The sequence below is a fragment of the Sphingopyxis sp. FD7 genome (assembly GCF_003609835.1).
In the GTDB taxonomy this organism is placed as follows: Bacteria; Pseudomonadota; Alphaproteobacteria; order Sphingomonadales; family Sphingomonadaceae; genus Sphingopyxis.
Map to the genome: position 1 here is coordinate 1,078,721 of NZ_AP017898.1, position 55,406 is coordinate 1,134,126.

Below are 55,406 nucleotides of genomic sequence, written 5' to 3' on the forward strand. Positions count from 1 at the left end.
GGGGCTAGAGACCGACCCGCAGGCTCGCACGGAACGCCCAGCCGACATGGCTTTGCTGTTCTTCCGCTGACAGTTCGCCGGCGACCTGAAAGGCCGAATTGCCGGCGATGCCGCGAAGGCGGCCGACCCAGCCGCTCGTGCGATCATCGGGAATCAGGGTGAAGGGCGTGCCATCCTTGAACGAGGCAGTCGTCGCGCCCAGCGTGCCGCTGACGATCTGACGGCGCCCGCCTTCGAGCTCGAAGCGTGTCCAGCCGTCATATTCGTCGGCGCCGCCGAACTCGAGGCCGAGCGTCACCGTGCCCGTCACCGCCAGCTCGTCGCTGTCGCGATCGAGCACGGTGAGGTCGAGCGCGTCGCCGCCACCCGTTTCCTGATAGCCGTCTTCCTGAAGCTTGTAATAATCGACGGCGACCATCGGACGCAGCGTCAGCCCGCCGACGCGCGTATCATAGGCGACCGAGCCCGACGCCGACCACAAGGTTGCGTCCCACTTGCCCTTCATCGTTTCCTCAATATCCTCGGCGCCTGCTTCGGCGCGGAAGATACGCGTGCCCTTGAGCTTCACCGGGGCGCCCGACACGCGGGCGTGCGCCATGAAGCCGTCGGAGCGCAGGCGCCAGTGCAGCGCGCCTTCAAACTGGCTCGTGCTCACCTCATTGGCGTTGCTGCCATTGCTGTCCTTGCCACTGAGAAAGGCGATCGAGCCGCCGAAATTGCCGACATCGCTCTCGATTTCGGCGCCGAGCGAAATGCCCCAGCCGCTGACGTCATAGCTGGCGGTGTTGCCGATGCCCTTCGACGTGCCCCACACCGCCTGATTGACCCAATAGCCCCATTTGCCCTCGTCCTGATACGGTGCATTGGGGTCGAGAAGGTGGCGGGCGAGCGCGCGCGAACCCGAGGTGACGGTTTCAAAGACGCCGCCTTCATGTTCGGGCAGCATCTGCTGAAGCTGGGCGCGGAACTGATCGCCGTCCGTAATGCCGAGGAAGACGTCTTCGATCTTCTGTTCGGCGACGACCGCGTCGAGCACAGCGTCGAAAGCACGCCCTTCCGAGCGGTTGAGGCCAAGCTCGTTCACGCTCTTGCGCTCGACATCGACGATCAGCTGGGTGGCCGTTGATGTGAGCGTGCCCTTGTAAAGGAAGGGAAGGAGTGTCTGCGACGCGGTCAGATTATTGGCGCCGGTGATGGACCCGGCGGTGAGCACGATATGCTCGCCCTCGGCTTCCTCGATGCTCGACAATTGAAGCGCGAGCTTCGATTCGGCGCCGAAGCTGGCGTTTCCGGTCACTTGCAGTGCGGTGCCCGTGCTGCCTGTGTCGAGCATGACGCCGAGCACGCCCTTGTCGGTCACGGCGAGCGATGCGATCGTCGCGGCGCCGCGCACATCGAACGCGCCGCCGCTGACCGACACGGCCAGTCCCGACGAATTGGCAAGCGTGCCGGAAAATACCGAGGTGCCGCCGATCGTCAGCGTATCGGCGCCGCCGCCGAAGTCCGCCAGCCCGTTGAACTTCGCCGTCCCAGCCAGCGCCATCGTGTCGGCGCCTGCGCCGAAACGCGCGTCGCCGGCATAGGTAGCGTCGCCCGACAGCGCGAAACGGTTGTTGCCGGAGCCGAAAAAGCTGTCGCCCTTCACCGACCCGTCGGCGATGTCGAAAACATCGTTTCCGCTGCCAAAGCGCACGTCGCCAACGATGCTGGGGGCGGTTTTGTCGGCTGCAACCGCGGTCTGCCTGACCGTCGCGCCCGCGCCGTTCGCCGACAGGTCGATCGCGATATTGCGGTCGGAGGTGGCGGCCGCGCCGCTCGCGCTGATCGCGCCGCTGTTCTCGACCATATCGACATTGCCCGACAGGTCGACGATGGCGCGCGCGGTGCCATTGTCGCCGCCGGTCTTGGCCGCGATTGTGCCGCTGTTGCGGATCAGCGCGACATCGGCGCCCGCTCCGACGATCACCGCGGTCGCTACGGCGCCCGACGCATTGCCGCCGGTGGTCGCCTCGATCTTGCCTGCATTGCGCAGTTCGGGGGTCGAAGCGCCGCCGCCGAAGCGGATTGCCGTCGCCGCGGCGTCCTTCGATTGCGCCGCGACGCTGCCGGTCGCGCCGATGCCGACGCCGCCGGCGATGGTCACCGCGCCGCCAAGCCCGCCGATCTGGATCGCGTTGCCGTCCTTGCCCGCGTAGAGCCCGTTGCCGAGCACCGAACCGTCGATGATGATGCCCAGCCCGGTGCCCGTTCCCGCAACGGGGCCAATCGCGACATCCCGGTCGGCAGAGCCGATCCGAACGGCTGCTGCCGATCCAAAGGCGCGGACCGCTGCCGATCCTTCCTTGTCGTCGTCGATGCCGTCCTTGTCCTCATCCTTGTCGGTCGGGCTCGAATCCTTGGGCGGAACCGCGAGAATGATGCCGCCCGTCACATCGCCTTCGACCGCCAGCGCGGAGCCGCCGGTCAGCAGGTCGTCGGCATCAAGCTTCGAGGGATCGGCGGGCGGCGTGGTGAAGCGATAGCCGGTCGCCGTAAGATTGCCCTGCACGACGAGCGCGCCGCTAATGTCGCCGCTGAGCCGCGCGGCGATCGCATCGACGCCGGTGGCGGCGATCGTGCCGGCGAGACGAACGTTGCCGGTGACGTTCTGAAGCCCGACGCCCAGCGCGCGGTCGCCCAGCACGCTGATCGTACCGTCATTGGTGAAGCCGCCCGTCAGCGGGCCGCCGAGCCTTATGCCCGCCGAATCCTTGCCCTCGATCGCGATCGCGCCCGAATTGACGATGTTGCCGGTAAAGGCGCCCGCGGTCGCGATGCCGACGCGATTGCTGCCAATCGCGAACGGCCCGTCGAGGTCGCCGTCATTGTCGATGTCGGTCGCGGCATAGGTTTCACCGATCGTGATCTTGCCCGACGCGCTGTTGGTGATGCCGCCGGTCATGCCCGCATTCGCCAGGATGCCGGTCGCGCCATCGATATTGCTGAACTCGATCGTGCCTTCGTTGACGACCTTGTGATTGCTGTCGATCGTGACGGCAGGGCCGGCGACCGTGGGCTTGATCGACCCGGCCGAGGTGACCTTGATGTCGTCGGGCGCCCCCGACTTGATCGTCGACGTCCGCACCGGCGCCGTCGTCGCGGTGCTGATCGTCGTTTCGGCGGAGGCGGCGGTCGAGATAAGGGTGGCCAGACAGGTGGAGGCCAGCAAGGTCTTGCGCATCGGGTTCCTCTTGAAATCGGGCCGGGAGGCATCCCGGCGACAATCACAAGACGGAGCGCGATGGCGTGAACCTTGGAAAAAATATGCGGGCGGGAGGGGACGCCCGCTGCCGCGCATAGCTATGCCCTGTTGCATCGCTTCGGGCCATCGCACATGCCATCGCGGTACAGGTCAGGCAGGCCGACGGGGAGAGCCATGAGCAAGCAGATCGTCACGGTCGACATCGGCGGCACGCACGCCCGCTTTGCGATTGCCGAGGTCGAGGGCGGTCGCGTCCGTTCGCTCGGCGAGGCGACAACGCTGCATACCAGGGATCATGCGAGCTTTCAGACGGCGTGGCAGGATTTCGAGCGCCAGCAGGGCGGCACGCTGCCGCGCGCGGTCGCGATCGCTATTGCCGGGCCGACGCGCGGCGACATCATTCGCTTCACCAACAATCCGTGGATTATCCGCCCCGCGCTGATCGGGGAGAAGCTGAACGTCGACGCCCATGTCCTCGTCAATGATTTCGAGGCGGTGGGCCATGCGGTCGCGCAGGCGGACGAGAGCTATTTCGAGCGGCTGACCGGTCCCGACGAACCTTTACCGGCCACGGGCACGATCAGTGTCATCGGCCCCGGCACCGGCCTGGGTGTTGCGCATATCTGGCGCGACGAAAAGGGTTATCGCGTACAGGCGACCGAAGGCGGGCACATCGATTTTGCACCGCTCGACAGCATCGAGGATGCGATCCTGGCCCGACTGCGCAAGCGGCACCGGCGCGTGTCGGTCGAACGCATCGTGTCGGGGCCAGGGATCGTCGACATCTATGAAACGCTGGCGATGCTCGAAGGACGCGCGGTGACGCCGCTCGACGACAAGGCGATCTGGACGGCCGCGCTCAGCGGCGACGACAGCCTTGCCGCGGCGGCGGTCGATCGCTTCTGCCTCTCGCTCGGCAGCGTCGCGGGCGACCTTGCACTGGCGCAGGGGGCGAGCGGGGTGGTCATCGCAGGCGGCCTGGGGCTGCGCATCCGCGACAGCCTGGTGCGCTCCGGCTTTCCCGAACGCTTCATCGAAAAGGGGCGGTTCGAGGGGTTCATGGCGGCGCTGCCCGTGAAGCTCATCACGCACCCGCAGCCGGGGCTGTTCGGTGCCGCCGCGGCGTTTGCCCGGCAGTTTGCGGGATAGGTTTGAGGGCGGCTAACGACCGGAAGCGGACATAACCCAAAAAGAAGGCCCCTCCCCTGAAGGGGAGGGGCCTAAACGGCCGCTATGACAGCTCCCCACCCCAAAGCGGCCACACAGAAAACGCTGTCCGACATGGCCCGGCTGTGCCAGCCTTCATCCCGGCTCTTTCAAATGTGGACAAAGCGCTCGCCGCCCGGCGTGGAAGCACGGGCGTCAATCGCGCGCGACCTGCGCGCCGGGCGCGACCAATCGGCGGTCGCACAAGGCTGACCTTTCCTGAACTTTGGACCGATCGCGCCGGGGTTGTGCCGTCCGCTCCCCACCCCAGATCGGCCACAACACACACCGCATATTTCGCTGGCATAGCGCTACAAAAATCGGCAGCTTGCGCGCATGTCCGCGCGCCCCGTTCTTGGCATCATCGCCTGCAACCGCACCATCGGCGTCGAAACCGCGCAGGCAGTGATGAACCGCTATGCGACCGCGGCGATGCGTCATGCCGATTGCGCCGCGCTCATCATCCCGTCGCTCCCCGATCTGATGCGCGCCGACGAAGTGGTCGGGCGGCTCGACGGCGTGCTGCTGACGGGGACGCCATCGAATGTCGAACCGGCGCGCTACGGCGATGCCGCGGCAGGTGAAGGGCCCTTCGATCCCGATCGCGACCGGATGATGATCGGGCTCGTCGAGTCGGTCATCGCGGCGCAGCGACCCCTGTTCGGAATCTGCCGCGGCTTTCAGGAGATCAACGTCGCGTTGGGCGGGACGCTACGCCGCGATACGTCGGCAAGCGCCGAGCTGCTGCATCATCATGCGCCGGACGGTGTGCCGTTCCACGCGATGTTCGACCATCGGCACAAAGTCGATCTGGTCCCGGGCGGTCTGCTCGCCTCGGCCTATCGGGCGCCGTCGCTGGAGGTCAATTCGGTTCATTTCCAAGGGATCGGCGATCTCGCGGACGGTCTGGCGGTCGAGGCGCGCGCGCCCGACGGGCTGGTCGAGGCCTATAGCGCCCGCCCGAATGGCGCGCCGCTGCTCGCGGTGCAGTGGCACCCCGAATGGCGGACCGACGGCGATGCGCAGAGTCAGACCTATTTTCACCTGCTCGGCCGCGCGTTAAGAGGCGAATTATGAACCGCCGCGTCACCCGTTACGATCGCTATCTCGCGCGCATCAGCTTTTCGCCCTGAATTCAAAGCCCGGTCTCGCTCTGCTCGTGTCGAGCCCTTCGACACGCTCAGGATTCGCGACATCCATCGTCGCAGCGCAAGGCCGAGGGACATCTCGGCTACGCTCGATGCCAACGGACAATGGAAATCAGGAGTTTCACATGCCCCGCAATCACGACATCGCCGAACTCAAGCGTCTCGACGTCGCGCACCATCTTCCCGCCCAGGCCGACTGGGCCGAGATCGAGGCTTTGGGTGGCAGCCGCATCATCACCCATGCCGAGGGTTGCACGATCACCGACGGCGACGGCCACCGTATCCTCGACGGCATGGCCGGCCTGTGGTGCGTCAATGTCGGCTATGGCCGCGAGGAGCTGGTCGAGGCGGCGGCGGCGCAGATGCGCGAGCTGCCCTTCTACAACACCTTTTTCAAGACCGCGACGCCGCCGACGGTGACGCTCGCGGCGAAGATCGCCAGCCTGACCCAGAACCGCCTGCCGCATGTCTTTTTCAACGCCTCGGGCAGCGAGGCGAACGACACGGTGTTCCGCATGGTGCGCCATTACTGGAAGCTGAAAGGCGAGCCCAAGCGCACCGTCTTTATCAGCCGCTGGAACGCCTATCATGGCTCGACCGTCGCGGGCGTGTCCCTTGGCGGGATGAAGGCGATGCACGCACAGGGCGACCTGCCGATTCCGGGCGTCGAGCATGTTCGGCAGCCTTATTTCTTCGGCGAAGGCCAGGGGATGAGCGAGGAGGAGTTTTGCGACGCCTGTGTCCAGGCGATCGAGGACAAGATCCTGGAGGTCGGCCCCGAAAATTGCGCGGCGTTCATCGGCGAACCAGTGCAGGGCGCGGGCGGCGTCATCATCCCGCCCAAGGGCTATTGGCCGAAGGTCGAAGCGGTAGTGCGCAAATATGGCCTGTTGCTCGTCGCCGACGAGGTGATCTGCGGTTTCGGTCGCACAGGCAAGATGTGGGGCCACGAAACGATGGGCTTCACCCCCGACCTGATGCCCATGGCGAAGGGGCTGTCGTCGGGCTACCTGCCGATTTCGGCCACTGCGGTCGCGCGCCATGTCGTCGAGACACTCAAGACCGGTGGCGATTTCGTCCACGGCTTCACCTATTCGGGGCATCCCGTCGCCGCCGCGGTCGCGCTCAAGAATATCGAGATCATCGAACGCGAAGCGCTGGTCGAGCGCACCGGAAGCGTCACCGGCCCGCACCTTGCGAAAGCGCTGGCGACACTGGACGATCATCCGCTCGTCGGCGAGACGCGCTCGATCGGCCTGCTCGGCGCGGTCGAGATTGTTGCCGACAAGGAAACGCGCGCACGTTTCGGCGGCGCCGAGGGGACAGCGGGACCGATGGCGCGCGATGCCTGCATCGCGAACGGGCTGATGGTGCGCGGTATCCGCGACAGCCTCGTCATGTGTCCGCCGCTTATCATCACCACGCAGCAGATCGACGAGATGGTTGCGATTATTCGCAAATCGCTCGATGAAGTGGCGCCCAAGTTGCGGGCGTTGAGCTGAAAACTTACGCCTTCCCGCCAATCCGTTCGTGTCGAGCGAAGTCGAGACGCCCATCGGGATGGAGCAAGGTTGAGGGGCATCTCGACTTCGCTCGATGCAAGCGGGTAGATGGGTCGATCTGAAGTTATCATCACCCCGTAGAAGAAAGACCAACCGCAATGCCATCCGGCCTTTTTGCCCTGCTCGACGACGTCGCCACGATCGCCAAGGTTGCCGCCGCGAGCATCGACGACATCGGCGCCGCGGCGTCGAAGGCGGGGGTCAAGGCCGCGGGGGTGGTGGTCGACGATGCCGCGGTGACGCCGCGTTATGTCACCGGCTTTCGGCCCAACCGCGAACTGCCGATCATCTGGCGCATCGCCAAGGGGTCGATGTTCAACAAGCTGGTGCTGATCCTGCCCGCGCTGTTGCTGCTGTCGGCGGTGGCGCAATGGGCGATCACGCCGCTGCTCATGGTCGGCGGCGCCTATCTGTGTTTCGAGGGCGCCGAAAAGCTGTGGCACAGCTTGGCGGCGAAGAAGCACAGCCTGGCCGAAGACGCCGCCGAAGTGGTCGATCCGAACCATGAGGAGGCTATGGTCAAGGGCGCGATCCGCACCGATTTCATCCTGTCGGCCGAAATCATGGTGATCGCGCTCAACGAGGTGCTGGGCGAGGCGATGCCGATGCGCGCCGCGACGCTGGTTGTCGTGGCCATCGCGATTACCATCGCGGTTTACGGCGTCGTCGGGCTGATCGTGAAGATGGACGACATCGGGCTGCATATGGCGAAGGAAGGGCGCCACGCCCGGCGTGTGATCGGGCGTGGGCTGGTCGCCTTCATGCCCAGGCTGCTGGCCGCGCTGGCGACGATCGGCACCGCGGCGATGCTGTGGGTCGGCGGGCAGATTTTCCTCCACGGCCTCGACGAATATCATATCGGCAATCTGGGGCATGGCCTGCACGATTTCGCGCACTCGGTCGCGGGCGGATTGCCGGGCGCCGGGGTGTGGGAATGGCTGATCAACGCGGGCGGCGCGGGCGTGTTCGGGTTGATTCTCGGCGGCGTGATCGTGGCGGCGCTGCATCTGGTGCCGCGTAAAGAGAAGGCGGCTCACTAAAGCCACAAAGGCCCCGCATGGGCGCACCGAAACTGTGTCCTTTGTGGCTTTAAGGAGACAAAAGATACAGACGTGCGCGTCGAAAATGTCTCCTTTATCGCTTTAAGCAAACGAGCCGTGGGGACCGGATAAGACGAAGAGAAAGAGCCTGGCCGAAGGCTCTCACACCGGAACAAAGTAGGAAAGCACTTTGTTCTGCCGTCAGCCCAGCAACACCACCGGGCTGTCGGCACGCCAGTGCATCGACACCTTGTCGTCCCAGGTGAAATCCTCCTGGTCGTGGCGCGACAGATTCGGGCGTGACACTCGGATGCGCGCGCCTGCCTCGAGCTCGATTTCGAACAGCGTGATGTCGCCGAGATAGCTCATGCCCTTGATCGTCCCGCGCGCGAAATTATGCCCGTCGGGGGCATCCTCGGCCGCTGCGCGCACCGCCTTGCCCGCGCCGGGGACGTGGAGGTAGATTTTTTCGGGCCGCAGCGCGACCCAGACGTCGGCGCCGTGCGGGCCGGTGACACCGTGGTTGAGATAGACCTTGCCGAGACCGGGGCAATCGATCGCAGCCTTGTCGGGTTCGTCGAGGGTCAGCTTGCCTTCGAAGATGTTCACCGACCCGACAAAATCGGCGACGAAGCGGTTGGCGGGATATTCGTAAAGGTCCGACGGCGTTGCCAGCTGCGACACGTCGCCTTTGTGGATGACCGCGATCCGGCATGCCATCGACAGCGCCTCGTCCTGATCGTGCGTCACGGTGACGAAGGTGATGCCGACCTTTTCCTGCAATTCGCTGAGCTCGAACTGCATCTGCGCGCGCAGCTTCGCATCGAGCGCCGACAGGGGTTCGTCGAGCAGCAGCACCTTGGGCCGCATGACCAGGCTGCGCGCGAGCGCAACGCGCTGGCGCTGCCCGCCCGACATCTGGTCGGGCATCCGGCCCTCGAACCCGCCGAGCTTGACCAGTTCGAGCGCCTCCGCGACGCGGTCCCTGACCTCGCCGCCCTTCACGCCCGCGATCCTGAGGCCATAGGCGACATTGTCGGCGACGCTCATGTGCGGAAACACGGCATAGCTTTGGAACACCATGTTCACAGGCCGCTTGTTCGGCGGGATGCCCGCCATGTCCTGCCCGTCGATCAAGATCCGCCCCTCGCTCGGCAGCTCGAACCCCGCGATCATGCGGAGCAGCGTCGTCTTGCCGCAGCCCGACGGGCCGAGCAGCACGAAGAACTCGCCCGCATTGATGTCGAGGCTGACATTGTCGACCGCGGTCACCTTGCCAAAGCGTTTGGAGACATTCTGGATCTGGATGATCGGTTTGGCGGGTTCGGTCATGGTCAGTGGGTTTCCGCAATGGCTTTCACGCCCTGCGCTTTCAGCGCAACGAAGGTCAGGACGACGGTGAGGAGGATGAGCAGGGTCGATGCCGCATTGACCTCGGGCGTCACCGAGAAACGGACCATCGAATAGACCTTTACCGGGAAGGTGATCGTGTCGGGGCCGCTGGTGAAATAGGTGATGACGAAATCGTCGAGGCTGAGGGTAAAGGACAGGAGCGCGCCCGCCACGAGCGCGGGTTTCATGTGCGGGATCAGCACGTCGCGAAAGACCTGCCATTCGCTTGCGCCCAGATCCTTCGCCGCTTCCTCCTGCTCGCGGTTGAAGCTCGCGAGGCGCGATCGCACGACCATCGTGACAAAGGGGAAGCAGAAGGTGATGTGCGCGATGGTGATCGCGCCGAGGTTGAACGGCCAGGCGAGGTCGTTCGGCCAGCCTACGCCCGCGAAAAACATCAGGAAAGCGACGCCCAGGCAGATTTCGGGAACGATGATCGGCAGCGAAATCGTCCCGTCGACCACGCCCTTGAGCGGAAAGCGAAAGCGCCAGAGCAGCACCGCCGCGGTGGCGCCAAGGACAAGGCTGACGATCGTTGCCAGCGCGGCGATGGTCAGCGAGTTGACGAGCGCCTCGACCAGCTGATTATTCTCCAGCGCTTTCTCATAATATTTCGTCGTGAAGCCGCGCCACACGACGTTGCGCTTGCTGTCGTTGAAGCTGAAGATCATCAGCACGACGAGCGGCGCGTAGAGAAAGACCATCACCGCGCCGACCCACAGCCGCATCCACAGCGTCCGGCTATATTCGAGCGGCGCGCGCGCCGTGCGGGCAAAGAGCGCCATCAACGCGCCTCCGGCACTTTGCGGCGCAGCGATTGCAGCGCGATGAGGATGAACATCGCATAGATGAGCAGGAAGGATAGCGCCGCGCCGAAGGGCCAGTCATTCGCTTTCTTGAACTGGCGTTCGATCACATTGGCGATCATCTGGCTGTCGGTGCCGCCCATCAGATCGGGGGTAAGATAGGCGCCGAGCGCGGGGATGAGCGTGATCATCACGCCCGCAATGATGCCGGGTGCCGCGAGCGGCACGACGATCCGCATGATCGTGCGGAAATGCCCGGCGCCGAGATCGAGGCTCGCTTCGATCAGGCTGCGGTCGAGCCGGTCGAGCGCGGCATAGAGCGGCAGCACCATGAAGGGCAGGTGGACATAGACCAGCCCGAAGACGACCGCGAAATTGTTGAAGAGCAGCTCGACCGGCTCCCACGTCGCGAGCGGCTGGAGCCCGACGAGCGTGCGCATCCAGCTTGCGCCTTCCCACAGCACGCCAAGCCCCTTGTTGGCGAAACCCTGCGTCCCGAGCAGCATCATCAGCGCATAGGTGCGGATAAGCAGGTTGGTCCAGAAGGGCAGCATGATGCCGAGCAGCAGCCACGGTCGCCATTTCTCGCTGGCAAAGGTGATCGCCATCGCCACCGGAAAGCCGACGATCAGGCAGATGAGCGTGACGAGCGCCGCGACCGCGAAACTCTTGCCGAAAATGCTGAGGTAGAGCCACTCGGTCGCGCGCTTGTAGTTATCGAGCGTTCCCGAAATCGCGATCTCGGTCAGCCCCCGGTTCTCGCCAAAGCTGTAGAGCCAGACGATCGCCATGGGGATGAGGAAGAAGAGCAGAACCCACAGGAGCGTCGGCAGCGATACCGCCGCGAAAACGCCCCTGTTGGTTTTCCACTCCTGTTCGGCCACCCCCGGCGCCCTTTGGTCGCGTCAGGCCGCCCGCACGCGCGTGAAGGCCTCTTCAAACAGCGGCTGAAGCTCGGCGTTGAAGCGTGCATATTCGCATTTGGCGAGCACGTCGGCGGGCGGGAAGATCACCGGGTTGTTCTTGTAGCTTTCGGGCATCAGCGCCTTTGCCGCGCTGTTGGGCGTCGGATAGAGGATCGTTTCGGTGATGTGCTTGTCGACATTGGCGTCGAGGATATAGTTGATGAAGGCATGGGCATTCTTCGGATGCGGCGCGCCCTTGGGGATGCACAGATTGTCTGAATTGAGCTGGCTGCCCTCCTTCGGAATGACGAAGTCAATGTCGTCATCCTCGACCATCGCCTGCGCGATGTCGCCATTATATTCGAGCACGACGTCGACGTCGCCCTTGAGCAGCAGATCCTGCCCGTCATCCTCGTGGAACTTCTTTACATTGGGCTTTTGCCTGATCATCATCCGCTCGATCGTCGCGACGTCGGCGGGGGTGAGGTCGTTGACCGATTTGCCCAGATATTTGCCGAACAGGCGGAACATGTCGCCCGCCTCTGACAGCCAGGCGATGCGGCCGGCATATTCGGGGCTGTCGAACAGCACTTTCCAGCTGTCGGGCGTCGCCGACACTTTCGACTTGCGATAACCGATGCCGAGCGCGAGCCAGGTGTAGGGCATCGAGTATTTGCGCTGCAGGTCATATTCGACGTTGATATAGGCGGCGTCGATATTCTTCTTGTTCGGGATCAGGCTGTGATCGAGCGGCATCAGCATGTCGGCCTTGCTCATCCGCTCGACAAAGTCGTTCGACGGCACGATCACGTCATAGCCCGGATTGCCGGCCTTGAACTTGGCGAACAGCACATCGTTGCTGTCGAACAGGTCCATCGTCACCGCGACGCCCGTCGCTTCCTCGAAATCGGCGAGCGTCGTTTCGCCGATATAGGTGTCCCAGTTATAGAAGTTGAGCTTGGCCTCCTCGCCGTTCGCGAGCGTCTTGCCGCCTTCCTTGCTGCACGCGGCGAGCCCGCCGAAACTGATCCCGACGGCGGCAACGCCGAGCGCCTGGAGGAGCGAGCGGCGCCCGCGGGTATGCTTGATCAGTTCGTTGAAATCCATGGTCAGCCTCCCTGTGTGAAACGCCAAGCTGACTCATTAAACGCGGCTTGGAAAGAGGCTTTTTTGCGCCGCACCAAGATTCATTGAAACTTTCATGCGTTGCGCAGATACCAGTCATAATCGAGGTTCGGCACGATGCTGAAATAATTATCCTGTTCGACGCGTTTGACGATGCTGAACATGTCGACGAACCGCTCGCCCAGATAGTCGCGCATCAGTTTCGAGGCGTGGAAGCGGTCGACCGCGGCGAACCAGTTGGAGGGCGGCCAAAGATTCTTTAAATCATCGTCGCCGGAACTGTCGCGGTCATAGCCGTTGCCGACGACCGCGGCGCCGGGGTCGGCTTTGGTCGCCATGCCATGGTGCATCCCGGCGAGCACCGCCGCGACCGCGAGATAGGGGTTGGCGTCGGCGCCGCAGGCGCGATGCTCGACATGGCGGCTCGGCGGCGGGCCGGCAGGAATGCGGAACGACACGGTGCGGTTGTTGACGCCCCAGGTCGGCGCGACGGGGGCGTAGCTGTTCGCCTTGAACCGGCGATAGCTGTTGGCGTGGGGGGCAAAGAGCGCGAAGGCGTCGCCGACACTGCCGATCATGCCGCCGATCGCGTGGCGCAGCGCATCGGTGCCCTCGGGGTCTTCACTGGCGAAGATATTATTGCCGTCGGCGTCGTTGACCGAGACATGGATGTGCATCCCGCTGCCCGCCTGATCGGCGAAGGGCTTGGCCATGAAGGTCGCTTCGAGGCCGTGTTGCTGGGCAATCGCCTTGACCAGCCGTTTGTACATGATGGCGTCGTCGGCTGCGCGCAGCGCGTCGGGCTTGTGGCGCAAGGTCAGCTCGAACTGGCCGGGCGCAAATTCGCTGATCGCGCTTTCGAGCGGCAGACCCTGGACATCGGTCGCGGCGTAAAGCGCATCGAAAAAAGGCCGGAAATCATCGAGTTCGCGCAGGCCGTAAACCTCGACATTACGCGGCGCGCTGCGGCTGTAACCGGGGCGTGCGGGGCGGATGCCGCCGTCGCGCGCGCGGCGCGGATCGACGAGGTAGAACTCCAGCTCGACCGCGAGCACCGGGGTCAGCCCATCGGCGGCAAAGCGGTCGATGACGCGGCCGAGCACATGGCGCGGGTCGAGGTCGTGCGGCGTGCCGTCGAGTTCGTAGAAATCGACGAGGAATTGCGCGGCCCGGTCGCCGCCCCACGGCGTGCGGACGAGCGTGCCGGGGATCGGTTTCATCGAGCGGTCGGCGTCGCCATCTTCCCAGACGAGGCCCGTTTCGACCGTATCCTGCCCGGTAATGTCGACGACGGTGATCGAACCCGGAAACATGCGGCCGCTTTCATAGACCGCCATCACTTCATGCTGGCGGAGCCGCTTGCCGCGGGGAACGCCGCCCATGTCGGTATAGATCATCTCGATCGCATCGACCTCGGGGTTCGCCTTGAAAAAGGCTTCGGCCTCCGACCGGTCCGCAATCACCCCCGATGATTTCGACATCGCCCGCTTACTCCTTCAACGCGCTCACGCAGTCGGCGAACGCGCCGACCAGCCGGTCGATCTGATCGTCGCCCGTCACCGGGCTCACCAACATCATATTGTGAAAGGGCGCCAGCAAAATCCCGCGATTGGCGAGGAAGAGGTGGATTGCGGCTTCCAGCTCGGGCTGCATCGCCGCCTTTGCCTCGCTGCCGTTGCGCGGCGGGGTGGGGCAGGTGAGAAACTCGACGCGCGCGCCGACCTGGGTAACGTGCCAGTCGAGCGCGGCGCTGGCGATTTCCTGCTCCAGCCCGGCGACAAGCCGCGCGGCGCCGCGCAGCATATGGTCATAGGCGGCGGGGGTGATGACCTCCGCCAGCATCGTGTCCATCGCGGTGATCGCGAGCGCGTTGGCCGAGAGCGTCGTGCCGATGCCGCTGTGCCCCGGCGGGCGGGCGGCATTCAGTGCCGCCATGCGTTCGGCGACCTCGGCCGAAAAACCATGGACCGCGCAGGGCACACCGCCGCCGATCGACTTGCCGACCACCATCATGTCGGGCTTTGGCCCATGGGCGGCGCCATGGCCGCCATAGCCCGACGAGATTGTGTGCGTCTCGTCGAACACCAACAGCGTGCCGGTTGCGTCGCAAAGCCCGCGCAGCGCCGCGAGGAAGCCCGGAGCATCGCGCACCATGCCGATATTGGTCATCACCGGCTCGGCGAGGACGCAGGCGATGTCGCCGGCCGCGAGCGCGGCGGCAAGCGCATCCTCGTCGTTGAACTCGATCACGCTTGTCGTGGCGGTCAGGTCGTGGACCTGTCCGATCAGGCTCGCGCGCATCGTCGGCGCGCCGCCTTTGAGGTCGACGAAGGCGTCGTCGACCGCGCCATGATAGGCGCCGTTGAAGGTGAGGATCTTCGGCCGGCCCGTGATACCGCGGCACCAGCGGATGACGGCGCGATTGGCCTCGCTCGCGGTGGTCGTCACCTGCCATAGCGGCAATCCGAAGGTCGCTGCGAGCCGCTCCGACAGCGCCGCGCCGCGCTCGGTCGGCAGCATATAGCTCAGCCCCTCGCTCGCTTGCCGCGTCAACGCGGCGGCGAGCGGCGGCGGCGAATGGCCGAACAGGCTGGCGGTGTCGCCGAGGCAGAAATCGTCATAGGTCTGGCCGTCGATGCTGGTCAGCGTTGCGTCCCGCGCCGACGCGGCGACGATCGGCACCGGGCTGGGCCAGTCGCGCATCCAGTGGAACGGCACCGACTGGAACCAGCCGGCCGCCGCCGCATGATGCGCGAAAGCGCGGGGATTGACAGCGCGGAAACGCTCGGCCTCGCGCGCGGCGACGCGCGCAATGGCGCTCTCGGCGATCATCCTATACGGTCTTTCAGCGCATAATAGATGAGCCCCAGCGTCGCGAGCGGGCGGCGCAGCCATTTGCCACCGGGGAAGGGCTGCGCAGGCAGCTCTGCAAGCACGTCGAAGCGTTCGGCGGTGCCCGCCATCGCCTCGGCGATCAGCTCGCCCGCCAGCGTCGTCACCAGCGCGCCGTGGCCCGAAAATCCGTGCGCGAAAAACATGCTCCCGCGCCGTCCGATATGCGGCAACCGGTTCATCGTCACCGCCACCGCGCCGCCCCAGCCATAGTCGATCTTCGCATCGGCGATTTGCGGGAACACCTCTGCCATGAACGGGCGCACGAACGCGGCGATGTCGCGCGGCGGCGTCTGCGAATAACGCTCGCCGCCGCCGAAGATAAGGCGCTTGTCGGCCGACAGGCGGAAATAGTTGAGGACGAAGCGGCTGTCGGCGACCGCCGCATCGCTGGGGAGCAGCGCGTCGGCGTTCGCGAGCGGCGCGGTCGCGATATTATAGTTCATGATCGGCACTGTGTAGCGGCCGAGGTCGGGTTCGACGTCGCCGATCCAGCTGTCGGTGGCGTTGATGACGTAGCGGGCATCGATCTTGGACTTGCCGACGGACAGCTTGCTGTCATTGCCCTCGTGATTCCAGCTTGCGCGCTGGCCTTCGAGAATCCGGACACCGGCTTTATCGGCCGCTTTCGCCAGACCGATGGCATAGTTCAGCGGGTGGAAATGCCCGGCGTGGGCGTCATACACGCCCCCATGATAGAGCGGGCTGGCGATGTGCGATCCCATCGCCGCCTTGGCGATGATGTCGGTTTCATAGTCGAAGCGCGTTGCCAGATAATCAGCCTCGCGCCGCATCGCATCGAAGTCCTTCGGCGTCCATGCCGCCTCCAGATGCCCGGTCTTCAGATCGCAGTCGATACCGTGCTTTGCAATCCGCGCCTGCACGCGATTGTTGCGCCAGCAAAGGTCGAACAGCGCGTCGGCGCGCTCGCGGCCGAACTGGGCTTCAATTTCGGAAGCGGTCCAGCGCAGGCCAGGAATAAGCTGCCCTCCGTTGCGCCCGGACGCGCCGAAACCGATACGCTCGCGTTCGATCAGGATCGTGGAAAAACCCCGCTCGGCGCAGGCAAGGGCGGCGCTCAGCCCGGTGAAGCCGCCGCCGATGACGGCGACATCGCATTCGAGATCGCCCTCAATGTCGGCGTGCGGCTGCCATTCGTGGGCGGTCGCGGCGTAATAGCTGTGGTTCAGCGGGTCGCTCATTCCGACACCAACCCCTCGCCCCCTTCGCGTCGAGCGAAGTCGAGACGCCGTGCAGGCGTGAGGGGCGTCGCGGCTTCGCTCGACGCGAACGGAAAGAGTGCGCAAAATGTCATGGCGGTTCAGACCCGCATCAGCAGATGTTCGCGCTCCCAGCTCGACACGACCGACTGGTAATTGAACAGCTCATAATCCTTCACCGCGTAGAAAATCTCGAAGAAATCGTCGCCGAGCAGGTTACGCACTTTCTTGCATGAGGCAAAACGGTCGAGCGCGGCTTCCAGCGTGCGCGGCAGCGTGCGCGCACGGTTATAGGCGCTGCCGGTGATCGGCTTGGGTGGCACCATGCGGTCGACCATGCCGATATAGCCGCATACGAGCGAGGCGGCGATCGCGAGATAGGGGTTGCTGTCCGCCCCCGGCAGGCGGTTTTCGACGCGCCGGTTGTGCTTGTCCGACACGGGGATGCGAAAGCCGCACGATCGGTTGTCGGCGCCCCATTGGACGTTGATCGGCGCCGCGCTGTCCGGGCGCATCCGGCGAAAGCTGTTCACATTGGGCGCCCACATCGGCGAGATTTGCGGCATGAAACGGATGAGCCCCGCGACGAAGGAACGAAAGGCGGCGCTGTCGCGGCCATTGGCGGTCGCAAACAGGTTGCGCCCCGTATCCGCGTCGACGACCGACTGATGGATGTGCATCGCGCTGCCCGGCTGACCCGCCATCGGATTGGCCATGAACGTCGCGTAGACGTCATGCTGCCTCGCGACGTTGCGCACGACGCGCTTGAACAGGAACACCTCGTCGGCAAGGCGCAGCGGATCGCCATGATTGAAATTCACTTCCAGCTGCGCCGCACCCATTTCGTGGATCATCGTATCGATGTTGAGGCCCATCAGCTCGCAATCGTCATAGATATGGTCGATGATGTCCTCATATTCGTTCATCGCCTCCAGCCCATAGGGCTGGCTCGCCGTCTCGGCGCGGCCCGATTGGCCGGTGGGCGGGGTGAGCGGGAAATCGGGGTCGGTATTCTGCGACACGAGGTAGAACTCGACCTCGGGCGCGATGATCGGTTTCCAGCCCTTTTCTTCATAAAGGCCCAGCACTTTTTTGAGGATCGTGCGCGGTGCGATGTCGACCTCGGTGCCATCGCCGTTAAAGGCGTCGGCGATCACGAAAGCGGTCGGCGACGTAAAGCCTGGCGCGACACAGATGGTATCGGGATCGGCGATGAGTATCTTGTCGGGATCCTTGTCCCATATGTCGTCGATGTCCTCGGGGTAATGGCCGTCGATCGTGCAGATGAAGACGCTGCCCGGAATGCGGAGCGTCTTGTCCTTCACCGAGGTCAGGAACTTGCGCGCGGGCAACACCTTGCCGCGCTGGACCCCGTTGATGTCAGGGACGATACATTCGACTTCGTCGATATTATGCTCGCTGATCCATTGTTCCAGATTGACTGACATGCGCCCCCGATTGGGCCGAGGAGCCGGCCCCTTTGTGGAGCGGCCAGCCTATCGTGAAGTCGGGTCAAGCGCCAGAGGGCCGGATTTGTCCATTGCCAGCGCGTCGGTGGCCCGTCAGATTGACGCAGAGCAAGACCACAGGGAGGCGCGCGGCGATGAGGGGTGACAACGACCGGCTGGCAAGTTTCTGGATGCCCTTCACTGCGAACCGTGCTTTCAAGGCGCATCCGCGCCAGCTCGTTTCCGCAAACGGCATGTATTACCGCTCGAGCGACGGGCGCGACGTGCTCGACGGCACATCGGGTCTCTGGTGCAGCAATGCGGGTCATTGCCGACCCGAGATTGCCGAGGCGATCGCCAGGACCGCGGCGACGCTGGATTTCGCGCCGACCTTTCAACTCGGTCATCCGCTGCCCTTTGAACTGGCGCAACGGCTGGGCGAATTGATGCCGCGGGGTCTCGACCGGATATTTTTTACCAACAGTGGCTCAGAATCGGTTGATACAGCGCTGAAAATCGCACTCGCCATCCAGCGCGCGAGGGGGCAGGGGACGCGCACCCGGCTGATCGGACGCGAGCGCGGCTACCATGGCACGGGCTTTGGCGGGATCAGCGTCGGGGGCCTCGTCAACAATCGCCGCGCCTTTGGTGGCGGACTGGCTGGCGTCGATCATCTCCGCCATACGCACGATCCGGAGCGCAATGCCTTCAGTCGCGGGTTCCCTCGGCATGGGGCCGAACTCGCCGACGACCTGCAGCGCCTCGTCGATCTGCACGGCGCCGAGACGATCGCCGCGGTGATCGTCGAACCGATGGCGGGCTCGACCGGCGTGCTTGTGCCGCCGGTCGGCTATCTTCGGCGTCTGCGCGAGATTTGCGACCGGCACGGGATCATCCTGATCTTTGACGAGGTCATCACCGCCTTTGGCCGCGTCGGCGGCGCAACGGCCGCCGGGACGTGGGGCGTGACCCCCGACATCATCACGATGGCCAAGGGCCTCACCAACGCCGCCGTGCCGATGGGAGCAGTCGCGGTGAAACGCGAGCTTCACGATGCGGTGATCGACAGCGCGCCGGGCGGGATCGAACTGTTCCACGGCTACACCTATTCCGGGCACCCGCTGGCGAGCGCGGCCGGTCTCGCAACGCTCGACATTTACGCGCGCGACGGTTTGTTCGATCGCGCGAATGAGCTCGGCGCCTATTGGGAGGATGCGGCGCACAGCCTGAAGGGGCGGCGTCACATCATCGACATCCGCACGATCGGCCTCGTCGCGGGGATCGAACTGACCCCGCGCCCCGGCGCACCGACCGCGCGCGCGATGGAATTGTTCCATGCCTGTTTCGACAATGGCCTGCTGGTGCGCGCGACCGGCGACATCATCGCGCTGTCGCCGCCGCTGATCGTCGAAAAGGCGCAGATCGACGCGATGTTCGGAAAGATTGCCGAGCTGCTCGACCGGATCGATTAGGGCAGGATCAATTTATGACTGAATCGTCATCCCGGCGAAGGCCGGATGACGAGATAGGAGGCGGTGCTCAAGTCGAACCCGATCACGCGCCCGGACCAATCGCCATTCAGCTCTGGTGGTCTGCAAATGGCGGCCTTGTGCGCTTCCGGTGCTCACGTGCAAAAAAGCACGCTGCGCTCCGGATCACGGAAAACCACCATTTTCGACTCGCCAGCTTCTGAATGTCGATCGGTCCTAGGCGTCGACGGCGAGGGGAAAGGTCACCGATACCCTCGTGCCCTTGCCGACTTCGCTTTCGATGTCGAGCTGGCCCTGGTGCCGCTCGCTGATATGCTTGACGATCGCGAGGCCGAGCCCGGTGCCGCCGACCGAGCGGCTACGCGCCTCGTCGACGCGGTAAAAGCGCTCGGTCAGCCGAGGGATATGGTCGGGGGCGATGCCGTCGCCCTCGTCGCTGACCGACAGGCGTACGCGCGCGCCTTCGCGCAGCAGCTCGACCGTCACCGGGGTGCCGGGGTGTCCATATTTCATCGCGTTGGAAATGATATTGTGGACAAGCTGGCCAAGCTGCGCTTCGTCGCCGCGCATCGGCAGTTTTTCGGTCCCGAGCGCCACGACAATATCCCTCGGCCGGGCGGTTTCGCTGTCCTGTAACTGCGTGATCGTGTGGCGGACGATCGCGGCAAGGTCGACCTCGGTGGTCGGGCGGCGAAAGCGGTCGGCTTCGACGCGCGAAATCGACAGCAGGTCGATCACCAGCTGCTGCATCCGCCGCGCCTCGCGCTCGATGATCGACAGGAAGCGGTGCCGCGTCGCACCGTCGTCTTCGCCGTTCATGTCCTGCAGTGTTTCCACATAGCCCAGGATCGCGGCGAGCGGCGTACGCAGCTCGTGGCTGGCATTGGCGACGAAATCGGAGCGCATCCGGTCGGCAGCGTCGATTGCCGAGCGGTCGGACAGGAAGACAATGCGCTCGCCGTTCGAGAGCGCCGCGATGCGCATCGTCCAGCGCTGGCCGGGGCGTGGATAATCGACCAGGTTGATCGTTTCCAGCGCGGCGTCGCCGTCGATCCGCGACAGCCATTCGGCGGCAACCGGGTGGCGGATCGCGGTGCGGATGTCGGCGCCGACGATATGGCGCCCCAAAAGCCGGATCGCGGCGTCGTTGGCGATGGCGACGATATTGTCGGCGACGCCAAGCAACGGATCCTTTTCCTGATCGACCCAGCGCGCGAAATCGGGGTGGCGCAGAAAGGAAAGAGGGCGCATCTCGGCAGGCGCCACTCCCGCGGAGCGCGTATCGGAATGGGCATGGGGAAGCGCGCTATATACGGTGAGGGCGGCGGCGAATCCGGCGATCGCCATCATCGCGATCGCCAGCGGATCGCCGTCGGCGAGGGCGGCAAAGATCGCCGCAATGGCAACCAGCGTCAACGCGGTGACAAGGCTGGACAAGCGATCGAACATGCGCCGCCCGCGTGGCACGAAGCGGGGGATGCGCGCAAGCCGCTTTGTCGCCGTTAGGGATTTCGGATGGCTTGTGCCAAAGCGGGAAGGGCGCGGCAGACGGCGGTGTTTTGCTTTTCCTTGCCGCGTCATTGCGTTATGCGCCAACCATGGAAAAGAGCGACGATCCGACGATCCCGGCCGACAATTGCGAAGGCCCGCCGTCGCGGCGCCGGATGCTCGCGCTTGGTGCAGCGGGCGTGTCCGCGGCGCTGACGATCCGGCCCGCCTTCGCCCAGACCGCCGTGTCGGTGATGAACTGCCAGATTCCGGTGCCGGGACCAACCGCGGCCGGTCAATATATCGACGCGGCGGGCAAGCTGGTTCCGCCGGGGACCAAAGGAGCCTTTCCCGGCGCGGCGCGGCCCTTCACGGGCGAGGAAGTGAAGCGCGCGTTCCGTGGTCGCACGTTGCCGGGCACCACCTATGACCAGTCGCAGGCCTATCTTCAGTACATCCGGCGCTTGCAGGCGGGGCAGAGCGGCTTTACCTGTTTCGCATCGATCACGACGTCGCGCTGACCTTGGCTCTCCGATGGGCGATCGCGCGTTCGGCCGATCGCCAGAAAAAGGGAGTTTTCGTGAAACTAGCTTCGCTCAAACAGGGCCGCGACGGCCGCCTGGTCGTCGTTTCGGACGATCTTGCCTGGTATGCCGACGCCGCGGCGATCGCAGCCACGATGCAGGCGGCGCTCGACAATTGGGCCGATGCCGCGCCGCGTCTGGCGGCGCTGGCCGAGGATCTGAACCATGATGCGATTCCGAAAGAGCGGTTCCACGAACGCGACGCGGCCTCGCCACTGCCGCGCGCTTATCAATGGGCCGACGGCAGCGCCTATGTGAACCATGTCGCGCTGGTGCGGCAGGCGCGCGGCGCCGAGATGCCCGAAAGCTTCTGGCACGATCCGCTGATGTATCAGGGCGGCAGCGACGCCTTTCTCGCGCCGCGCGATCCGATCCCGCTCGGCGATCCGGCGTGGGGATGCGACATGGAAGCCGAGGTCGTCGTGGTCACCGATGACGTTCCCGCCGGGATCGACCCGATCGCGGCCCGCGAGAAGATATTGCTTGTCGGCTTGACGAATGACGTCTCGCTCCGCGGTTTGATTCCCGCCGAACTGGCCAAAGGGTTCGGCTTTTTCCAGTCGAAGCCCTCAAGCGCGATGTCGCCGGTTTTTGTGACGCCCGATGCGCTCGGCGACCGCTGGAAAGGGGGCAAGCTGCACGGCACGCTGTGCGTCGACCTCAACGGCCAGCCGCTCGGGCGCGCCGATGCGGGCGTCGACATGACCTTCGATTTCGGCCAGCTCATCGCCCATGCGGCGAAGACGCGAAATCTGGGCGCAGGCACGATCATCGGGTCGGGCACCGTGTCGAACCGCGATGCCGACGGCGGACCCGGCAAGCCGGTCAGCGAAGGCGGGCTGGGATATAGCTGTCTGGCCGAAGTGCGGACGGTGGAAACGATCCGGCACGGGGAAGCCAGGACGCCCTTTATGCAGAAGGGCGATACCGTGCGCATCTGGATGGACGACGAACGCCACCACAGCATCTTTGGGGCGATCGAACAGACCGTCGCCTGACACAAAAGGGGGGAGGGCGGAATCGTTTCGGCCCTCCTCCTCCTCTTATCGAAGTCGGCTTGGCAGGCTATTTGCCGCCGAAGCTGCCGCCCGACATCGCGTCGCTCAGCGAGCAGGCCGCAGGGCCCAGAATGACGATGAACAGCACCGGCAGGATGAAGAGGATCAGCGGCACCGTCATGATCGCGGGCAGGCGTGCGGCCTTCTCTTCGGCGCGCATCATGCGCTCGTTGCGGAACTCGGCCGAAAGAACACGCAGCGCGCTGGCGAGCGGGGTGCCATATTTTTCGGTCTGGATCATCGTCGTGACGACGCCTTTCACCGATTCCAGATTGACGCGATAGGCCAGGTTTTCAAACGCTTGCCGCCGCTCGGTCAGGAAGCCGAGCTCGATCGACGTCAGGGCGAATTCCTCGCCCAGTTCGGGATAGGCGCGGCCGAGCTCTTTCGAGACGCGCGCAAAGGCCGAGTCGACGGTCAGGCCTGCTTCGGCGCAGATCACAAGGAGATCGAGCGCGTCGGGAAGCCCTTTGCGAATGGCGTCGGTGCGTTTCTGGCGCTTGTTGTCGACGAACAGGTCGGGCGCCTTGTAGCCGAGAATCAGCGCCGCCATCGTGAAGCCCGACCGCTTGAACGGGGTCAGCGTCGGCCACATGTCGACGATATAGATGAGGAAGACGGCAAGCCCCCCGAACAGGATGGGCAGCACCATTCGCCCGAAAATGACCGCGACGGCCAGATCCTTTGACCGGATGCCCGCCTGCGCCAGCTTTTGCTGGACCTCCTTGATCTGCCCTTCCTGTAAGACCTGCAAGCGACCCAGAAAGCTTCGCATCTTGTCGGCGGTCTGATTTTTGCGCACGAGGCGCGCGCGCCGCTTGGCCGTCGAGGCGGTAATGCCCGCCTTCAACTGTTCGCGGCGCTCGTTCAGCGCCTTGACGCGCTTCGTCATCGGATTGCGCACGGTCAGCGCATTGTAGATGGCGACAAGCACCGCAAAGACGCCGATCGCGGCGAGCAGGGTGCCGGCCCAGACGACGTCGATGCCAAGGATCGAGGGGCCGTTCTGGGCGCCCGTAAATGCGGCGGTGACGGGCAGGGTGCTGATCATGGTCTCCGCGCCTTCAAATCTCGAAATTGACCATCTTGGCCATGATTCCGGCGCCGATGCTCATCCAGATCAGCCCGCCGATCCCCGCGACGATCAAACGTTGTTCGACGAAGAAGCCGGCCAGATAGCTGGGATTCACCGTCCACACGACGCCGAAGACGAAGAAGGGAAGTGCGCCGACGATGTAGGCCGACGCCTTGGCTTCCGACGACATTGCACGGATTTTCAGCTTCATCTGCGCGCGTTTGCGCAGCACGTCCGACAGGTTGGCCAGCGTCTCGGCAAGGTTGCCGCCCGTCTCGCGCTGGATCTGGATGGTGATGCAGAAGAACTGGAACTCGGGCGTGCCGAGCATTTCGGCCGATTCCTGGAGCGCCGCCTCCATGGTGTTGCCGATCCGGATCCGTTCGACGACGCCCTTGAACTCCTCGCCTACCGGGCCGGGAAGTTCCTGGCTGACGACCTGGAATGTCTCGGTCACCGGCAGACCCGACCGAAGCCCGCGCACGAGCAGGTCGATCGCATCGGGAAAGCGGGCATTGAACTGCGTCACGCGCTTCCTGATCGCCATGCCGACGACCATATAGGGCAGGCCGAGGCCGATGAGCAGCCCGACCAGCGCCGCCATCGGAAACGGCGCGCGGACGATCAGCATCGCACCGGTGGCGATGACGAACAGCCCCATCGACGCGAACATATATTGGGTGAGCGTCCAGCTTTTGCCCGTCCGCCGGATGCGCTTTTCCAGCTCGTCACGGCGGGGAAGCAGGCTGGTCAGCGACGAATCTCCCCGGCGGCCCGCCGACTGGATGGTCTTGCGCATCTGCGCCGCGACGACCGCCTCGGTCGAAGCGGCATGGCGATCCTTGACCATCGCCAACCGCCGCGACTTCGCCTTGCCCGCCGACGGACCGCCAAGAAGGATCGCAAGAACCGCAAAAGCCATGACGGCCCCGACGACGATAAGGATGACTGGCAGGTTCATGACAAGCAGATGTCCGCTTCTTTCAATGGGAGGCGCGTCATCACGCCGCCTCTTTCTTGCCCTTTTTGGTGAAACCGAGCTTGCCAAGCAGCGACCCGCCCGCCTTGCTCCTGGCCGACGCAGCCGCGTCTTCGGCTTCGACATCGGCGCCGTCGAGGATCAGCCGCATCAGATTGTTCCAGACCTGCGCCGCCTTGGTGCCCTTGCAGGTTTCGGCGTAGGATTTGCCCAGCTTTGCCGCTTGCGCGACCAGCTTGGGATCGAATGGAATGACGATGTCGATCGCTCGTTCGATCGAGGATTCAAACTCCTTGCGCGACAGTTCGCCGATCGCGCTCTGGAACTTGTTGGCGACCAGCAGCACGCGTGCGCCGGGCACATTCTGCTTGAACCAGGACAGAAGGCGGATCGTATCGCGCGCGGCCGCCAGCGTGACATCGCTCACCAACAGGATCGTGCCCGCTTCCGACACGAGGTGCGGGAAGGGGATCAGAACCTGGCGCGGGATATCCACGATCGTCATCTCGAAGGCATTGCGCAATTCCTCTTCGAGCTGAAAAAAGGCCGAACCGTCCGTCATCACCGGCTGGTGGATCGGGGCTTCGGCCGACAGCAGGCTGAGCTTGTCCGACGCCCTGACCATGGCGCGCTCGATGAACAGGCCGTCGATGCGACTGGGATTGTCGATCGCGTCAATGAGCCCGCGACCGGGTTCCAGGTCGAGCGTCAGCGCGCCCGTGCCGAAATGAACGTCGAGATCGAGCAGTGCGGTCTGGCGGTCGGCCTGTTCGCTGATCGCCCAGGCGAGCGAGGTTGCGACCATCGACGCGCCGACACCGCCGCGCACCCCGACCACCGCCATCATGTGATGAGGCTTGTCGTCGTGCATCTCGGCATGTTTGGGCGCCGACAGCATCGCCTGCGCCATCGTCAGCGATTCGCGGACCTGATCGAGCGACAGCGGCTTCAGGAGATAGTCCTGAATCCCGCTCGACAGCAAATCGCGATACAGGCGGACATCGTTGACCTGACCCGCCGCGATCACCACCGTGCCCGGCTCGCAGACCTCTGCCAGCGCATTGATGTCATTGATCGGGTCGCCCGATTCCGACATGTCGACGAACAGGATGTTGGGGCTTGCCGATACCGACAGCGACTGGACGGCGTTCCGCAGGCCACCCTTGTTGCACTTTTCCATCGGCCAGCCCATGTCGCTGGCCGCGACGCGGATCAATTCCAGCGTGTCGTCGTCACAGACGAAAGCGTTGAAAGGGTCGCGTAGCGTTCCGGGTTTGAAATGAGCGTTCACTGGCCGCCTCCGCTCGTCGATGTTTTGGTCAGTTCGCCGGCTCCGGTCTGGGGCTTCGTGCGATAGGTCTGAATTGCGCGCGTGGCCGCAACCGGGTCATGGCCCGTGTCGCGCGTGCCCTTGATGAGGTCGTTGGGGTCGGCGACCATCGCGGCAAGATTGCTGTTGGTCGCGCAGCCATAGTTGGACGACGTCGCGTTGAGCGGGTTCAGCGACGATTTGGTGCCCCAGTCGGGACACCCCGGCACCGACGCTGATGCGCGCGTCACGACAACGCGGATATGTCCTTCGGGAACCGCGCCGGTAGTCACCGGAACATCCTTGCTGAGCAGAAGGCCGCGTCGCTCGACCATCGCACGGACGGTCGATTGCGCCGAGGATGCTCCATAAAGCGACGGATCTTCAATTGCGACGCGGTCGCCATAGCGGATGCCCATCGCGTCGAACCACCCTTGCAGGCGGCCCTGTTCGCTTGGCGGCAGTTCGCCGTCCGTCGCGGCGACGTCGAACTGATAGATGCTGTTGCGCACGACCGGCTGGTGCACCGATTCCAGGCTGCGGTTGCTATAGGCGCTGCCCGCGCAGCCGGCGAGGGTCGTCGCCAGGGCCAGGACCGTCCAAGTTGCGATATTTTTCATCACTTTGCTCCTGAAATCGGCGGCGTCACTTGATGCTGAAACCGGGCGAGGCGTCGCCGCCGCCGCGCGGGCGGTCGGCGTCGCCGACATTGGTGTCGAGCCGCGGCTTCGGCCGATCGCCGCCGGTCACGCCGTCGCTCGTCTGATTGAGGAGCAGGCGCTGCAGGTCGTCCGCGTCGCGGAAGGCATCGGTCGGCAGCTTGATGTCGTTCGCCGAAACGGGTTCGACCAGATAGGGCGTCACGACGATCACAAGCTCGGTCTCGCCGCGGCGGAAGCTGTCCGATTTGAACAGCGTGCCCAGCAGCGGAACATCGCCAAGACCCGGCATCTTGTCGATAGCGCCGATCGAACGGTTGTTGAGCAGGCCCGCGATCATGAAGCTTTCGCCCGAACCCAGCTCGACGGTCGTTTCGGCGCGGCGGATGGTGAGGGCCGGAACCTGAAAGCCCTGCATCTCGATCGCACCCTCGGTCGACAGCTCCGACACTTCGGGGCGGACGCGCAGGCTGATGCGGCCGTTCGAGAGGACCGTCGGCGTATAGGCCAGGCTGACGCCATATTTGCGATATTCGATCGTCGTCCCGGCGAAGTTGCCGGGGATCGGCACGGGAAATTCGCCGCCCGCGAGGAAGTCGGCGGTTTCGCCCGAAATCGCCGTCAGATTGGGCTGCGCGAGCGTCGCCACCAGGCCCGACCGCTCGCCGATGTCTAGCGACGCGATGAGGTCGAGTCCGAACAGGCGGCCCGCCCCGGCGAGGCTGCGCGTGCCAGGCGGGGTTGTGATGGTGTAGATGGTGTTGCCGTTGGCATCGGTCGTGATCGTCCCGGCCTGACGCCCGCCAAAGACGCCGCCCAGAAATCCGTTGCCGAGGGGGCCGTCGGTGTCGCGCGTCAACAGATTGCCGCTCAGTTCCTTCACCAGCGAGCGGTTCACCTCGGCAATGCGGACCTGCAGATTGACCTGCAGCGGGGTCGCCGTGCGCAGGCGCGAGAGCACCTTGGTCTGTTCGCCCACGAAGGCCTGGACGAGCCGTTCGGCTTCGGCAGCGTCGTCGGGCGACTGAACCGTGCCGGTGAGCAGCACAAAGCCGTTCATCGTGTTCGCCGCAATGCTTGCTTCGGGCATCGCCAGCGACAGCATCTGGTCGATCGTCTCGATATTGTTGCCCACTCGCGCAACGGTCGAAAAGACGACCCGGCCGTTCGCGTCGGTGGCATAGATGCTCGTTTCGCCGGGCGCCTTCGCAAAGACGTAGAGCTGACGGCTCGAACGAACCTGGACGTCGGCGACCTTGTCGTCGGCGACGAACACGTCGCTCATCGCGGCGGGCAGGCTGACGAGGCGGCCGCGGCCGACCGACAGGTCGATGCTGCTGCTTGCATTCTGCACCGCCTGCGCGGCGACGGGCTGCGAAGGCGCCGCCGCCAGCGTGGCCGCCACGAGGCCGATGGCCAGGGTGCGAGCCAGAGCCGCCGCCTTGAAATGGGCTTTGCTGTTCATCTTACTTACCCCCAACCGGAACTTCGGTCATCTTGTCGCCGCGGGTCACGCGCACGACCGGGCCGGTCGGAACGGACGCCTCGCGACCATTGTTGGACGTCGCATAATTGCCCCTGTTTTCCATTTGCTGGGGACGCGGCGACGTTACGCGGCCGCGCACCGGTATCCAGAAGCGCGACACGTCGCCGCCGGTCGTCGCCGACGAGCGGTTGGCCACCGGGCGTGCGGCCGCCTGCGCCAGCATCTTTCTTTCCGCCGCCGTGCCGCCGGAAGCCGGCACGTCGATTTCGCCCGAAGCGATCGCAGCGTCGAGCTCCCCCGCACTCTCGGCCAGCGGGCGGAGCGCGAGCGACAATTTGCCCATGCCCTGCGCGACCGCGATTTTTTCGGCGATCTCCGGCGTCGCTTCCAGCGTCACCGAACCAAAGGTGCGAACGGGCGTCTTGCCCGTTTCATCCTCGGCATCGTAGCGCTGGTCGGTGGCCAGCACGCGGATATTGCGAACGATGGTTTCGGCAGTGAAAATCTGCTCATCGGGATAGGTGCTGCCTTCCTTCACTTCGATCGTCTGCGTGAGCATCACGTCGACACGGTCGCCGGGAAAGACGAAACCGGCGACGCCCTGTTCCTGTGACACTTTGACGGTGATCGCGCGCATCCCGGGGCCAAGCGCGGCGGCGAGGAACCCGCGGTCGTCGGGATGCACGAGCGCCCCCTGCGTAAGCGGCTGTCCGGCCGTGATCGGATGGCGCACGACGGTGCCGACCAACGTGTTCACATCGGTTTTTTCTTTCACGAAATACGCATTTTCGACGAGCTCTTTCGGCCAGGGCTGGAACCGGAAGCTGTCCGGTCCGATGATCGTGCCGACGGGCAACTGCCGTGTCGCCACCAGGATCATCGGACCCGTAATCTCTGGCGCCGCGGCCGCCCGCGCGGCAGGAGCCCCCGCTCCGCGCATCATATAGTTGACCCCGAATGCCGCGCCGATGGCAATCACCAGCGCGCCGACGATCAGCATAATCTTTCGCGTATCCATGACGATTTTTCGCCTCCTGCACCGTCCGGAAACGGCGGTGCTTGCCCTCAGGACAAACCGATAGCCTGAAACTGGTTAAGATAGTGTTGGTGAAGCGCCCAAAGGCCGGCGGCAGCGATGGCGACTCCATAAGGCACCTCCACCGCTTTGCCCGAAGGACGCAATTTCATGTGGATAAGCATGATAGCCGAAAGGATTCCGCCGCCGATCGCCATGACCATCAACATGGGCAGAAACAGCGGCAGCGGCATCCACAGCATCACCGCGCCGATCATTTTGACATCGCCGCCGCCCATCGCGCCGATTGCGAAGAGTCCCGCGAAAACCAGAAAGACAAGCAGCGCCGCGCCGAACTGGATCGGCACGTCCGGCCAGAACGCCAGCCCGGACGCCACCCAGAAGGGGATCGCCAATATCGCCATCGCGGCGTTGAGTTCGTTGGAGATAGTCCGCGACCGGATGTCGCTGATCGCCGCGGCGATCATCATCAGCCCCAGAACGGCCATCAGGCCCAGCGCAATCGTGCCATTCTCCATCGCCATGCGTCTACGCCTTATGGCTTACCAAAGAGTAACCATGTTCGTCGCAGCGCGGCCGCGCTTGCATTCCGCGGGGCAGCCGATATGCGGCCAGCATGACCGCCGCCGCCCCTTCCGCTACCGACGTCCTGATCGTTGGCGCGGGGATTGCGGGCGCCAGTCTTGCCGCTGCGCTCGCGCCGTGGCGCCGGGTCATGCTTGTCGAGGCCGAGGATACACCGGGCTATCACGCGACGGGTCGATCGGCGGCTTTCTGGCACGAAAGCTATGGCGGCGCGGGAGTGCAGCCGTTGACCAGCGCGTCGTTCGAGGCGCTTGACCAGCCCCACGCCGATTTTGCCGAGCGGGGTTTTCTGACGCCGCGCAGCGCGTTGACGCTGGGGCGCGCCGCCGACGCCGCGGCGGTCGACGCCTTCGCCGCCGAGTTCAGGTTCAAGGGCGTGGCCGTCGAGCGGATTTCGGGCGACGCCGTTGCGGCACTGGTCCCTGGACTGCGGCCGCAATGGTGTGAAGCCGCCTATGAAAGCGCGTGCCGCGACATCGACGTGGCGCGGCTTCACGCCGCCTATCTGCGCGCCGCGAAGCGGGCCGGGGCGCAGCTCGTCACGCGCGCCTCGATGCGCCGTGCGCGCCGCGTGGCCGCGGGGTGGGTCATCGAAGTCGGTGGCGCGACGATCCACGCCGACCTGTTGGTCAACGCGGCGGGAGCATGGGCCGACCGGGTCGCGGCGGCTTCGGGAATCGCGCCGGTGGGCATTCAGCCATGTCGGCGGACGATGGTGCAGTTGCGGCTCGGTGTTCCTACCCCCGCCGCCCTGCCGCTGGTGATCGACATCGGCGGCGATTTCTACTTCAAGGGCGAAAGTGAGGGACGCATCTGGCTTACCCCGCACGATGAAACGCCCGTCGACCCCCACGACGTCGTGCCCGAGGATATCGACGTTGCAACCGCGATCGACCGGTTGCAGTCGGTCGTCGACTGGCCGGTTGCCGCGGTCGAGCGCAAATGGGCCGGACTACGGAGCTTCGCGCCTGACCGGCTTCCGGTGTTTGGAAGCGATCCGCACGAAGCGCGCTTCATCTGGTGTGCCGGGCAGGGCGGTTTCGGTATCCAGACCGCCCCGGCGATCGCCGGGTTGCTCGCCGCGCAGCTTGGCGCGCCGGAGCCGCGGGGCGCGATCGGACGGATCGACCCGTCGCCCTTTGCGGTGTCGCGCTTCGCGTAAGTCATCGCCCCTTGCGCGCTGAAATTGCTGGATTAGCATGGGCTTGGCCCGCCACCCCCGGCGCGGCGCGACCTGTGGAGGATGGCATGGCCCATTATTTCGAGATCAAGAAGAACAAAGCCGGCGAATTTGTCGCCTATTTCAAATATAATAGCGAAGCGATCTTCTGGACCGAAGGCTATAGCAGCAAGGCGTCGGCCAAAAATGCCATCGAGTCGATCCAGAAAAACGGTCCCGGCGCCGAGGTCCGCGAAACCGAATAGCTATCGTGCGCGGGCGTTCAGCGCGCCCGCGCCGCTTTCAGCGCCGCGTCGCTGGCGAGCTTGTCGGCGAGTTCATTGTCGCCGTGCCCGGCGTGGCCCTTGACCCACAGCCATTCGATCTTGTGGCGGGCGGCTTCCTTTATCAGCCGTTTCCACAGGTCGGCGTTCGCGACGGGTTTCTTTGCGGCGGTTTTCCATCCGTTTTTCTGCCAGCCGAAGATCCATCTGGTGATGCCGTCGCGGACATAAACGCTGTCGGTCGACAGTTTGACGTTGCACGGACGCTTGAGCGCCGCCAGCGCCTCGATCGCGGCCATCAGTTCCATGCGGTTGTTCGTCGTGTCGGCTTCGCCCCCAGACATCGTCTTGACGACGTCGCCCCAGCGCAGGACGACGCCCCAGCCGCCGGGGCCGGGATTGCCCTTGCACGCGCCGTCGGTGGCGACGATGACCGTTTGCCCTTCGCTCATGCTGCGGAGAACAGCGTGGCTGCGTCGGACGCCTGATAACGCCGCAGGCGTGCAAGAAACGGTGCGGGATCCTTGCGAGTGACGAGCGCGCCCGGTGGCGTGTGAATCCAGTCGTGCGCGCGTGTGAGCAAAAAACGCAGGGCAGCACCGCGCGCCAGCAGCGGGAGCGCCGCAAACTCTTCGTCGGTGAGAGCGATTTCGCGGGCATAGCCGCGCATCAGCGCCGTGGCGCGACCGATATCGCAGTCGCTGCCATCGGTGGAAAAGGCCCACGACGCGTGCGTGACCGCGACATCATAGGCGCGGTAATCGGTCGCCGCGAAATAGAAATCGATCAGGCCGGTGACGCGCTCGCCGAGCATCAGCACATTGTCGGGGAACAGGTCGGCGTGAACGACGTGCGCGGGCAGGTCGTGCGGCCAGTGCGCGTCGAGATGATCGAGTTCCTGATCGACGATTGCCTGCAATCCCGGAATCACTGCGTCGAGATCGCCCGCATCATGGGCGATTGCCCGCCAGTGGCGATGGCCCATGCTGTTTTCGCGCGCACCCGCAAAATCGGCGACGGCGCGGTGCATCGCGCCCAGCGCCGCGCCGGCCGCCTCGCACTGACCGGGCGTGGGATGGGTCAGGGAAATGCCGGGCAGGAACTGGATGACGCACGACGCGCGCCCCGCAACCTGCTGGACGGCCACGCCCTCGCGGTCGCGGATCATGGCGGGGACCGGGCAATCGCGCTTTGCCAGATGATCGAGCAGGTCGACGAAAAAGGGCAGGTCGCCTTCGCTGACACGCTTTTCATAAAGCGTCAGGATGAAGCGGCCGTGCGTTGTCTCGAGCAGGAAATTGCTGTTCTCGACCCCCTCGGCGATTCCCTTGCATGATACCACCGTGCCGATGTCATAGCGGGCGATCAGCGCGGCGAGGTCGTCGGGCTCGACGTGGGTATAGACGGCCATCAGGCGGCTTCGAGGCCGCGCGGCAGCTTGAACACCATATTTTCCTCAGCGGTCACGACCACATTCTCGTTGACCGGACGCACGGTGGCCACTGCGTCGATGACTTCGCGCACCAGCGTCTCCGGAGCGCTCGCCCCCGCCGTTATGCCGAGCGTTCCGATGCCGTCGAGCCATGCGGGATCGACGTCGCTGCCGCGCTGGACCAGATGCGCTGGCGTGCCGAGCCGCTCGGCCACCTCAACGAGCCGCAGGCTGTTCGAGCTGTTCGGTGCCCCGATCACGATCATTCGGTCGCAGCGCGTCGCGATGGCTTTCACCGCTTCCTGCCGGTTCGAGGTCGCATAGCAGATATCCTCGCCCCGCGGTCCGGCAATGGCGGGGAAGCGATGCTGCAGCGCCGCGACGATGTCGCGCGTGTCGTCGACCGAGAGCGTGGTCTGGGTCAGGAAAGAAAGCCGGTCGGGGTCGGCAGGCGCCAGCGCGGCGACATCGTCGACCGATTCGACCAACGTCATTGCGCCGTCGGGCAATTGCCCCAGCGTGCCGACGACCTCCGGGTGCCCGGCATGGCCGATGAAAATGATGTGACGGCCCGCCTCATGCGCGCGTTCGGCCTGGCGATGCACCTTTGAGACAAGCGGACAGGTTGCGTCGATATAGTCGAGCCCGCGCAGTTCGGCCTTCGCGGGCACCGCCTTGGGCACGCCATGAGCGCTGAAAACCACGGGAACGCCGTCGGGAACCTGGTCGAGCGATTCGACGAAGATCGCACCCTTGGCTTTCAGCGATTCGACGACATAGCGGTTGTGGACGATTTCGTGCCGGACATAGACGGGTGCGCCGAATCGTTCGAGCGCCAGCTCGACGATCCGGATCGCGCGGTCGACGCCGGCGCAAAAGCCCCGCGGTGCGGCGATCAATACCGTGAGCAGGGCGCCGTCGCCGGTCGTCGCCGACATCGTCGGAAGAGGTGCGTTCATGATGCCCGCGCTCTAGCGCAGCAAGTCCTTCGCGGTAAAGCCGCTTCGTCGGTTGCGTCGCGGTTGCGCCTCGTTCATCGCGCCGATAAGAAGCGGCGCGCATGAAACGGGATCGATCGTTCCGGCCCTGTCTGCGCGCCTGTTTGGAAAGTCTTGTCATGATGGCCATTTCGTTACCGTTCCGCAAAAGTCTGATCCTGGTGTGCGGCGCGGCAGCCATGGCGATGGTTGCGGGCTGCGCGCGCGACAACGAGATCGAGGTGGCGGGCGGTGTCGGCATCACCGCGACGCGAACCGCCTGTCCGGCGGTCGCTGTTCCGCTCCATACGGGCGACATCACGCTGTTCGATCCGGCGACAAGTCGCGACGCGCGCGCGATCGACATTGTTGCGACGATCACCAATGTGACGCCGCAATGCAACGATAGCGGCGACAAGGTCTACCAGCTTGCGACTTTCGACGTGATCGCCACGCGCCGCGACGCGGGGCCGGCACGCACGGTGACCCTGCCCTATTATGCAACGGTGCTGCAAGGCGGCACCGCGGTCGTCGCCAAGCGCCTGGGCAATGTCGCGGTGACCTTTGCCGAGGGGCAGACGCGCGGCACGGGACGCGGGCAGGCGTCGGCCTATGTCGACCGCGCGGCGGCGACCCTGCCCGCCGACATTCAGGAGCGCATCACGCGCAAGCGCAAGGCGGGTGACGAGGATGCGGCGATCGACCCGCTCAGCCTTCCCGAAGTGCGCGCGGCGGTGCAACGCGCCAGCTTTGAGCTGCTCGTGGGCTTCCAGCTGACGCAAGAGCAGCTCGAATATAATGTCCGACGATAGATGATGCGGCGGCGCCCTGCGCCGGTCGCACGCTCGCGCCCCGCTCCGCCGACCGGCGACGCGGGGCTTTTCGCGCCCGCTGAGCTGTTATAGGGCGCCCCAGTATTTTGAACGAAGCCAGGCCCCGTCCATGACCCTGTTCCGCCGCTTTTCCGACCATATTGATGCCGCGCTCGATGCGCTTGCCGCCCGCGACGCCATCCCCGCCGGACTCGACCGTTCGGCGGTCAGCGTCGAGCCGCCGCGCGACGCAGCGCATGGCGACATTGCCACCAATGCGGCGATGGTGCTCGCCAAACCGGCGGGCATGAACCCGCGCGCGCTCGCCGAACTGCTGGTGGCCGAACTCGCCGCGCTGGACGAGGTCGTCGAGGCGAGCGTGGCCGGGCCGGGTTTCATCAACCTGCGCCTCGCCGACGACAGCTGGCGCGACGAACTGGCGCTGATTCACGAGCTGCGCGCCGATTATGGCCGCTCGCAGATGGGGCGGGGACGGCGCGTCAATGTCGAATATGTCTCGGCGAATCCCACGGGGCCGATGCATGTCGGCCATTGCCGCGGGGCGGTGGTCGGCGATGCGCTCGCGGCGCTGCTCGAATATGCGGGGCACGAGGTGATCCGCGAATATTATGTCAACGACGCGGGGGCGCAGGTGGATGTCCTGGCGCGTTCAGTCCATATGCGCTACCGCGAGGCGCTGGGCGAAGATATTGGCGCCATTCCCGAGGGCCTTTATCCGGGCGACTATCTGATTCCCGTTGGCCAGAAGCTGGCCGCCGAGCATGGCGACCGTTTCGTTGCGGCGCCCGAAAGCGCGTGGCTCGGCCTGTTCCGCGCCGAGGCGGTCGGTGCGATGATGGACATGATCCGCGCCGATCTTGCGAAGCTCGGCATCCATCACGATCTCTTCTCGTCCGAAGCCGAGCTTCAGGCGGCCGGGAAGCCCGCGGCGGCCGAAAAATGGCTGCGCGAACAGGGGCTGGTCTACGACGGCATTCTGGAAGCGCCGAAGGGCGAAACGCCCGAAGACTGGGAGCCGGTCGAGCTGCCGCTGTTCCGCTCGACGCAGTTTGGCGACGATCAGGATCGCCCGATCCGGAAATCGGACGGCAGCTGGACCTATTTCGGCGCCGACCTCGCCTATCATTTCCAGAAAAGCGAAACGGCCGACGAACTCATCGACATATGGGGCGCCGATCATGCCGGGACGGTCAAGCGGATCAAGGCCGCGGTCGCGGCGTTGACCGGCGGCAAGACGCGTTTCGACGTCAAGCTGGTGCAGATGGTTCGCCTGCTCAAAAATGGCGAGCCGTTCAAGATGTCGAAACGCGCCGGCAATTTCGTCACGCTGGCCGATGTCGTCGACGAGGTCGGCAAGGATGCGGTGCGTTTCACCATGTTGACGCGCAAGGCCGACGCGCAGATGGATTTCGACTTTGCCAAGGTCGTCGAGGCGTCGCGCGACAATCCCGTCTGGTATCTGCAATATGCCAATGCGCGGATTGCGCGGTTGCGCAAGAAGGCGACGGATGCGGGGATCCTGCTTCCCGCCCCGGCGGCCGGGCGGCTGGGTGCAAATGAATTGGCGCTCGTCAAACTGCTGGCGCAATTCCCGCGGATCGTCGAGGCGGCGGCCTATGCGCGCGAACCGCACCGGATCGCCTTCTATCTGGCCGATGTCGCAGCGGCCTTTCACGCCTGGTACAATCTGGGCAACGACGATCCCGCGGCGCGCATCGTGCTCGATAATGACCCCGAATTGACCGCGACGCGCCTTTATTTGGCCGATGGAATCGGGCAGATCATCCGCAACGGGCTGCAACTCATGGGGGTTGAGGCGCTCGAGGAGATGAACTGATGGCCGGTAACGATGATGCGCAACGCCGCGACGACGGGCTGGGGCTCGACGATGAGGGCCGACTGCCCTGGCTCGAGGCCGCCGATGGCTTCGACGAGGATGGCGAGGTGTCGCCCGCGCGCCTGCTGATCATGGTGCTCGGCGGCCTGTTGCTGATCGGCGCGGTGCTCGGCGGGCTGTGGTGGATCCAGAATGGCGGCGCGCGCGGCAAGGGCGAGCTGATCGTCGCCGAAAAGGGCGACTATAAGATCGCTCCCAAGAGCGACGGCGCGAAGACGTTCGAAGGCGAGGGCGACGCCAGCTTCTCCGCCAGCGAAGGGGCGGCGCCGGCGGGCAAGGTCGATCCGTCGCGAATGCCCGAAGAGCCGGCCGTGACGATGGCGGAGCGCGATGCCGCCGCGAAGCAGGCGAAGGTGCCGGCTGCAGCGGCGAAGGCGGCGCCCAAGGCGCCTGCAAAGACGACGGCAGCGCCCGAACCGGCGTCGCCGAGCGGCGCCATGATCCAGCTGGGAGCGTTCAGCAGCGAAGGCGCCGCGACGAAGGCCTGGACGAACCTGTCGAAGCGTTTTGCCTATCTCGCCGAACTCGATCGGGTGATTTCGCCCGTCAAGGTCGGATCGGGCACTATCTATCGTTTGCGCGTTCCCGCAGGAACGACCGCCAACGCCTCGAATCTATGCGGAAAACTGCGCGTCGCTGGTGAAAATTGCGTCATCGTCCGCTGAATCGCCCCGCTTGGCCGCAGACTCCGTTGGTGCAATCGCGCGGCTGTGGCATGATCGCCGCTGTGGCCGTCGTGGGCGGGGCGGCGGCCGATGGAGGTTGACGCACGATGATTCCGGCGATTTTCGGCCTGTCCGGGCTGACCCTGACCGACGATGAGCGCGCTTTCTTTCGCGATTGCGCGCCCTCGGGCTATATATTGTTCGGGCGGAATATCGAGAACCGCGACCAGCTCCGTCGTCTGACAGACGAACTGCGCAGCCTCGACGGGCGGAGCAACCTGCCGATCCTGATCGACCAGGAAGGCGGCCGCGTTGCGCGCATGAAGGAACCGGAATGGCCCGCCTTTCCGAGCGGCGCCGCCTTTGACGCGCTTTATGAGCGCGCGCCCGCCAGCGCGATCGAGGCGGCGCGCCTCAATGCGATGGCGCTCGCGGCGATGCTGGCCGAAGTCGGCATCACGGTCGACTGCCTGCCGCTCCTCGATGTGCGCCAGCCGGGCGCAAGCGACGTGATCGGCGACCGCGCGCTCGGCAGCGAGCCGATGCGCGTCGCCGCGCTCGGACGCGCCATTCTGGGCGGCTTGCAGGCGGGCGGCGTTGTCGGCATCGTCAAACATATTCCCGGCCATGGCCGCGCGCTGCTCGACACGCACGAAGCCCTGCCGACGGTTACCGCCTCCGATCGCGAGCTTCAGTCCGACCTTGCTCCCTTTGCCGCGCTGCGCGATGCGGCGATGGCGATGACTTGCCACGTCATTTTCGCGGCATGGGATCCCGACCGGCCCGCAACGCTTTCACCGACCGTCATCGACAGTGTGATCCGCCAACGCATCGGTTTTCACGGCCTGTTGTTGACCGACGATCTCGACATGAAGGCGCTGTCGGGCGACGTGCCTTCGCGCGCGGTTGAGGCAATCGCGGCAGGGTGCGACATCGCGCTCAACTGCTGGGCGCGGATGGACGACATGATCGGTATCGCCAATCGGCTCGACCCGATCAGCACCGTATCGCGCGCAAGGCTTGAAGGCGCGATGGACCGAATCGGGGGCGTGCGCGACGAAGGCGAGTTCGCCGCGCTCGTCGATCAGCGTGACGCGCTTCTGGCGATGGCCTGACGCGCCGATGGAGGGGCTGTCGCTCCCGTTCGACATGGCGCCGCCGCCGGCGACCCGCGACGACGCGCTGCAATTGTCGCTTGAAAGCTGGGAAGGTCCGCTCGACCTGCTGCTCGCGCTCGCGCGTAGCCAGAAGGTCGATCTCAAGCAAATATCGATCCTGGCACTGGTCGAACAATATCTGCGCTTCATCGCCGAAGCGCGCGAGCTCAAGCTGGAGGTGGCGGCCGATTATCTGGTGATGGCCGCATGGCTCGCCTATCTCAAATCGGCCCTGTTGCTGCCCAAGGATCCGCTCGAAGAGCCGTCGCCCGACGAACTCGCACTGCGGCTGCAACTCAGGCTCCAGCGGCTTGCGGCGATGCGCGAGGCGGCGGCGCGCCTGCTCGCGCGCGACCGCATCGGCCGCGACGTCTTCTTGCGTCCGCGACCCGAGGGGCTGCGCGACGTGAAGCGGCGGCGCTGGGATGCCAGCCTTTATGACCTCCTCGCCGCTTACGGGCAGGTGAAGCTGCGCTCCGAGCCGGTGGTCCATATGGTGTCGCGGCGCCCCGTCGTCACGCTCGACGCCGCGCTTCATCATCTCGAACGGATGCTGGGCGTCAAGCTCGACTGGGGCGAGCTGGCCGATTTCCTGCCCGCCGACTATCAAGGGCCACTCCGCCGCTCGGCGATCGCGTCGAGCTTCGTTGCGGCGCTCGAACTGGCGCGGCAGGGCCGGGTCGATTTGCGGCAGGAGGGAGCATTCGAGCCGCTCTATCTAAGGACGGCGACAGGGGGGCAGGGGGCATGATCGACGATCTGGAGCGCGCGATCGAGGCGATGCTTTTTGCCAGCGACGAGCCGCTCGACGCGCGCCAGCTTGCCGGTCGGCTCGGCGACGAAATGACGCCGGGACAGGTGAGGGCGATCATCGAAACCATCGCCGCGCGCCATGCGGGGAGCGGCATCGAACTCGTCGAACGCGGCGGGCACTGGCATTTCCAGACGCCCGCGGATCTGGCGCATCTGCTCCGCCGCGAACGCGACGACCCACGCAAATTGTCCCGCGCCGCCGCCGAGGTGCTCGCGATCGTCGCCTATCACGAACCCGTCAGCCGTGCGGAGATCGAGGCGATCCGCGGCGTCCAGACGTCGAAGGGCACGCTCGACGTGCTGATGGAGGCCGAATGGATCGCTCCGGCCGGGCGGCGCGAAGTGCCGGGACGCCCGCTCATCTACAAGACGACCGACGCCTTTCTGCAACATTTCGGGCTTGGAAGCCGCAAGGATCTGCCCGGCATCGACGATCTGCGCGCCGCGGGACTGCTCGATCCCGTCGATCTCGCTTTTGAAACGGCGATGGGCGAGCTGGACCTAGTAAAAGACAGTGAAGAGGCTTAGATGAGCCCTTCAAGGAGATTTTGAGATGGGTAGCTTCAGCATCTGGCACTGGCTCGTGGTCGGGATCCTCGTCCTGCTGCTGTTCGGCAAGGGCCGCTTCTCGGACATGATGGGCGACGTCGCCAAAGGCATCAAGAGCTTCAAGAAGGGCATGGCCGACGACGACACGCCGACGCCCGCGCCGAAGCAGATCGAAGGACAGCGCATTCCCGACGCGCCCGCGCCGACGCCGACCGCGGAAACCGAAAACCGCTGACCGCTTTCCGTTCGCGGGGAACAGGCTGACTCATGTTCGATGTTGCGCCCACCGAGTTGCTGCTCGTCGTGGTGGTGGCCCTGGTCGTGATCGGCCCCAAGGATCTGCCCAAGGCGATGCGCTTTGTGGGCAAATGGCTGGGCAAGGCGCGCGGCATGGCGCGCCATTTCCGCGCCGGGCTCGACACGATGATGCGCGAGGCCGAGCTCGAAGAGCTGGAGAAGCAGTGGCGCGAGCAGAATGAGGCGATCATGCGCGAGTTCCCGCGCGTCGACGACATTGATGCGGCCGCCGCGGCGACGCCGACCGGCAGCACATCGCACCCGGCCCAAAGCGCGGAGGCGGACAAGGGCAAAGCGATCGGAACGGGCGAGGCCGAAACGCATGTCGTCCCACCGCGCGGCGAGGCGCTGCCATGAGCGATCCGGCGCCCGGCGATCCGGCGGAGGAGGATGGCGCGGGCGGCAAGATGCCGCTGCTCGACCATCTGATCGAGCTTCGCTCGCGCCTGCTCAAGTCGTTGCTTGCCGTCGCGCTTGCGTTCGGGGTGTGTTTCTATTTCGCGCGACCGATCTTCGCGATCCTCGTTCAGCCGCTGATCGCGGCGGGGCAGGGCAAGCTCATCTATACGCAGCTGTTCGAGGCCTTTTTCGTCGAGGTGAAGGTCGCCTTTTTCGCGTCGATGATGATCGCCTTTCCGGTGATCGCGAATCAGCTCTGGAAGTTTGTTGCGCCCGGCCTCTATCGCCAGGAAAAGCGCGCGTTGCTGCCTTTCCTCTTTGCGACGCCGGTGCTGTTCGCGGTGGGGGCGTCCTTCGCCTATTTCATCACCATCCCGCTCGCGCTGCGCTTTCTGCTCGGTTTTCAGGGCGATGTCGGCGGCGTGACGCAGGAAGCCCTGCCGTCGGTGGGCAATTATCTGAGCTTCACGATGCAGTTCATCATGGCGTTCGGCATCGCCTTCCTGCTCCCGATCCTGCTGATGCTCATCGAACGCGCGGGGCTGGTCAGCCGCGACCAGCTCATTTCGGCGCGCCGCTACATGATTGTCGCCGCCTTTGCCATTTCGGCGGTGGCAACGCCGCCTGACATCTTGAGCCAGTTCCTGCTCGCGGTGCCGCTGATCCTGCTTTATGAATTTTCGATCTTCGCGATCTGGTTCACCCAGCGCCGACGCAAAACAGGCGCCGAAGCGGCGCCTGTCGAGCCTCTCGAAGAGGCTTAGGGTAAGCGAAATATCGGGTCAGATGGCCCGGTCGCCCGCCTCGCCGACCGATTCGATGTCGCGGCCGACGCCCTTTACCGTGTTGCAGCCAGCGACCAGAAAGCTGGCGAGCAGGGCCAAGAGGATTGCACGAAAACCAGTCATCTTCTCACCTCTTCCCAAATCTTGGTGCAAAATGGCCCGGCACGCTTCGAGGGGGGGGAGGGAATGCGGGCCGGGCCAATGTTGCTGAGCAGCGCTGCGGGGGGGCGATGACCGCTGCTCGAACGGGAAACGACCGATGGGGGCGATTGGTTCCCGAAAAAAAACGACATGGGCTGCATTTTTTTGGTCGTTGTCATCCGGACGAACAATTCCAGATATTTAGAGGCCGATCGGCTTTGACTGAATAAGCCATGTGCTCCCGCGAAGGCGGGAGCTCCTCGCCGGTTCGCGCTGTTTTCAACCGGCGGAAGATGGGGCCCCGCCTTCGCGGGGACGCCCGGATTGATCAAAATGCTTCGCTCAAAGACGGCCATGATCCGAGCTATAGCGTCGTCAGACCGCTCAGCACGGCGAGGCCGAGGAAGGCCAGGAAGCCCATCGAATCGGTCGTCATCGTCACGAAGATCGAACTGGCGACCGCGGGATCCTGATCGAGCCGGTCGAGCAGCAGGGGGATGGCGACTCCGGCAACGCCCGCGACGAAGATGTTGACGATCATCGCCGCGGCGATCACGCCGCCCAGCGCCGGGTTGGCAAACCACAGCGCGGTGGCAGCCCCGGCGATCAGCGCGATGGTGCCGCCGTTGAGCAGCGCGATCTTCATCTCGCGCCAGATCGCGCGCCAGCTGTTCGAATCGGTGAGCTGGTTCATCGCGAGCGCACGCACCGTCACGGCAAGCGTTTGCGTGCCCGCGTTGCCGCCGACCCCCGCGACGATCGGCATCAGCGCGGCGAGCGCGACCATCTGCTCGATCGCGCCGCCGAACAGGCCAACAATCGTCGATGCGACGAGCGCGGTGCCGAGGTTGGCGATCAGCCAGCGCACCCGCGCGCTGTATGTTTCGCGAATCGGCTCGTTGATGTCGCCGTCGCCCGCGCCCGACAGCCGCAATATGTCCTCGCCTGCCTCTTCCTGGATGATGTGGACGATGTCGTCGACGGTGATCATGCCGACGAGGCGCCCCGCCTTGTCGACCACGGCGGCGGAGATCAGCGCATATTTCTGGAAGCGCAGCGCGACCTCTTCCTGGTCCATGTCGACAGGGATCAGCGTCTGCTCGCGCTTCATCACGTCGCTGATCGCGATGTCGCGCGGGGTGCGGAGAATCCAGCTCAATTGACAGGTGCCGACGGGGCGGTGCATCGGATCGACGACGAAGATTTCCCAGAAATCGCTGGCAAGGTCGGCGTCCTCGCGCAGCCGGTCGATGACGTCGCCGACCGTGACATGTTCGGGCACCGCGACGAGGTCGCGCTGCATCAGGCGGCCCGCCGATTCCTCGGGGAAAGAGAGCGCATCCTCGATCGCGGCGCGATCCTCGGGCTCCATCGCGTCGAGCACCGCCTGCTGCTCGTCGGCTTCCATATCCTCGATGATCGCAACGGCGTCGTCGGTATCGAGTTCGGACGCGAGTTCGGCCACCTGCTCGGGCGCGAGCAGGTCGATCAGCTCCTCGCGCACATAATCGTTCATTTCCGCCAGAACGTCGGCGGAGAGCATGTCGCCGAGCACCGCGGCGAGCATGGGCCGCTCATCGGAGCGCGCAAGCTCGAACAGGTCGGCGATGTCGGCGGGGTGGAGGCGGCCGATGCGTTCGCGCGCCGCCTCGCTTTCGCCCGCTTCGGCGAGGTCGATCACGTCGCGCACGAAATCGGGTTTCAGCCGGTCGTCCTCGTCGAGCTCGGTTTCCGGGATGAAAGCTTCGCGATCGTCGGTGATCGCTACGCCGTCCGCTGGCCGGGATTCTTCGCGTTCGTCCATCGCGCGGTCCTCCCTCGTCTTTGGCGGCGTCCGGCTTTTCCCCTAGAGCGGCCGTTCGCCGATGGCAACGCCGCGAACAGGCTTTAGCGATTTAGGGCGTGGCCTTGGCCGCCGCGTGCCGCTATGGCGCTGCCAACCCCGCTGACAGGAGCCAAGATCATGTCCGATACCCTTACGCTTTCGCTGTCGACCGGCGATGTTGTCATCCGCCTGCGTCCCGACCTCGCCCCGCTGCATGTCGAGCGCATCTCGACGCTTGCGAAAGAAGGCTTTTACGACGGCGTCGTCTTTCACCGCGTGATTCCCGGCTTCATGGCGCAGGGCGGCGACCCGACCGGCACCGGCATGGGCGGCAGCCAGCTTCCCGACCTGCCGCAGGAGTTCAACAGCGAACCGCACGTCCGGGGCGTCTGTTCGATGGCGCGCGCGCAGAATCCGAACAGCGCGAACAGCCAGTTCTTCATCTGCTTCGACGACGCGCGCTTCCTCGACAATCAATACACCGTCTGGGGCGAGGTGATCGAAGGCATGGAAAATGTCGACGCGCTGCCCAAGGGCGAACCGCCGCGCGAGCCGGGGATGATCGTGAAAGCGACTGTGGGCTGATTATATCCATCTCCCATCGGGAGAGGGTTGCGAAGACTTGGCGCGCAGCGCCTAGGCGTAGCTGGGTGAGGGGATGTGACGGCGCGGACAATGCGTCGGTCGATCCCCTCATCCAAGTCCGGCTAACCAGCAAGCTGGCGAGCCTCCCTATCCTTCTCCCGACGGGAGAAGATTTGGCGATCACTCTCCCACAAACCCGTTCAGCCGCTCGCACGCGGCGATCCAGTCTTCCTTGAACGCCTGCACGACCTGCCCGGCGCCCATCGCCTCGTTCATCAAGCCGACGCCCTGGCCAACCCAATAGGTCGCGAGCGCTTTGGCGCCTTCGTGGCCGCCTTCGGCGAGCTTGTCGACCTTGCGCAGCGCGGGTTCGCTGACCAGCGACTGGAGTGGCATCGGTAGCGGCTTCGGCGCGCCCTCGGCTTCCCACGCATCGGTCCAGGGCGAGCGGAGCTGGCGCGACGGCTTGCCGGTGCGGCTTTTCGACCGCACCGTGTCGCGCGAGGAGGCGGCGAGCATCTTTTGCTTCACCACCGGGTTGGTTTCGGCCTCGGCGGTCGTCAGCCAGACCGATCCGGTCCACGCGCCATGCGCGCCCATCGCCATCGCCGCCGCCATCTGCCGCCCGGTGACGATGCCGCCCGCGGCGAGGATCGGCGTCGTGTCGCCGATCGCATCCAGCGCCGCCGCGACTTCGGGGACGAGCACCATCGTTGCGACCTCGCCGCAATGGCCGCCCGCCTCGCCGCCCGCGACGACGAGGATGTCGACCCCCGCGCGCACCTGCGCTAGCGCGTGATCGCGCGTGCCGACGAGCGCGGCGACGGGGACATTGTGCCGCTTGCCGAGGTCAAGCATCAGCGGCGGCGGGACGCCGAGCGCGTTCGCGATCAGCTTGATCGGGTGGCGAAAGGCGACGTCGAGCAGTCGCGCGGCGCCTTCCTCGCGCATATTGTCGCCAAAGCTCTGCCGCGCTTCCATCGCGCTGTCGAGGCCGCTCGCATCGACATCGAACTTGCCGAGCAGCTCGGCCGCGAAATTGAGATGCGTTTCAGGAATCTGCGTAGCACCAGCGGACGGCGCACCCCCCTTGCCAGCAAAGCTGTTCGGAACGATCAGGTCGACGCCATAGGGACGCCCGCCAACATGCGCGTCGATCCACGCCAGCTCTTCCTCCAGCCGCTCGGGCGGCAGTGCGGCGGCGCCGAACACACCCATTCCGCCCGCTTTCGACACCGCGACGACGACGTCGCGGCAGTGCGAGAAGGCGAGCAGAGGGAACTCGATGCCGAGCATCGTGCAAATGGGGGACTGCATGTGAACCTCTCTCCTGTTTTCATGGTCGTCATTGCGAGCGCAGCGAAGCAATCCCGCGCGGTTCACGCCTACCCCAGATTGCCGTGTCGCCTCCCGCTCCTCGCAATGACGATGCTCTATTGGTCCGCATGTCAGCCTTAGTTGACGTAAACGTCAAGTTGATTTGACGCCGCCTCCCATTATCGCGGACACGATGACCCATTTTTCGCTGCCCGGTTTCGACCTCGACGCCTTTGTCCGCGCCACACTGGCCGAGGATCTGGGCACGGGGGGCGATATTACGTCGATGGCGACGATTCCTGCCGATGCGCGATTCGCCGGGGTGATGGACAGCCGCGATACGATCACCGTCGCCGGCCTTCCGATCGCCGAGCGATTCTTCCGCGCGCTCGATCCGTCGATGGAGATCGAGATCCTTGTCGACGAAGGCGCCGAAGTTGCGGCGGGGAGCGATTTGATGCGCCTTTCGGGCAATGCGCGCGCGATGTTGACCGCCGAACGCTCGGCGCTGAACACGGTGCAGCATCTGTCGGGGATAGCGACGATGACGCGCCAGTATGTCGAGGTGATCGCGGGGACCGGCGCGACGCTGCTCGATACGCGCAAGACGATTCCGGGCCTGCGCGTGCTCGAAAAATATGCGACGCGCGTGGGCGGGGCGACGAATCACCGCATGGGCCTTTGGGATGCGGCGATGATCAAGGACAATCATGTCGCGGTGGCCGGGTCGGTCGAGGAAGCGGTGCGCCGTGCCGTGGCGGCGGGAATCGCGGATATCATCGTCGAGGTCGATCGTGTCGCGCAGGTCGAACCCGCGCTGAAGGCCGGGGCGACCCACCTGCTGCTCGACAATATGGGGCTCGACGATTTGCGCGCTTGCGTTGCGATCGTCGGCGGCAAGGTGCCGACCGAGGCATCGGGCGGGGTGCGGCTCGACACGATCCGCGCGATCGCCGAAACGGGGGTCAGCTATGTGTCGGTGGGGCGGCTCACCCAATCGGCGCCCGCGGCCGACATCGGGCTCGATTTTGCGCTGGCTTAGCGCCGCTGCGCTGGCGCTGATGCCCGTAGCGGCGCAGGCGCAGACGCTCGCCTGTTCGGTGCCCGACCGCATAACGGTGCCGCGGCTCGAACAACCGCGCCGGGGGGAGCCCGTGCGGCGGCCGCCGGTCACCGGCTATCTGCTGGCGATGAGCTGGTCGCCGCAGCATTGCGCGGGCGTGCGCAATCCCAAGGGCGCGCGCGACGGGTTTCAATGTTCGGGCGAAAATGGTCGCTTCGGATGGGTGCTGCACGGGCTGTGGCCCGAAACCGACGATGCAGGCTATCCGCAATGGTGCCGCCCGGCCAAGATCGTGCCGCAGCCGGTGCTGAAAAAGCATCTGTGCATGACGCCGTCGGCGCAGCTGCTCCAGCACGAATGGGCAAAGCACGGGACGTGCATGAGCCCGCATCCCGCGGCCTATTTCCGCGCTTCCGAATTATTGTTCCGCGCGGTGCGCTTTCCCGACATGAAGGCACTGGCGTCCCGGCGGTTGACGGCGGGCGACGTCCGCCGGGCCTTCGCCGCGGTCAATCCGGGGGTGAGCCCGGCTATGATCGCGGTGACCGCCGACCGGCGGGGATGGCTGAAGGAGGTGCGCTTCTGCCTGGGACCACGCATGAAGCCGGCGCGCTGCAAATCTTTTCAAATGGGGTTGAAGGACGGACGGCCGCTGCGCGTCCGGCCGATGGCGGCGCCCCGGCGCTGATCCGTCGGAACCGTCCCGCTTCGGGACGGTGGCGCGTTAACACTCTTTTAAGCTTACCGACTCGTTAACATGGTCCTAGCCTTGGCGCATGGACTCGAACGATCATGTCGACATTCGCGGGCGTATACGGGCGCACGGCGCCCGCCAGCTGACGATCGCGCGAATGAACGCTCCGGCGGACTGGCAGGACGAACTGCGCCGCGCGCTGGCCGGGCATCGCGAATCCGCGACGATCTTTTCAAACAATGATCTGCGGCTGTTCCTTCAGAGCTTCGCGATCTTCTTCACCGCGACGATGCTGTTCGTGATGTAAGAACAGGCTTCTAATCGCAAGCCCGGTGCAGCTTGACCGCAAGCCAGGCGGAAACGAGGCACATGGCGGCGCTCATCAGCAGCTGATCGACGACGCCGATGCCCGCGAAGCCCAGACCCATTGCGAGCAGCGAGCCGATCACCATCGCGCCTGAATTGACGATATTGTTCGCCGCCACGGTGCGTGCGGTCTGATCCTTGGGAACCGTCGTCGTCAGAAAGGCATAGAGGGGGACGACGAACATGCCGCCGCTGATCGCGATGCCGAGCAATGCTGCGAGGAGCGGAACGACGTCGGCGTGACCCAGGAATCCGGCAATGCCGTACATCACCCCCGACGGATCATGTTCCCAATTGCGGCACACCCAATAGAAGGCGACGACGAACAGGCCCATGACGATGACGCTGGCGGGGCTGTAGCGCGCCGACACCTGCCCCTTGAGCAGCCGGTTGACGGCGACCGAGCCGATTGCGATGCCGATCGAGAAGATGGCGAGGAAGAGACTGGCGACGCTCTTGTCGGCGTGGAGGATATTCTTCACCAGCGGCGGGAACTGGATGAAGAGCACCGCGCCGATGGTCCAGAAAAAGCTGATCGAGAGGATGGCGAGGTAGAGCCGCGGGATGTGCATCGTGCCGCGCACAAGCGCCACCGACGAGCGGATGATGTGCCAGTCGATCCCCGTCTCCAGATGCTCGGGCGGCGCGGGAGGCACCTTGCGCCCCGTCCAATAGCCCACCGCGGCGACGAGCACGACGCCGAGCGCCGCCCATTCGACGTCGATGATGCCGGCCAGGATCGTTCCGGCAAGGATCGCGATATAGGTGCCCGCTTCGACCAGCCCGGTGCCCGCGAGCACCTCATCGCTTCTGAGATGCTGCGGCAGGATCGCATATTTGATGGGGCCGAAGAAGGTCGAATGGACGCCCATCGCAAAGAGCGCGAGCATCATCAGCGGGATGGCGAGCAGGTGAACGGCAAAACCGAGCCAGGCGAGGATCAACCCGAGCCCGCCGACGAGCATGATGACGATTTCGCACAATTTGACGATGCGGATGATCCGCGCCTTGTCGCGCGTGTCGGCAAGCTGGCCGGCGAGCGCCGACAGCAGGAAAAAGGGCAGGATGAATACGCCCGTCGCGACCGCGCTGAACAGGGTTTCGGAGGCCTCGTCGTTGAACACGCCATAGACGACGAACAACACCATCGCATTCTTGAACAGATTGTCGTTGAATGCGCCGAGGAGCTGGGTAACGAAAAGGGGCAGGAACCGGCGTTGCTTCAACAGCGCAAAGGAGCCGGTCATGCGTGGTCCAATCTTTTCAACATTGTCGGTTCGCGCGCATTTCGCGGGCAACAGCTTGTCGCCGGGGGGGCTTATCGGCTAGGGCGGCGCTGGTCAAAGGTGATTTTGACCGGCCAAGTCGATGGGGATCATGCTGAGCCTTCCCAACATTTTGACCTTGTCGCGAATCCTGGCGGTTCCCATCCTGCTGTTCCTCCTGTGGCCGGGCGTGACCGAGGGATCGCATCAGCCGAAACCGATCGACTATGTTTTGGCGTTCGGCCTTTACTGCCTGATGGGCATTACCGATTATTTTGACGGCTATGTGGCGCGCGCGCGCGGCACCGTGTCGCGGCTGGGCATTTTCCTCGATCCGATCGCCGACAAGATCATGATCGCGGCGGTGATCCTGCTGCTCGTCTTCACGCGCGACATCGACGGGTGGCACGTCATTGCGGCGCTCGTCATCCTGCTGCGCGAGATCATCGTGTCGGGGCTGCGCGAGTTTCTCGCGACCTTGCAGGTGTCGATGCCGGTGACGCAGCTTGCCAAGTGGAAAACGACCTTTCAGCTCGTCGCCTTCGGCGCGCTGATCCTGGCGGGCGCCTTGCCTGCAATGGCGTGGATCAAGACGGTCGGGCTTGCATCCTTGTGGGGGGCGGCAGTGCTGACGCTGGTGACCGGCTGGGATTATCTGCGCGTCGGCCTGAAGCATATGGACTGATGCGGCTCGAGCTGGCCTATTTTGCCTGGGTGCGCGAGCGCATGGGCACGCCCGGCGAGACGGTCGAGCTGCCGCCCGCAATCGCCGATGTCGCGGCGCTGCTCGGCTGGCTCGCCGCGCGGGACGAACGCGGGGCCGCGGCCTTTGCCGAGCCGCACCGCATCCGCGCCGCGATCGACGGCGCGATGACGGGGCCGGATGCGGCGCTCGCGGGCGGGCGCGAAGTGGCGCTGTTCCCGCCGGTGACGGGCGGATGATCCGCGTGTTCGTCCAGACCGCGCCGATCGAGGTCAGCGCCGAGATCGACCTGCATGACGCGGGCGGCCACGGCGCGAGCGCCAGCTTCATCGGCCGCGTGCGCGGCGACGCGGGGCTGACCGAATTGTTCCTCGAACATCATCCGGCGATGACCGAGGCGGGGATGGCGGCGCTCGCCCATGTCGCCGCCGACCGCTGGAAACTGGGCGCACTAACCTTGATTCACCGCGTCGGCTCGATGACGCCGGGCGAAACGATCGTGCTCGTGCTCGCGAGCAGCCGCCACCGCGCCGAGGCGCTGGCGGCGTGCGAATATCTGATCGACCGGCTGAAGACCGACGTGATGCTGTGGAAGCGCGAGAGCTTTGCCGACGGACGCGTTGCGTGGGTCGAGGAACGCGAGGGCGACCGGGATCGCGCGGCGCGGTGGGAGTGAGCCCCGCTCGGCATCCCGGCGAAGGCCGGTATCTCGACCTGTCGTTATGACAGGCTGCGGAGATCCCGGCCCCTTCGACTGTCTTGCAGGCGCTCAGCACAGGCCTCGCGGGGATGACGAGCCAAAGGCGCCGCTTCCCGCCCCTGATGCTTCCTGAAAATATCGGCGAGCATCCGGAACTCCTCGGCGCGCGGGCTGCCCTTGCGCCAGACAAGCGCGATCGTGCGCCAGTCATGGTCCGAATCGAGCGGCCGCGTGTCGATGTCGGTGTGGTCGAGGATGCCCGCCTCGATCGCCATCTGGGGCAGCATGGTGATGCCGAGGCCGTTGTCGACCATCTGCACGAGCGTGTGCAACGAAGTGCCCATCATTCGCGCGCCTGCGCGCAGCTCCGGCCGGTTGCACGCGGCGAGCGCATGGTCCTTCAGGCAATGGCCGTCTTCGAGCATCAGCATCTGCGCGGGGTCGATCTGGTCGGCGCTGACCATCGCGGGAAGGTCTTCGGACTGGTCGCCGGGAAAGGCGACGAACAGTGCGTCGTCGAACAAGGTTTCGCTCTCGACGTCACCGCACGGATAGGGGAGCGCGAGCAGCACGCAATCGACGGCGCCGTGATGGAGCGACTCGCACGCCTGCGCGCTTGGTTCCTCGCGAAGGAAGAGCTTGAGCGACGGGCGCTCCTTGCGCAGCCGCGGGAGGAGGCCGGGCAGCAGGAAAGGCGCGATCGTGGGAATGACGCTCATGCGCAGCTCGCCGACGAGCGGCGCCGATGCCGCGGCCGCCATGTCGGCAAGCTCCTCGGCCTCGCGCAATACGCGGTGCGCCTTTTCGACGATCTTGTCGCCGAGCGCGGTAAAGCGCACGACGCGGCGCGTGCGCTCGACGAGCGTTTGCCCGAGCAGCGTCTCCAGCTCGCGAATGCCCGCCGATAAAGTCGACTGGGTGACGTTGCACGCATCGGCAGCGCGGCCGAAATGGCCATGCTCATGGAGCGCGACGAGATATTGCATCTGTTTGAGCGAGGGGAGATAGTTCTGCATTGATCGAGTATAGTGATTTGTCGGGCGGTTTTGAACAATCCAGGCGATTAAAATTCGCCGCCGATATGGTTGCATCGCTTGGCGGCGCGGCGCCGACCGTGATAGCTGATCCGATCACTCGGAACGGAGGGGCGTATGGCGGTTTCGCGTTTCCTGATCGGCGGCGTGGCGAGCGCCCTGCTGCTGACCGGCGGGCTGTTCCTTTGGAAAGGACATAGCCAGCTGGCCGAGGAGGCGGTGCTGCCCGATCCGCCGCCGGCCTTGCCCGCGATCCCGGTGGCCGGCGCCGATGCGCCGACGCGCGGACCGGCGCCGCCCGCGCTGCCCGCCGCGAAGGAAGCGTCGCGCGAGGAGCGGCGCTTCAACCGCTTCGACCGCGACCGCAACGAGCGGATCAGTCGCGTCGAGCTGATGTCGTCGCGCACCGCGGCGTTCCGCAAGCTCGACACGGATGGCAATAATCTGCTGACCTTCGAGGAATGGGCGGTGACGACGGGGGAGCGGTTCGCCAGGGCCGATGCCGACAAGTCGGGCGACCTGACGCGGGCGGAGTTTGCGACGACCGCGCCGAAGCGCGCTGCGAAGCCGAAATGTCGGTGTTAATGTTCGCCGTCATTGCGAGCGAAGCGAAGCAATCTCCAGCGAGCGTCCCACCATTGCGATAGCGGGAGATTGCCGCGTCGCCTTTGGCTCCTCGCAATGACGACGATTGGTTCAGGCCGCCACCCCCTCCGCCGCCTTCATCCACTCCGCGAGTTTCGCCCCCGCGCGCTGCGTATAGCCGAGCTTGCGGTCCTTCTTGCGCACATCCTCGGCGAGCGGAGGGAAGAGGCCGAAATTGACGTTCATCGGCTGGTAGCTCGCCGCATCGGCGCCGCCGGTGATATGGCCGAGCAGCGCGCCAAGCGCGGTTTCGGGCGGCGGCGGGGGCAGGGCGCGGCCGCCAAGCTCGGCAGCCGCGAAGCGTGCGGCGACGAGGCCGATCGCGGCGCTTTCGACATAGCCTTCACAGCCGGTGATCTGCCCCGCAAAGCGGATATGCGGCGCCGATTTGAGGCGGAGCTGGCCGTCGAGCAGTTCGGGCGAGCGGATGAAGCTGTTGCGGTGGAGCCCGCCCAGCCGCGCGAACTCGGCCTTTTCGAGCCCCGGAATGGTGCGGAACAGCCGGACCTGTTCGGCATGTTTGAGCTTGGTCTGAAAGCCGACCATGTTCCACAGCGTGCCGAGAGCATTGTCCTGCCGCAGCTGGACGACCGCGTAGGGCCAGCGCCCGGTGCGCGGATTGTCGAGGCCGACGCCCTTCATCGGACCGAAACGCAGCGTTTCGACCCCGCGCTCGGCCATCACCTCGATCGGCATACAGCCTTCAAAATAGGGGGTGTCCTTTTCCCAGTCCTTGAACTCGGTCTTCTCGCCGTCGAGCAGCCCCTGGACGAAGGCATGATATTGATCCTTGTCCATCGGGCAGTTGATATAATCCTTGCCGTCGCCGACGGGGCCGACCTTGTCCCAGCGGCTCGCCATCCACGCGATGTCCATGTCGATGCTGTCGCGATAGACGATCGGCGCGATGGCGTCGAAAAAGGCGAGCGCGTCCTTGCCGGTCGCGGCGCCGATACTCTCCGCGAGCGCGGCGGCGGTGAGCGGTCCGGTGGCAACGATTGTCAGGCCTTCGCTCGGCAGCGTATCGATGCGTTCGCGGACGATCGTGACGTTGGGGTGCGCGGACAGCGCGCGCGTCACGCCGCCTGAAAAGAGGTCGCGGTCGACCGCGAGCGCCGATCCGGCAGGCACCTTGGCCGCGTCGGCCTCGCGCATGATGATCGAACCCAGGGCGCGCATTTCGCGATGCAGAAGGCCGACCGCGTTGCTATCGCCATCGTCGCTGCGAAAACTGTTCGAGCATACCATCTCGGCGAGCGCGTCGCCCTGATGCGCCGGGGTCATGTCGCCGCCGCCGCGCATTTCGGAGAGGCGCACGCGATAGCCCGCCTCGGCGAGTTGCCACGCCGCTTCGGAGCCGGCGAGGCCGCCGCCGATGATATGCACGTCGTATTCCGCCATTTACCCTGTCCGTTGACTTGCGACCAATCCGCCGCGCACTAGGCCGGTTGTGAGCGAGATGCAAAGGGGGGATGATGAGCGGGGAGCGAAGCTGGGATCGGGTGCGCTGGCTGTGGCTGGCGGCGCTCGCGGGCGGGATCAGCTATTTCGTCGCGGTATATCTGCGCCTCGACGGACCCGCAATCTGGGCGTGGAAAGCGTCGGGGGTCGGCCTGCTCGCCGCTTGGGCAGCGATGAACGCTCGCGGCACGGGCGGCTGGATGATCGCCGCCGCGCTCGGCTTCGGCGCGCTGGGAGACTGGATGCTCGACGCCATCGGGCTGATGCAGGGTGCGGTGGCGTTCGCGGCCGGACATGTCATGGCGATTGCCCTCTATGTCGGCAACCGGCGCACGGCGATGGCCGGGTCGCAGAAATTGCTCGTCTTTGCGGTGGTGCCGCTCGCGTTGCTCGCGGCATGGGGGCTGACGAAACAGGCCGCGCCGGGCCAGTTGGCGGCGGCGATCGGATATACGGCGATCGTCGCGCTGATGGCGGCGACGGCGTGGGCGAGCCGCTTCCCGCGCTATCGCACCGGCATCGGCGCGATGCTGTTCCTCGCGAGCGACCTGTTCATCTTTGCCGGCGAGGGCGGAGCGCTGTCCGGCGATGTGACGATGTGGTTCGTCTGGCCGCTCTATTTCGGCGGGCAGGCGCTGATCGCGTGGGGGGTGGTCGGGACGCTGGCGCGCGAACGTGGCGATTGAGTGGCGGGAAGCGGCCGGAAGCTGCCATTCTCTCCCCTCCCGCTTGCGGGAGGGGTCGGGGGTGGGCAGCAGCGTGGCAATGGCCCACCCCGCTGCGACTAACGAACAAAGTTCGTAAGTCTCGCTGCCCCTCCCGCTTGCGGGAGGGGAGACCAGCGCAACCCCTCAATGTCCGCTCCCCACCCCAAAGTGGCCGGTGAACGACCGCTCATACTCATCCCACGCCGCGATCATGTTGCGCCATGCCGCTGGCGCGGTCAATCGCGCTGGACGCGGCGGCCTTTTTTCCGCATTCTTCGCTTCGGTCGCATGGAGGTTTGCCCGATGACATTGCTGAAAAGGATCGTGATGCCGCTGGGGCTCGCCCTTGGCCTCGGCATATCGCTCGCGTTGCTCCCCGCGCCGGGCCTCGCCGCGCTTCAGCAGGGCGCGAAGGCGCCCGACTTCACACTGAACGCTGCGCAGGGCGGCAAGCCGTTCAGCCTGTCCCTGAAACAGGCGCTGAAAAAGGGGCCGGTCGTGCTCTATTTTTTCCCCGCCGCCTTTACGCCGGGCTGCACGCTGGAGGCGCATCTGTTCGCCGAGGCGAGCGATGATTTCAACCGGCTCGGCGCACGCGTCGTCGGCGTGACGGCGGGCAATATCGAGCGCGTCGCCGAGTTTTCGCGCTCCGAATGCCGCGACAAATTCGCGGTCGCCGCCGATCCCGGCGCGAAGGTCGCTGCGAGATATGACGCGACGATGCGGCGTCCCGACGGGACCATGCTGTCGAACCGGACATCGTTCGTCATCGCGCCGAACGGAACCATTCTGATGAGCTACACCGACCCCAAGCCGCAGGCGCATGTCGAAAAGACGATGGCGGCGGTAAGGGCGTGGAAGGCAGGGCGGCGATAGGGGCGCAGGATTGTCCCGCTGTCGCGGCGCGATCAGCCGCGTCGTTGCAGGCTGATCACAGCCTCGATCGGCAGTTCGGCATAGAGGTGCGGAAAAAGCTGGCCGCCGCGCGCGGGTTCCCAGCGGACGGCGTCGCCGAACCGGATCAGGTCCACCTCGGCGATCATCAGTTCCGACTGGTCGGCGAAATATCTGGCGATCGTCGCGTCGAGCTGCGCGGCGGTCGACAGATGGATATAGCCATCTTCGACGTCGACCGGCGCGCCGCGGAAGACCCGCTCGCGCTCGAACGCCGCCCATTGCTGCGCGGTCAGCACCTTGAAGGCCGTCGTCGGCCTGGTCATTCGGTGGACGTTTCGCTCGCCGGGGTTGCGGTTTCCGCTCCCTCCGTCTCGTCGTCTTCGCCTTCCTCGATCAGCGCCGCCGACACGACATGTTCGCCCTCGGCGACGTCGAACAGGCGCACGCCCGCGGTTCCCCGCCCGATGACGCGAAGGCTGTCCAGCCCCATGCGGATCAGCTTCGCCTGGTCGGTGACGAGCATGAGCTGATGCGCCTGCGTCGCGGGGAAGCTCGCGACGACCGGGCCGTTGCGGGCGATATTGTCGATGTTGGTGATCCCCTGGCCGCCGCGGCCGGTGCGGCGATATTCATAGGCCGACGACAGCTTGCCATAACCGTTCGCACAGACGGTGAGGATGAACTGTTCGCGCGCGGCAAGCTCGGCCATGCGCTCGGCGGGGAGCGCCGGTTCATTCTCATTGTCCTTCCACGGCGCGGCGCGCAGATAGGCTTCGCGTTCGTCGCTCGTGGTGCCGACGCGGTGGAGAATCGAGAGCGAAATCACCTCGTCGCCGTCGGCGAGCTTCATGCCGCGCACACCCGTCGAGTTGCGGCTCTGGAACTCGCGCACATCGTCGCCGGCGAAGCGGATCGCCTTGCCCTGCCGCGTCGCGAGCAACACATCGTCGCTTTCGTCGAGCAGCGCGACGCCGATCAGCCGGTCGTCTTCATCCTCGCCCTCGAACTTCATCGCGATCTTG

56 protein-coding genes (1 of these 56 cut by a window edge) are annotated in these 55,406 nt (G+C 65.2%); 28 read left to right on the top strand and 28 right to left on the bottom strand.

Annotated features, from left to right (window positions below):
* Nucleotides 1-4: 4 nt before the first annotated feature.
* Nucleotides 5-3,220 (bottom strand): autotransporter outer membrane beta-barrel domain-containing protein, encoded by a 3,216-nt coding sequence (locus SPYCA_RS05055; RefSeq protein ID WP_120219193.1) that lies wholly within the window; start codon nt 3,218-3,220, stop codon nt 5-7.
* A gap of 195 nt (nt 3,221-3,415) precedes the next feature.
* On the opposite strand from SPYCA_RS05055, the gene glk reads away from it, so the two are divergent.
* From glk to SPYCA_RS05075, 4 genes are all read left to right on the top strand, one after another.
* Entirely contained in the window at nt 3,416-4,390 is a 975-nt protein-coding gene (gene glk, locus SPYCA_RS05060) for a glucokinase (RefSeq protein WP_120219194.1), read from the top strand.
* Between the two features lie 393 nt (nt 4,391-4,783).
* Nucleotides 4,784-5,524 carry a gamma-glutamyl-gamma-aminobutyrate hydrolase family protein gene (locus SPYCA_RS05065; RefSeq protein ID WP_120219195.1) on the top strand — a complete coding sequence of 247 codons (741 nt, stop codon included), beginning with the start codon at nt 4,784-4,786 and terminating at the stop codon, nt 5,522-5,524.
* A gap of 196 nt (nt 5,525-5,720) precedes the next feature.
* Nucleotides 5,721-7,097 (top strand): aspartate aminotransferase family protein, encoded by a 1,377-nt coding sequence (locus SPYCA_RS05070; protein WP_197715372.1) that lies wholly within the window; start codon nt 5,721-5,723, stop codon nt 7,095-7,097.
* Nucleotides 7,098-7,255: 158 nt separating this feature from the next.
* On the top strand, nt 7,256-8,197 hold the full coding sequence (locus SPYCA_RS05075) for a DUF808 domain-containing protein (protein WP_120219197.1): 942 nt from the start codon (nt 7,256-7,258) through the stop codon (nt 8,195-8,197).
* A 201-nt stretch (nt 8,198-8,398) separates the two neighbouring features.
* Here SPYCA_RS05075 and SPYCA_RS05080 read toward each other — a convergent pair whose 3' ends face one another.
* The 8 genes from SPYCA_RS05080 to SPYCA_RS05115 form a co-directional block, all read right to left on the bottom strand.
* On the bottom strand, nt 8,399-9,529 hold the full coding sequence (locus tag SPYCA_RS05080; protein WP_120219198.1) for an ABC transporter ATP-binding protein: 1,131 nt from the start codon (nt 9,527-9,529) through the stop codon (nt 8,399-8,401).
* Nucleotides 9,530-9,531: 2 nt separating this feature from the next.
* The gene (locus SPYCA_RS05085) at nt 9,532-10,374 is read right to left on the bottom strand and encodes an ABC transporter permease (protein ID WP_120219199.1); all 843 of its coding nucleotides are present in this window, start codon (nt 10,372-10,374) and stop codon (nt 9,532-9,534) included.
* The gene (locus SPYCA_RS05090; protein ID WP_120219200.1) at nt 10,374-11,279 is read right to left on the bottom strand and encodes an ABC transporter permease; all 906 of its coding nucleotides are present in this window, start codon (nt 11,277-11,279) and stop codon (nt 10,374-10,376) included. Before SPYCA_RS05090 ends, SPYCA_RS05085 begins: the two co-directional genes overlap by 1 nt.
* A gap of 21 nt (nt 11,280-11,300) precedes the next feature.
* Nucleotides 11,301-12,407: an ABC transporter substrate-binding protein gene (locus SPYCA_RS05095; RefSeq protein ID WP_120219201.1), complete on the bottom strand. Its 1,107-nt coding sequence runs from the start codon at nt 12,405-12,407 to the stop codon at nt 11,301-11,303.
* A 92-nt stretch (nt 12,408-12,499) separates the two neighbouring features.
* A complete protein-coding gene (locus SPYCA_RS05100; protein ID WP_120219202.1) occupies nt 12,500-13,906 on the bottom strand; it encodes a glutamine synthetase family protein in 1,407 nt (468 codons plus the stop codon).
* Nucleotides 13,907-13,913: 7 nt separating this feature from the next.
* Complete coding sequence (locus tag SPYCA_RS05105) at nt 13,914-15,257, bottom strand: aspartate aminotransferase family protein (protein ID WP_120219203.1); 1,344 nt, start codon at nt 15,255-15,257, stop codon at nt 13,914-13,916.
* Nucleotides 15,254-16,519 (bottom strand): NAD(P)/FAD-dependent oxidoreductase, encoded by a 1,266-nt coding sequence (locus tag SPYCA_RS05110; protein WP_120219204.1) that lies wholly within the window; start codon nt 16,517-16,519, stop codon nt 15,254-15,256. Before SPYCA_RS05110 ends, SPYCA_RS05105 begins: the two co-directional genes overlap by 4 nt.
* A gap of 119 nt (nt 16,520-16,638) precedes the next feature.
* Nucleotides 16,639-17,985: a glutamine synthetase family protein gene (locus tag SPYCA_RS05115; protein WP_120219205.1), complete on the bottom strand. Its 1,347-nt coding sequence runs from the start codon at nt 17,983-17,985 to the stop codon at nt 16,639-16,641.
* 155 nt (nt 17,986-18,140) lie between these two features.
* Between SPYCA_RS05115 and SPYCA_RS05120 the strand changes: the two genes are divergently transcribed.
* On the top strand, nt 18,141-19,457 hold the full coding sequence (locus SPYCA_RS05120) for an aspartate aminotransferase family protein (protein ID WP_120219206.1): 1,317 nt from the start codon (nt 18,141-18,143) through the stop codon (nt 19,455-19,457).
* A 234-nt stretch (nt 19,458-19,691) separates the two neighbouring features.
* On the opposite strand, the gene SPYCA_RS05125 is transcribed toward SPYCA_RS05120, so the two are convergent.
* Nucleotides 19,692-20,924 (bottom strand): sensor histidine kinase, encoded by a 1,233-nt coding sequence (locus SPYCA_RS05125; RefSeq protein ID WP_120219207.1) that lies wholly within the window; start codon nt 20,922-20,924, stop codon nt 19,692-19,694.
* A 149-nt stretch (nt 20,925-21,073) separates the two neighbouring features.
* Between SPYCA_RS05125 and SPYCA_RS05130 the strand changes: the two genes are divergently transcribed.
* A complete protein-coding gene (locus SPYCA_RS05130) occupies nt 21,074-21,484 on the top strand; it encodes a hypothetical protein (RefSeq protein ID WP_120222153.1) in 411 nt (136 codons plus the stop codon).
* 59 nt (nt 21,485-21,543) lie between these two features.
* Entirely contained in the window at nt 21,544-22,545 is a 1,002-nt protein-coding gene (locus tag SPYCA_RS05135) for a fumarylacetoacetate hydrolase family protein (RefSeq protein ID WP_120222154.1), read from the top strand.
* 67 nt (nt 22,546-22,612) lie between these two features.
* Here SPYCA_RS05135 and SPYCA_RS05140 read toward each other — a convergent pair whose 3' ends face one another.
* Genes SPYCA_RS05140 through SPYCA_RS05170 form a run of 7 tightly spaced genes read right to left on the bottom strand, consistent with a single transcriptional unit; the run spans nt 22,613 to nt 29,619 of the window.
* Entirely contained in the window at nt 22,613-23,656 is a 1,044-nt protein-coding gene (locus SPYCA_RS05140; RefSeq protein ID WP_120219208.1) for a type II secretion system F family protein, read from the bottom strand.
* Between the two features lie 13 nt (nt 23,657-23,669).
* Complete coding sequence (locus SPYCA_RS05145; protein WP_172594975.1) at nt 23,670-24,641, bottom strand: type II secretion system F family protein; 972 nt, start codon at nt 24,639-24,641, stop codon at nt 23,670-23,672.
* A 40-nt stretch (nt 24,642-24,681) separates the two neighbouring features.
* Nucleotides 24,682-25,950: a pilus assembly protein CpaE gene (locus SPYCA_RS05150; RefSeq protein ID WP_120219209.1), complete on the bottom strand. Its 1,269-nt coding sequence runs from the start codon at nt 25,948-25,950 to the stop codon at nt 24,682-24,684.
* Nucleotides 25,947-26,588 carry a CpaD family pilus assembly protein gene (locus SPYCA_RS05155; protein WP_120219210.1) on the bottom strand — a complete coding sequence of 214 codons (642 nt, stop codon included), beginning with the start codon at nt 26,586-26,588 and terminating at the stop codon, nt 25,947-25,949. Before SPYCA_RS05155 ends, SPYCA_RS05150 begins: the two co-directional genes overlap by 4 nt.
* 25 nt (nt 26,589-26,613) lie before the next feature.
* Entirely contained in the window at nt 26,614-28,092 is a 1,479-nt protein-coding gene (locus SPYCA_RS05160) for a type II and III secretion system protein family protein (protein ID WP_120219211.1), read from the bottom strand.
* 1 nt (nt 28,093) lies between these two features.
* Nucleotides 28,094-29,131, bottom strand: a complete 1,038-nt coding sequence (cpaB, locus tag SPYCA_RS05165; protein WP_120219212.1) for a Flp pilus assembly protein CpaB — start codon at nt 29,129-29,131, stop codon at nt 28,094-28,096.
* A 47-nt stretch (nt 29,132-29,178) separates the two neighbouring features.
* Complete coding sequence (locus SPYCA_RS05170) at nt 29,179-29,619, bottom strand: A24 family peptidase (RefSeq protein ID WP_443029495.1); 441 nt, start codon at nt 29,617-29,619, stop codon at nt 29,179-29,181.
* A gap of 146 nt (nt 29,620-29,765) precedes the next feature.
* Here SPYCA_RS05170 and SPYCA_RS05175 point away from each other — a divergent pair, with 146 nt between their 5' ends.
* Together SPYCA_RS05175 and SPYCA_RS05180 are read left to right on the top strand one after the other, a co-directional pair.
* A complete protein-coding gene (locus SPYCA_RS05175) occupies nt 29,766-30,896 on the top strand; it encodes an NAD(P)/FAD-dependent oxidoreductase (protein ID WP_120219213.1) in 1,131 nt (376 codons plus the stop codon).
* An 86-nt stretch (nt 30,897-30,982) separates the two neighbouring features.
* Complete coding sequence (locus tag SPYCA_RS05180; protein WP_120219214.1) at nt 30,983-31,159, top strand: YegP family protein; 177 nt, start codon at nt 30,983-30,985, stop codon at nt 31,157-31,159.
* Between the two features lie 17 nt (nt 31,160-31,176).
* Here SPYCA_RS05180 and rnhA read toward each other — a convergent pair whose 3' ends face one another.
* The 3 genes from rnhA to ispH are packed head-to-tail and all read right to left on the bottom strand — an operon-like array spanning nt 31,177 to nt 33,568.
* Nucleotides 31,177-31,629 carry a ribonuclease HI gene (gene rnhA, locus SPYCA_RS05185; protein ID WP_120219215.1) on the bottom strand — a complete coding sequence of 151 codons (453 nt, stop codon included), beginning with the start codon at nt 31,627-31,629 and terminating at the stop codon, nt 31,177-31,179.
* The gene (gene thrB, locus SPYCA_RS05190; protein WP_120219216.1) at nt 31,626-32,588 is read right to left on the bottom strand and encodes a homoserine kinase; all 963 of its coding nucleotides are present in this window, start codon (nt 32,586-32,588) and stop codon (nt 31,626-31,628) included. The genes rnhA and thrB overlap by 4 nt, the downstream gene beginning before the upstream one ends.
* Nucleotides 32,588-33,568 carry a 4-hydroxy-3-methylbut-2-enyl diphosphate reductase gene (gene ispH, locus SPYCA_RS05195; RefSeq protein ID WP_172594976.1) on the bottom strand — a complete coding sequence of 327 codons (981 nt, stop codon included), beginning with the start codon at nt 33,566-33,568 and terminating at the stop codon, nt 32,588-32,590. The genes thrB and ispH overlap by 1 nt, the downstream gene beginning before the upstream one ends.
* 158 nt (nt 33,569-33,726) lie before the next feature.
* Here ispH and SPYCA_RS05200 point away from each other — a divergent pair, with 158 nt between their 5' ends.
* The 9 genes from SPYCA_RS05200 (at nt 33,727) to tatC (ending at nt 40,960) form a co-directional block, all read left to right on the top strand.
* Entirely contained in the window at nt 33,727-34,398 is a 672-nt protein-coding gene (locus SPYCA_RS05200) for a hypothetical protein (protein ID WP_120219217.1), read from the top strand.
* Between the two features lie 130 nt (nt 34,399-34,528).
* Entirely contained in the window at nt 34,529-36,256 is a 1,728-nt protein-coding gene (gene argS / locus SPYCA_RS05205) for an arginine--tRNA ligase (RefSeq protein WP_120219218.1), read from the top strand.
* On the top strand, nt 36,256-36,981 hold the full coding sequence (locus SPYCA_RS05210) for an SPOR domain-containing protein (RefSeq protein WP_120219219.1): 726 nt from the start codon (nt 36,256-36,258) through the stop codon (nt 36,979-36,981). Before argS ends, SPYCA_RS05210 begins: the two co-directional genes overlap by 1 nt.
* Before the next feature lie 107 nt (nt 36,982-37,088).
* Nucleotides 37,089-38,096, top strand: coding sequence for a beta-N-acetylhexosaminidase (gene nagZ / locus SPYCA_RS05215; protein ID WP_120219220.1), 1,008 nt, complete (start codon nt 37,089-37,091; stop codon nt 38,094-38,096).
* 7 nt (nt 38,097-38,103) lie between these two features.
* Nucleotides 38,104-38,889: a segregation and condensation protein A gene (locus SPYCA_RS05220; RefSeq protein WP_443029496.1), complete on the top strand. Its 786-nt coding sequence runs from the start codon at nt 38,104-38,106 to the stop codon at nt 38,887-38,889.
* Complete coding sequence (scpB, locus tag SPYCA_RS05225; RefSeq protein WP_120219221.1) at nt 38,886-39,479, top strand: SMC-Scp complex subunit ScpB; 594 nt, start codon at nt 38,886-38,888, stop codon at nt 39,477-39,479. The genes SPYCA_RS05220 and scpB overlap by 4 nt, the downstream gene beginning before the upstream one ends.
* Before the next feature lie 25 nt (nt 39,480-39,504).
* Entirely contained in the window at nt 39,505-39,735 is a 231-nt protein-coding gene (locus tag SPYCA_RS05230) for a twin-arginine translocase TatA/TatE family subunit (protein ID WP_120219222.1), read from the top strand.
* 32 nt (nt 39,736-39,767) lie between these two features.
* On the top strand, nt 39,768-40,154 hold the full coding sequence (tatB, locus tag SPYCA_RS05235; RefSeq protein ID WP_120219223.1) for a Sec-independent protein translocase protein TatB: 387 nt from the start codon (nt 39,768-39,770) through the stop codon (nt 40,152-40,154).
* Nucleotides 40,151-40,960 (top strand): twin-arginine translocase subunit TatC, encoded by an 810-nt coding sequence (tatC, locus tag SPYCA_RS05240; protein WP_120219224.1) that lies wholly within the window; start codon nt 40,151-40,153, stop codon nt 40,958-40,960. Before tatB ends, tatC begins: the two co-directional genes overlap by 4 nt.
* Nucleotides 40,961-40,978: 18 nt before the next feature.
* On the opposite strand, the gene SPYCA_RS05245 is transcribed toward tatC, so the two are convergent.
* Both SPYCA_RS05245 and mgtE read right to left on the bottom strand, forming a co-directional pair.
* Nucleotides 40,979-41,104, bottom strand: coding sequence for an entericidin A/B family lipoprotein (locus SPYCA_RS05245; protein WP_041383123.1), 126 nt, complete (start codon nt 41,102-41,104; stop codon nt 40,979-40,981).
* Between the two features lie 382 nt (nt 41,105-41,486).
* Nucleotides 41,487-42,926: a magnesium transporter gene (mgtE, locus tag SPYCA_RS05250; protein ID WP_120219225.1), complete on the bottom strand. Its 1,440-nt coding sequence runs from the start codon at nt 42,924-42,926 to the stop codon at nt 41,487-41,489.
* 156 nt (nt 42,927-43,082) lie between these two features.
* On the opposite strand from mgtE, the gene SPYCA_RS05255 reads away from it, so the two are divergent.
* Nucleotides 43,083-43,532 (top strand): peptidylprolyl isomerase, encoded by a 450-nt coding sequence (locus tag SPYCA_RS05255; protein ID WP_120222159.1) that lies wholly within the window; start codon nt 43,083-43,085, stop codon nt 43,530-43,532.
* A gap of 180 nt (nt 43,533-43,712) precedes the next feature.
* Here the strand turns inward: SPYCA_RS05255 and SPYCA_RS05260 are convergent, their stop codons facing one another.
* A complete protein-coding gene (locus SPYCA_RS05260; RefSeq protein ID WP_120219226.1) occupies nt 43,713-44,849 on the bottom strand; it encodes an NAD(P)H-dependent flavin oxidoreductase in 1,137 nt (378 codons plus the stop codon).
* Between the two features lie 193 nt (nt 44,850-45,042).
* Between SPYCA_RS05260 and nadC the strand changes: the two genes are divergently transcribed.
* The 3 genes from nadC to SPYCA_RS05275 all read left to right on the top strand — a co-directional run bounded on the left by nadC (nt 45,043) and on the right by SPYCA_RS05275 (nt 46,913).
* Entirely contained in the window at nt 45,043-45,891 is an 849-nt protein-coding gene (gene nadC / locus SPYCA_RS05265) for a carboxylating nicotinate-nucleotide diphosphorylase (protein ID WP_120219227.1), read from the top strand.
* Nucleotides 45,878-46,600, top strand: coding sequence for a ribonuclease T2 family protein (locus tag SPYCA_RS05270; protein WP_120219228.1), 723 nt, complete (start codon nt 45,878-45,880; stop codon nt 46,598-46,600). Before nadC ends, SPYCA_RS05270 begins: the two co-directional genes overlap by 14 nt.
* An 88-nt stretch (nt 46,601-46,688) precedes the next feature.
* Nucleotides 46,689-46,913, top strand: a complete 225-nt coding sequence (locus tag SPYCA_RS05275) for a hypothetical protein (RefSeq protein ID WP_120219229.1) — start codon at nt 46,689-46,691, stop codon at nt 46,911-46,913.
* A 10-nt stretch (nt 46,914-46,923) separates the two neighbouring features.
* Here the strand turns inward: SPYCA_RS05275 and SPYCA_RS05280 are convergent, their stop codons facing one another.
* Nucleotides 46,924-48,219 carry an MFS transporter gene (locus tag SPYCA_RS05280; RefSeq protein WP_120219230.1) on the bottom strand — a complete coding sequence of 432 codons (1,296 nt, stop codon included), beginning with the start codon at nt 48,217-48,219 and terminating at the stop codon, nt 46,924-46,926.
* A 130-nt stretch (nt 48,220-48,349) separates the two neighbouring features.
* Here SPYCA_RS05280 and pgsA point away from each other — a divergent pair, with 130 nt between their 5' ends.
* Genes pgsA through SPYCA_RS05295 form a run of 3 tightly spaced genes read left to right on the top strand, consistent with a single transcriptional unit; the run spans nt 48,350 to nt 49,616 of the window.
* Nucleotides 48,350-48,922 (top strand): CDP-diacylglycerol--glycerol-3-phosphate 3-phosphatidyltransferase, encoded by a 573-nt coding sequence (pgsA, locus tag SPYCA_RS05285; RefSeq protein WP_120222160.1) that lies wholly within the window; start codon nt 48,350-48,352, stop codon nt 48,920-48,922.
* Nucleotides 48,922-49,179, top strand: a complete 258-nt coding sequence (gene moaD / locus SPYCA_RS05290; protein ID WP_120219231.1) for a molybdopterin converting factor subunit 1 — start codon at nt 48,922-48,924, stop codon at nt 49,177-49,179. The genes pgsA and moaD overlap by 1 nt, the downstream gene beginning before the upstream one ends.
* Nucleotides 49,176-49,616 (top strand): molybdenum cofactor biosynthesis protein MoaE, encoded by a 441-nt coding sequence (locus tag SPYCA_RS05295; protein ID WP_120219232.1) that lies wholly within the window; start codon nt 49,176-49,178, stop codon nt 49,614-49,616. The genes moaD and SPYCA_RS05295 overlap by 4 nt, the downstream gene beginning before the upstream one ends.
* Before the next feature lie 44 nt (nt 49,617-49,660).
* Here the strand turns inward: SPYCA_RS05295 and SPYCA_RS05300 are convergent, their stop codons facing one another.
* Entirely contained in the window at nt 49,661-50,656 is a 996-nt protein-coding gene (locus tag SPYCA_RS05300) for a hydrogen peroxide-inducible genes activator (RefSeq protein ID WP_232003531.1), read from the bottom strand.
* A 135-nt stretch (nt 50,657-50,791) separates the two neighbouring features.
* Here SPYCA_RS05300 and SPYCA_RS05305 point away from each other — a divergent pair, with 135 nt between their 5' ends.
* Nucleotides 50,792-51,259 carry a hypothetical protein gene (locus SPYCA_RS05305; protein WP_120219233.1) on the top strand — a complete coding sequence of 156 codons (468 nt, stop codon included), beginning with the start codon at nt 50,792-50,794 and terminating at the stop codon, nt 51,257-51,259.
* A 111-nt stretch (nt 51,260-51,370) separates the two neighbouring features.
* Here the strand turns inward: SPYCA_RS05305 and trmFO are convergent, their stop codons facing one another.
* Complete coding sequence (gene trmFO, locus SPYCA_RS05310; RefSeq protein WP_120219234.1) at nt 51,371-52,720, bottom strand: methylenetetrahydrofolate--tRNA-(uracil(54)-C(5))-methyltransferase (FADH(2)-oxidizing) TrmFO; 1,350 nt, start codon at nt 52,718-52,720, stop codon at nt 51,371-51,373.
* Between the two features lie 74 nt (nt 52,721-52,794).
* Here trmFO and SPYCA_RS05315 point away from each other — a divergent pair, with 74 nt between their 5' ends.
* Nucleotides 52,795-53,466: a lysoplasmalogenase gene (locus SPYCA_RS05315; RefSeq protein ID WP_120222161.1), complete on the top strand. Its 672-nt coding sequence runs from the start codon at nt 52,795-52,797 to the stop codon at nt 53,464-53,466.
* A gap of 324 nt (nt 53,467-53,790) precedes the next feature.
* Nucleotides 53,791-54,363 (top strand): peroxiredoxin, encoded by a 573-nt coding sequence (locus tag SPYCA_RS05320; protein WP_172594978.1) that lies wholly within the window; start codon nt 53,791-53,793, stop codon nt 54,361-54,363.
* Between the two features lie 32 nt (nt 54,364-54,395).
* On the opposite strand, the gene SPYCA_RS05325 is transcribed toward SPYCA_RS05320, so the two are convergent.
* Complete coding sequence (locus SPYCA_RS05325) at nt 54,396-54,707, bottom strand: DUF952 domain-containing protein (RefSeq protein ID WP_120219236.1); 312 nt, start codon at nt 54,705-54,707, stop codon at nt 54,396-54,398.
* Nucleotides 54,704-55,406, bottom strand: the final stretch of a protein-coding gene (gene gyrA, locus SPYCA_RS05330) for a DNA gyrase subunit A (RefSeq protein WP_172594979.1). 2,027 nt of this gene lie beyond the right edge of the window; 703 of the gene's 2,730 nt are visible here — the last part of the coding sequence; its start codon lies off the right edge, out of view; its stop codon occupies nt 54,704-54,706. Before gyrA ends, SPYCA_RS05325 begins: the two co-directional genes overlap by 4 nt.

Bases quoted from the DNA above. Each gene is read 5' to 3' on its own strand.
- SPYCA_RS05065 (WP_120219195.1), top strand. From the start codon at position 4,784: ATGTCCGCGCGCCCCGTTCTTGGCATCATCGCCTGCAACCGCACCATC.
- SPYCA_RS05280 (WP_120219230.1), bottom strand. From the start codon at position 48,219: ATGACCGGCTCCTTTGCGCTGTTGAAGCAACGCCGGTTCCTGCCCCTT.
- SPYCA_RS05175 (WP_120219213.1), top strand. From the start codon at position 29,766: ATGACCGCCGCCGCCCCTTCCGCTACCGACGTCCTGATCGTTGGCGCG.
- SPYCA_RS05315 (WP_120222161.1), top strand. From the start codon at position 52,795: ATGAGCGGGGAGCGAAGCTGGGATCGGGTGCGCTGGCTGTGGCTGGCG.
- SPYCA_RS05055 (WP_120219193.1), bottom strand. From the start codon at position 3,220: ATGCGCAAGACCTTGCTGGCCTCCACCTGTCTGGCCACCCTTATCTCG.
- pgsA (WP_120222160.1), top strand. From the start codon at position 48,350: ATGCTGAGCCTTCCCAACATTTTGACCTTGTCGCGAATCCTGGCGGTT.
- SPYCA_RS05075 (WP_120219197.1), top strand. From the start codon at position 7,256: ATGCCATCCGGCCTTTTTGCCCTGCTCGACGACGTCGCCACGATCGCC.
- SPYCA_RS05130 (WP_120222153.1), top strand. From the start codon at position 21,074: ATGGAAAAGAGCGACGATCCGACGATCCCGGCCGACAATTGCGAAGGC.
- SPYCA_RS05295 (WP_120219232.1), top strand. From the start codon at position 49,176: ATGATCCGCGTGTTCGTCCAGACCGCGCCGATCGAGGTCAGCGCCGAG.
- SPYCA_RS05170 (WP_443029495.1), bottom strand. From the start codon at position 29,619: ATGATGATCGCCGCGGCGATCAGCGACATCCGGTCGCGGACTATCTCC.
- SPYCA_RS05110 (WP_120219204.1), bottom strand. From the start codon at position 16,519: ATGAGCGACCCGCTGAACCACAGCTATTACGCCGCGACCGCCCACGAA.
- SPYCA_RS05125 (WP_120219207.1), bottom strand. From the start codon at position 20,924: ATGTTCGATCGCTTGTCCAGCCTTGTCACCGCGTTGACGCTGGTTGCC.
- SPYCA_RS05155 (WP_120219210.1), bottom strand. From the start codon at position 26,588: ATGAAAAATATCGCAACTTGGACGGTCCTGGCCCTGGCGACGACCCTC.
- argS (WP_120219218.1), top strand. From the start codon at position 34,529: ATGACCCTGTTCCGCCGCTTTTCCGACCATATTGATGCCGCGCTCGAT.
- SPYCA_RS05230 (WP_120219222.1), top strand. From the start codon at position 39,505: ATGGGTAGCTTCAGCATCTGGCACTGGCTCGTGGTCGGGATCCTCGTC.
- SPYCA_RS05275 (WP_120219229.1), top strand. From the start codon at position 46,689: ATGGACTCGAACGATCATGTCGACATTCGCGGGCGTATACGGGCGCAC.
- SPYCA_RS05180 (WP_120219214.1), top strand. From the start codon at position 30,983: ATGGCCCATTATTTCGAGATCAAGAAGAACAAAGCCGGCGAATTTGTC.
- SPYCA_RS05120 (WP_120219206.1), top strand. From the start codon at position 18,141: ATGAGGGGTGACAACGACCGGCTGGCAAGTTTCTGGATGCCCTTCACT.
- SPYCA_RS05145 (WP_172594975.1), bottom strand. From the start codon at position 24,641: ATGAACCTGCCAGTCATCCTTATCGTCGTCGGGGCCGTCATGGCTTTT.
- SPYCA_RS05115 (WP_120219205.1), bottom strand. From the start codon at position 17,985: ATGTCAGTCAATCTGGAACAATGGATCAGCGAGCATAATATCGACGAA.
- SPYCA_RS05325 (WP_120219236.1), bottom strand. From the start codon at position 54,707: ATGACCAGGCCGACGACGGCCTTCAAGGTGCTGACCGCGCAGCAATGG.
- SPYCA_RS05245 (WP_041383123.1), bottom strand. From the start codon at position 41,104: ATGACTGGTTTTCGTGCAATCCTCTTGGCCCTGCTCGCCAGCTTTCTG.
- trmFO (WP_120219234.1), bottom strand. From the start codon at position 52,720: ATGGCGGAATACGACGTGCATATCATCGGCGGCGGCCTCGCCGGCTCC.
- SPYCA_RS05080 (WP_120219198.1), bottom strand. From the start codon at position 9,529: ATGACCGAACCCGCCAAACCGATCATCCAGATCCAGAATGTCTCCAAA.
- scpB (WP_120219221.1), top strand. From the start codon at position 38,886: ATGATCGACGATCTGGAGCGCGCGATCGAGGCGATGCTTTTTGCCAGC.
- SPYCA_RS05200 (WP_120219217.1), top strand. From the start codon at position 33,727: ATGATGGCCATTTCGTTACCGTTCCGCAAAAGTCTGATCCTGGTGTGC.
- tatC (WP_120219224.1), top strand. From the start codon at position 40,151: ATGAGCGATCCGGCGCCCGGCGATCCGGCGGAGGAGGATGGCGCGGGC.
- SPYCA_RS05100 (WP_120219202.1), bottom strand. From the start codon at position 13,906: ATGTCGAAATCATCGGGGGTGATTGCGGACCGGTCGGAGGCCGAAGCC.
- moaD (WP_120219231.1), top strand. From the start codon at position 48,922: ATGCGGCTCGAGCTGGCCTATTTTGCCTGGGTGCGCGAGCGCATGGGC.
- SPYCA_RS05160 (WP_120219211.1), bottom strand. From the start codon at position 28,092: ATGAACAGCAAAGCCCATTTCAAGGCGGCGGCTCTGGCTCGCACCCTG.
- thrB (WP_120219216.1), bottom strand. From the start codon at position 32,588: ATGGCCGTCTATACCCACGTCGAGCCCGACGACCTCGCCGCGCTGATC.
- nagZ (WP_120219220.1), top strand. From the start codon at position 37,089: ATGATTCCGGCGATTTTCGGCCTGTCCGGGCTGACCCTGACCGACGAT.
- SPYCA_RS05300 (WP_232003531.1), bottom strand. From the start codon at position 50,656: ATGCAGAACTATCTCCCCTCGCTCAAACAGATGCAATATCTCGTCGCG.
- tatB (WP_120219223.1), top strand. From the start codon at position 39,768: ATGTTCGATGTTGCGCCCACCGAGTTGCTGCTCGTCGTGGTGGTGGCC.
- SPYCA_RS05210 (WP_120219219.1), top strand. From the start codon at position 36,256: ATGGCCGGTAACGATGATGCGCAACGCCGCGACGACGGGCTGGGGCTC.
- SPYCA_RS05105 (WP_120219203.1), bottom strand. From the start codon at position 15,257: ATGATCGCCGAGAGCGCCATTGCGCGCGTCGCCGCGCGCGAGGCCGAG.
- cpaB (WP_120219212.1), bottom strand. From the start codon at position 29,131: ATGGATACGCGAAAGATTATGCTGATCGTCGGCGCGCTGGTGATTGCC.
- SPYCA_RS05140 (WP_120219208.1), bottom strand. From the start codon at position 23,656: ATGATCAGCACCCTGCCCGTCACCGCCGCATTTACGGGCGCCCAGAAC.
- SPYCA_RS05085 (WP_120219199.1), bottom strand. From the start codon at position 10,374: ATGGCGCTCTTTGCCCGCACGGCGCGCGCGCCGCTCGAATATAGCCGG.
- SPYCA_RS05070 (WP_197715372.1), top strand. From the start codon at position 5,721: ATGCCCCGCAATCACGACATCGCCGAACTCAAGCGTCTCGACGTCGCG.
- mgtE (WP_120219225.1), bottom strand. From the start codon at position 42,926: ATGGACGAACGCGAAGAATCCCGGCCAGCGGACGGCGTAGCGATCACC.
- glk (WP_120219194.1), top strand. From the start codon at position 3,416: ATGAGCAAGCAGATCGTCACGGTCGACATCGGCGGCACGCACGCCCGC.
- SPYCA_RS05095 (WP_120219201.1), bottom strand. From the start codon at position 12,407: ATGGATTTCAACGAACTGATCAAGCATACCCGCGGGCGCCGCTCGCTC.
- nadC (WP_120219227.1), top strand. From the start codon at position 45,043: ATGACCCATTTTTCGCTGCCCGGTTTCGACCTCGACGCCTTTGTCCGC.
- SPYCA_RS05260 (WP_120219226.1), bottom strand. From the start codon at position 44,849: ATGCAGTCCCCCATTTGCACGATGCTCGGCATCGAGTTCCCTCTGCTC.
- SPYCA_RS05305 (WP_120219233.1), top strand. From the start codon at position 50,792: ATGGCGGTTTCGCGTTTCCTGATCGGCGGCGTGGCGAGCGCCCTGCTG.
- SPYCA_RS05220 (WP_443029496.1), top strand. From the start codon at position 38,104: ATGGAGGGGCTGTCGCTCCCGTTCGACATGGCGCCGCCGCCGGCGACC.
- ispH (WP_172594976.1), bottom strand. From the start codon at position 33,568: ATGAACGCACCTCTTCCGACGATGTCGGCGACGACCGGCGACGGCGCC.
- SPYCA_RS05320 (WP_172594978.1), top strand. From the start codon at position 53,791: ATGACATTGCTGAAAAGGATCGTGATGCCGCTGGGGCTCGCCCTTGGC.
- rnhA (WP_120219215.1), bottom strand. From the start codon at position 31,629: ATGAGCGAAGGGCAAACGGTCATCGTCGCCACCGACGGCGCGTGCAAG.